Source organism: Rhizobium sp. BR 250 (assembly GCF_047445855.1).
In the GTDB taxonomy this organism is placed as follows: Bacteria; Pseudomonadota; Alphaproteobacteria; order Rhizobiales; family Rhizobiaceae; genus Agrobacterium; species Agrobacterium tumefaciens_I.
In genome coordinates this window covers 115,344-173,014 of sequence record NZ_JARWKW010000011.1, presented here as the reverse complement: position 1 = coordinate 173,014, position 57,671 = coordinate 115,344, and the positions used below count along the sequence as shown (strand labels likewise).

The following is a 57,671-nucleotide window of genomic DNA, read 5'->3' as shown; positions in this document are numbered from 1 at the left end:
AATCAGCTATCTCTGCAGCGCGGCGAGCGAATATTTTTCCGAACCGGTGAAGCCGGCCGATATCGTCTGGACCTATTCCGGCGTGCGGCCGCTTTTTGATGACGGCGCTTCGAAGGCACAGGAGGCGACCCGCGATTATGTGCTGAAAACAGAAGGGGCGGAGGGCGAGGCGCCGCTTCTCAATATTTTCGGCGGCAAGCTCACCACCTATCGGCGGCTTGCCGAACATGCTCTTGAAAAAATCGGCGATGCATTGGGTAAAAAGGGGGAGCCCTGGACGGCGGGTTCACATCTGCCAGGCGGGAATTTTGGTGCCGAGGCCTATGGCGCGGAGGTTACCGCCTTGCGGTCGCGTTATCCCTTTCTCGACGAGCGTCATGCCAGGCGGCTTGTCCGCTGCTATGGCACGGATGCGGCGGCGATGATCGGCAATGCGGCAGATGTGGCTGCGCTGGGCCGGCATTTCGGCGGCACGCTCTATGAGGCTGAGGTTCGCTGGCTGATGGCGCGGGAATGGGCGCTGACGGCGGAGGACATTCTGTGGCGCCGCACCAAGCAGGGGCTTTTCCTGACCTCTGAAGAGGTGCGCGGGCTGGAAAGCTATATCGAAGACATTGCAGGTGAACGCTTGAAGGCAATCTGACGATCCGATCGAAAAGCGGAGGAGGCTTTGGATCACCATGCTTGAATTGCGAAACGTCTCGAAGATGGTGGGTGGTGAATATCATATTCACCCGACCGATCTGACGTTGCAGCGCGGAAGTCTGAACGTCCTGCTTGGACCGACGCTTTCGGGCAAGACGACGCTGATGCGGCTGATGGCCGGGCTGGACAAGCCGAGCGGCGGCTCGATCATCTTTAATGGTGAGGATGTGACAGGCTGGCCGGTGCAGAAGCGCAACGTCGCCATGGTCTACCAGCAGTTCATCAATTACCCGGCGCTGAGCGTTTATGAGAATATCGCTTCGCCGATGCGGGTTGCCGGCAAGGACCAGTCGACCATCGACCGGGAGGTGAGGAAGGCCGCCGAGCTTCTGAGGCTGACGCCCTATCTCGACCGCACACCGCTCAATCTTTCCGGTGGCCAGCAGCAGCGCACGGCGCTTGCCCGCGCCATCGTCAAGAACGCCAATCTGGTGCTGCTCGATGAGCCGCTCGCCAATCTCGATTACAAGCTGCGCGAGGAATTGCGCGAGGAGCTGCCGCGCATCTTCGCAGAGTCCGGCGCGATCTTCGTTTATGCCACGACGGAACCTTCCGAAGCGCTGCTTCTGGGCGGCAATACGGCGACCCTCAACGAGGGAAGGGTGACGCAGTTCAGCCGCACGATCGAGGTCTATCGGCAGCCGGTGGATATAGTGACTGCGGAAATCTTTGCCGATCCGCCGCTCAACACCATCGAGGTCATCAAGACGGGTAACGCCTTCACACGCGCCGACCAGGCGGTGGTTGCCGTGCCGGCGCATCTTGCCGCCGTGCCGGATGGACCTTTGACCATTGCCTTCCAGCCGCATCATCTTTTCCCGCATGCGAAGGACGAGGCACGGCAATCCATCCGCGCGCGGACGCTGATTTCGGAAATCGCGGGATCGGAAAGCTTCGTGCATGTGGAATTTTTCGGCCGGCGCTGGGTGATGCTGGCGCATGGCATCCACGACATTGAACCGGACAGGGATATCGAGCTGTTTCTCGATACAAAACACCTGATGGCCTTTGACGCGAATGGTCGCGCCATCGGCGAAGCGGCCTGAGGGGAGATCGGTCATGGCACGTATCACGCTCGATCATATCCGCCACGCCTATAATGCCAAGGCGCAGGCCGCCGGTGAATATGCCCTGAAAGAAGTGCATCACGAATGGGAGGATGGCGGGGCCTATGCGCTGCTCGGGCCTTCGGGCTGCGGCAAGACCACGCTGCTCAACATCATTTCCGGCCTGCTGCGCCCCTCCGAAGGCCGCATCGCGTTTGATGGAACCGACGTGACCGATTTCGCGACCGAAGATCGCAATATCGCCCAGGTGTTCCAGTTTCCGGTCGTTTACGACACGATGACGGTTTACGACAATCTCGCCTTTCCGCTGCGCAATCGGCATGTGCCGGAAGCGGAGGTCGACCGACGGGTCCGGGAAATCCTTGAGATGACCGATCTCTCCGGCATGGCCAAACGCCATGCTCGCGGGCTGACGGCAGACCAGAAGCAGAAGATTTCGCTTGCGCGCGGTCTGGTGCGCTCGGACGTCAACGCCATTCTTTTCGACGAACCGCTGACGGTCATCGATCCGCATATGAAATGGGTGCTGCGCTCGCAGCTGAAGCGCCTGCACCGCCAATCCGGTTTCACCATGGTCTATGTCACGCACGACCAGACCGAAGCGTTGACCTTCGCCGACAAGGTGGTGGTCATGTATGACGGGCAGATCGTTCAGATCGGCACGCCCGCCGAGCTTTTCGAGCGTCCGGGACATACATTCGTCGGTTATTTCATCGGCTCGCCGGGCATGAATGTATTGCCCGCCAGCATCGAGGGGACGACGGCTGTGGTCGGTGGTCTTGGTGTACCGCTTGCCGGTGCGCCAAAGGTTGACGCGGCGCAACGCATCGAGATCGGCATCCGTCCGGAATTCGTCCGGCTGGAGCGCGGCGGCATGCCGATCAGCATCGACAAGGTCGAGGATATCGGCCGACAGAAGATCGTCCGTGCCCGGTTTGCTGGCCAGAAGCTGGCAATCGTTGTTGCCGAAGACGAGGAAATCCCCGCGGAAGCGGGTGTTCGCTTTGATCCGGCCGCCATCGGCGTCTTCGCTGATTCCTGGCGTGTGAAGATGGGAGCCTGACCATGGAAAAAAGCTGGAACAACAAGGCGTGGTTCATGGTGCTGCCGGTGCTGGTGCTGGTCGCCTTCTCCGCCGTCATTCCGCTGATGACCGTCGTGAATTATTCGGTGCAGGATACCTTCGGCAATAACCAGTTCTTCTGGGCAGGAACGCAATGGTTCGAGGAAATTCTGGCATCGGACCGTTTCTGGGATGCGCTGGGGCGCAATCTCCTGTTCTCCGGTATCATCCTGGCGATTGAAATTCCGCTCGGCATCTTCATTGCGCTCAAGATGCCGAAATCCGGCATCGGCGTGCCGATCTGCCTCGTTACCATGGCGCTGCCGCTTTTGGTGCCGTGGAACGTCGTCGGCACGATCTGGCAGGTATTCGGCCGCAGCGATATCGGGCTGCTCGGCTATTATGCCAATCAGCTCGGGCTGGACTACAACTATGTCAACGATCCGGTCGATGCATGGATCACGGTCGTCATCATGGATGTATGGCACTGGACGAGCCTTGTGGTCCTCCTGTGTTACGCCAGCCTCGTCTCCATACCTGATGCCTATTATCAGGCGGCACGGATCGACGGCGCGTCGCGTTTTGCGGTGTTCCGGTTCATCCAGCTGCCGAAGATGAAGCGTGTTCTGCTGATCGCCTTCCTGCTGCGTTTCATGGACAGTTTCATGATCTATACCGAACCCTTCGTCGTCACCGGCGGCGGCCCGGGTAACTCCACCACTTTCCTGTCCATCGATCTCGTGAAGATGGCGCTCGGCCAGTTCGACCTCGGTCCGGCGGCAGCCATGTCGCTCATCTACTTCCTCATCATCCTGCTGTTGTCATGGGTGTTCTACACCGTAATGACCAGCCACGACGCGGAGACCTGAGACATGAGCGCCTCCAATGTCACCACAGGTGTGGAACGCAACGGCATCGGCAATTCGCCGGTGAGAGCGGCAGCCACAGGGCGTTCCGGCCTCGCCGTCAATGCGCGGCGTCGCCACCATGGGCCGTCGCGTTTTTCCTGGCTGGTGCCGACGATCTATATTCTGCTGCTGCTGGTGCCGATCTACTGGCTCGTTAATATGAGCTTCAAGACGAACACGGAAATCGTGTCTTCCATGACGCTTTATCCACACCAGCCGACGCTGCAGAACTACAGGACGATCTTCACAGATTCGTCCTGGTATTCGGGCTACATCAATTCGATCATCTACGTTGTCATGAACATGGTGATCTCGGTGGCCGTGGCGCTGCCGGCGGCCTATGCCTTCTCGCGTTACCGGTTCCTGGGCGACAAGCACCTGTTCTTCTGGCTTTTGACCAACCGCATGGCGCCGCCCGCCGTTTTCGCGCTGCCGTTCTTCCAGCTTTATTCGGCCTTCGGGCTGATCGACACGCATATCGCCGTGGCACTCGCACATTGCCTCTTCAACGTGCCACTCGCGGTATGGATTCTCGAGGGCTTCATGTCCGGCGTGCCGAAGGAAATCGACGAGACCGCCTATATTGACGGCTATTCCTTCCCGAAATTCTTCGTGAAGATTTTCATGCCGCTCATTGCTTCCGGCATCGGTGTCGCCTGCTTCTTCAGCTTCATGTTCTCGTGGGTCGAGCTTCTGATCGCCCGCACGCTGACGACGACGGACGCCAAGCCGATTGCCGCGACGATGACGCGTACCGTCTCCGCCGCCGGCATGGACTGGGGCCTGCTTGCCGCTGCCGGCGTACTGACGCTCATTCCGGGCGCGCTGGTGATCTGGTTCGTGCGTAATTACATCGCCAAGGGCTTTGCGCTGGGGAGGGTTTGACCATGACGAAGATGCCCGATTTTACCTGGATGGCATGGACCTGGCAGACGGCTGCGTTCTTCGCCGCCATTGCCCTGCTGCTCGTCGGCATGTGGTTCTGGGAATATCTTTCGCCCGGCGGCAATCCCCGCTTCGGCCTTTTGCGCTTCGAGACAACGCGCGGTGACAGGCTGTTCATCTCGCTGCTTGGCAGCGCCTTCATTCATCTCGCATGGCTCGGGCTGGTTGGCCCGAACCTGTGGTGGGCTCTCGCTCTATCCTTGGTCTACGCCATCGGCGTTTTCCGTTTTGTCTAGAGCAGAAAAGAAAGGTGCGGCGGAGGAAAACCGCACCCGGGAGACTTCATGCAATCGCAACCCTTGGGAGGATTGATATGCGACGGCATCTGATGACGACGACGGCAGCCATGCTGCTGGCAATGACGGGTTCCGCTTTCGCCGGAATGGAGGAAGCAAAGCAGTTTCTGGACAAGGAAATCGGCGACATGTCGTCGCTTTCGCGTGGCGATCAGGAAAAGGAGCTGCAATGGTTTGTCGATGCCGCGAAACCTTTTGCGGGCATGGAAATCAAGGTCGTTTCCGAATCGCTCACGACCCACGAATATGAATCCAAGGTTCTGGCTCCGGCCTTCACCGCCATTACCGGCATCAAGGTCACGCACGACCTGATCCAGGAAGGTGACGTCGTCGAAAAAATCCAGACCCAGATGCAGACCGGCCAGAACCTTTACGACGGCTGGGTCAATGACAGCGACCTCATCGGCACGCATTGGCGCTACCAGCAGGTGCGCAACCTGACGGACTTCATGGCCAATGAAGGCAAGGACGTCACCAATCCCGGCCTCGACCTCAAGGACTTCATCGGCAGCGCCTTTACGACGGCCCCGGACAAGAAGCTCTACCAGCTTCCCGACCAGCAATTCGCGAACCTTTACTGGTTCCGTTACGACTGGTTCAACAACGAAAAGAACAAGGCCGATTTCAAGGCCAAATATGGTTATGACCTCGGCGTGCCCGTCAACTGGTCGGCCTATGAGGATATTGCTGAATTCTTCACCGGCCGTGATGTCGACGGCAAGAAGGTCTTCGGCCATATGGACTACGGCAAGAAGGATCCGTCACTTGGCTGGCGCTTCACCGATGCCTGGCTTTCCATGGCCGGCAACGGCGACAAGGGCCTGCCGAACGGCTTGCCTGTCGATGAATGGGGCATCAAGGTCAACGACAAGTCGCAGCCGGTCGGCTCCTGCGTGGCGCGCGGCGGCGATACCAACGGTCCGGCTTCGGTCTATTCCATCGAGAAATATCTTGAATGGCTGAAGAAATATGCGCCGCCGGAAGCGCAGGGCATGACCTTCTCCGAATCCGGTCCGGTGCCGGCGCAGGGCAATATCGCCCAGCAGATCTTCTGGTACACGGCGTTTACCGCCGATATGGCCAAGCCCGGCCTGCCGGTCGTGAACGAGGACGGTTCGCCGAAATGGCGCGTCGCACCTTCGCCGCATGGCGTCTACTGGAAGGACGGCATGAAGCTCGGTTATCAGGATGTGGGTTCGTGGACGCTGATGAAATCCACGCCCGACGACCGCGCCAAGGCCGCCTGGCTCTATGCGCAGTTCGTGACCTCCAAGACCGTGGATGTAAAGAAGAGCCATGTGGGTCTGACCTTCATTCGTGACACCACCATCCACCACAAGAGCTTCACCGACCGTGCATCCAAGCTCGGTGGTCTGATCGAGTTCTATCGCTCGCCGGCCCGTGTGCAGTGGTCTCCGACCGGCACCAACGTTCCGGATTATCCGAAGCTGGCGCAGCTGTGGTGGCAGGCAATCGGCGATGCTTCGTCGGGTGCGAAGACCGCGCAGGCGGCGATGGACTCTCTCTGCGCCGAGCAGGAAAAGGTCATGAGCCGTCTGGAACGCGCTGGCGTGCAGGGCGATATTGGCCCGAAGCTGGCGGAAGAACATGATATCGAATACTGGAACAAGGACGCCGTTTCGAAGGGCAATCTGGCGCCGCAGCTGAAGATCGCCAACGAAAAGGAAAAGCCGGTCACCGTCAATTACGACGAACTGGTCAAAAGCTGGCAGAAGTAATTCTGCATGAAATCTTAAACCGGGGCGGCTTTGCCGCCCCGTCATTGCGTTTGAAAGGGAGTGACATAATGGGCGGTTATATTCTGGCGATCGATCAGGGAACGACATCGACCCGGTCGATGGTCTTTGATCGCGACATGCGGGTCATCGGTGTCGGGCAGCGAGAATTTCCGCAACATTTCCCGGCCTCCGGCTGGGTCGAACACGATGCCGAAGATATCTGGAAAAGCGTGCTTGAAACGATCCGGCTGGCGCTTGCCGATGCCGGTATCGCCGCATCCGATATTGCGGCCATCGGCATCACCAACCAGCGCGAAACGACCGTGCTCTGGGACCGCAACACCGGCGAGGCCGTGCATCGTGCCGTAGTCTGGCAGGATAGGCGCGCCGCACCCATCTGCGAAGATTTGAAACGCCGCGGACTGGAGCCGCTTTTTTCGAAAAAGACCGGGCTGCTGCTCGACCCCTATTTTTCCGGCACCAAGCTGAAATGGCTTCTCGACAGCGTCAGTGGCCTTCGCGAAAAAGCCGTGAAGGGAGAAATCTGCTTCGGCACGGTCGACAGTTTCCTGATCTACCGTCTCACCGGCGGCCGACGCCATGTGACCGACGCCACCAATGCCTCGCGCACGCTGATCTACAATATCGAAGACAACGCCTGGGATGACGAACTGCTGTCGATCCTCGACATTCCGCGCGCGATGCTGCCGGAGGTGCTTGATTGCGCCGCCGATTTTGGCGTGACGGACAAATCGCTGCTGGGTGCGGAAATTCCGATCCTCGGCGTCGCCGGCGATCAGCAGGCGGCTGTCATCGGCAATGCCTGCTTCGAGCCGGGCATGATGAAATCCACCTATGGCACGGGCTGCTTCGCGCTCCTTAATACCGGCACCGACCGGGTAGCATCCACCAACCGGTTGCTGACAACGATTGCCTATCGCCTCGATGGCGTGACGACCTATGCGCTTGAAGGCTCGATCTTCATTGCCGGTGCCGCTGTGCAATGGCTGCGTGACGAGCTTGGTTTCATCTCTGTTGCGTCTGAAGTCAGTGCGCTTACCGAAAAGGCCGATCCCAATCAGCGTGTTTATCTCGTGCCGGCCTTTACCGGTCTTGGTGCGCCCTATTGGGATGCCGAGGCGCGGGGCGCGATTTTCGGCCTGACGCGCGGCACCGGCCCGGCGGAGTTTGCGCGCGCGGCGCTGGAAAGCGTTGCCTACCAGACCTTTGACCTTCTGGATGCCATGCGCAAGGACTGGGCGGGTGACAATGGCAAAACGGTGCTGAGGGTCGATGGCGGCATGGTCGCCTCCGACTGGACCATGCAGCGGCTGGCGGATATTCTTGCGGCACCCGTGGACCGGCCAGTCTTTCTTGAAACGACCATTCTCGGTGCGGCCTGGCTTGCGGCTTCCCGCGCGGGCATCTGGCCGGACCGCAAGGCCTTTGCCGACCATTGGCGGCGTGACCGCCGATTCAGTCCCGATATGGAGGATAGCGAGCGGAAAAACGCCATTGCCGGCTGGCGCGACAGCGTCGGCCGCTGCCTTTCGAAACGGGAAAACTAGAGCATTTCCAGCAAAAGTGCGTCGCGGTTTTATGTTCGGGTAACACGCAGGGAAATCTATACGAAGCTGCCGGGTGCGATGCTCTTGCTCGACACAAGGTCGGAAAGGGCGCGCACCAGCTTCGCATCCGCGCCCTTGCTCGGCTGGAGCACGAATTCCACATCTTCCAGAGCTGGCAGCAAGCCGGGTGCAATTTCCTTGAGGCCGGCCGGCGCCATGCTGCGGGGCTGCACCAGAATGCCCATGCCCGCTCTTGCAGCGGCAGTAAGTCCACTCAGGCTGCCGCAGGTGCAGACGATCCGCCAGGACAGGCCGGCTCGGTCCAATGCTTCCTGCGCTGCCTTTCTGGTAATGCTCGGCGGCGGAAAGGCGATCAGCGGCAGGGCATCCGGCTGGGCGAGCATGCGCTCCGGGTCGCGCGCCAGCCAGACGAGCGGTTCGCGGTAGAGGAAATGCCCGAGCTTGTCGCCGAGACGGCGTTTGGCCAGCACCACATCCAGCTCACCATTGTCCTGCATCTGGTAAAGCACGCCGCTCAGCGAAACCGTCAGCTCCAGATCCACCAGCGGATAAAGCCGGATGAACTCCTCCAGAATGGCCGTCAGGCGGCTGGTCACGAAATCCTCTGAAACACCAAGCCTCAATCGCCCGCGCAGGCGGGTTTCGCTAAACAGCGATGAGACCTTGCTGTCGATATCAAGCATGTTGCGGGCGTAACCGAGCAGCGCCTCCCCTTCGCCAGTCAGCTTCACTTGATGGGTGCTGCGCGCAATCAGACGGCGACCAAGCGCGGCCTCAAGCCTTTGGATATGCTGGCTGACAGTGGATTGGCCAATGCCCAGCCGCTCGGCAGCGAGCGTGAAACTGCCGGTTTGCTGAAGCATGACGAAGCTGGCAAGATGTTGAAGGTTCAGCATTATCTCAAATCATGATAACTGTTAATCTTTGCATCGGAAATCATGATGAGCGATAGTGACGCGCGTTTCAAGCAAAACCGATGCCGGAAAGACCTCCCATGACCCGCTTTTTGCCCGACCGTTTCACCATGATGCTGGTGGCCACCGTGATTTTGGCTTCCATCCTGCCAATCAGCGGCGAGCCGGCGGAATATTTCGGGCTTGCGACAAAACTCGCCATCGCTTTGCTGTTCTTCCTGCACGGCGCGCGGCTTTCGCGGGATGTGGTGATTGCGGGCATTCTGCACTGGCGCCTGCATCTGGCGATCCTGCTTGTCACCTTCGGCCTTTTCCCGCTTCTCGGCGTGGCGTTGGGCTTCATTCCCGAAAGCATCCTGCCGGCCCCGCTTTATATGGGCGTGTTGTTTCTCTGCGTGCTGCCATCCACCGTGCAGTCCTCCATCGCCTTCACCTCCATGGCGGGCGGGAACGTGCCGGCGGCGATCTGTTCGGCCTCGGCTTCGAATATTTTCGGCATGTTCCTGACACCGCTGCTGGTCGGCTTTCTGTTCACCGTAGGCGGCCATGGCGGTGGATTTTCGCTGGATGCGTTCCTGCAAATCTTCCTGCAGTTGCTTTTGCCCTTCATCGTTGGTCAGGTGCTGCAGCCGTGGATCGGTGAGTGGATCCGGGCGCGCAAGAAACTGCTCTCCCCCGTCGATCGCGGTTCGATCCTGATGGTTGTTTACCTGGCGTTTTCCGATGCCGTTATCGAGGGTATCTGGCACACGTTTTCTCTCCGGGATATCGGCGTGGTCATCCTCATCAACATCCTGCTTCTGGCGCTGGTTCTGTGCGTAACGATGTTCGGCAGCCGTCTGCTCGGTTTCGACAAGGCGGATGAAATCACCATCACTTTCTGCGGTTCGAAGAAGAGCCTTGCCAGCGGCGTGCCCATGGCGGGTGCGATCTTCGCCGGCCAGAGCATTGGTGCAATCGTTCTGCCGATCATGCTCTTCCATCAGATTCAGCTGATGGTCTGTGCGGTGCTGGCCCAGCGTTATGCCCGCAAGGCGCATGAAAAGGCCGCGATCGCGCAAACGACGGCTGCTGAAGGTGTGGCTGCATCCGCCCGTTGACGGGATTTCCACAAACAAAAACGGCCCCGTGAAGGGGCCGTTTGTTTTACATGTCAGAAAAGCTTAGTTGACCTGGGCAGGCGAAATCTGGGCTTCGATCGTCTTCGGCGCATCGGCGCTGTCAGACGAGATCGCGATGCGGCGCGGCTTCATGGCTTCCGGAATATTGCGGACGAGGTCGATATGGAGCAGGCCGTTCTTCAGGGAAGCGGTCTGGACTTCGACATGGTCAGCAAGCTGGAAGCGGCGTTCGAAAGCGCGCGTGGCGATGCCGCGATAGAGAAACTCGCCTTCAGTGGCCTTTTCATCTGCGGACTTCTCGGCCTTCACCGTCAGTGCATTGGCGCGGGATTCGATGCTGAGTTCGGTTTCATCGAAACCGGCGACCGCCATGGTGATGCGATAGGTGTTTTCACCGGTCCGCTCGATATTATAGGGCGGATAGGACTGTGCCTGTTCGGGCTGGCCGAGGCCGTCGAGCATCGAAAAAAGACGGTCGAAGCCGACGGTGGAACGATAGAGGGGGGAAAAATCAACGTGACGCATGGTGTCCTCCTTAAGAAGCGACTGTTTGCGGTTAAGTCTGGCGTCCCGTTCTGGCGACGGCCGGACATTGGGCGCGGTCCCGTTCTGGCGACCGCATGAAGGAGATGGGAATGGTCATGCGCGGCGTCAAGGGGGCGTGAAAAGACGAGGGCAACATGAACCATGGCTGAACATCCGGTTCCGGCATCGTTCAGTTTGAGAGCCATAAAACTTCGGTCATCGGAGACATTCTCCGTGGACAGAAGCAATAACGTCCCTTCTTCTTCTGTCTTACTGGCCGGAACCGCGACTGCTTTAACCGACGGTTCCGGCAATTTTTTCTTTGACCTTCCTGCGCCGCCGACCTATCCCGAAAGGGCAGAAAAGCCGGAAAAGACCGATGATCGAAGCCACATTGCGCGCCAGTGAAGACAACCCGGTTCCCGACAACCATACTGTCGGATATTTTACCGGCCATGGCGGCAAGCAGCTTCGATATGCGATCTTTCGTTCCAGCCGCCACATTGCCCGCGGAACGGTGGTGTTGCTGCATGGCAGGAACGAATGCATCGAGAAATATTTCGAGACCGTCACCGATCTGACGGCCATGGGCTTCTGGGTCGCAACCTTCGACACGCGCGGACAGGGCGGCTCCGAAAGGCTCCTGAAAAAACCGGGCGTCGGGCATGTACGGCGCTTTTCAGACTATCAGCGCGATATAAGCCTTTTTCTCGAACAGGTGGTGCTGCCGGATACGCGGCTACCTTTCTTCATGATTGCCCATTCCACCGGCGCGCTCGCGGCACTTGCCGCCGCACCCGGCCTGTCGAACCGGATTGACCGTCTGGCGCTGTGTTCGCCATTCATCGAGCTGGATAACCAGCAATCCGTTCCCGCGCCCGTCATCCGGGTGGTTGCGACGGCCTTGAGCCTTGTCGGTCTGGGAAGGATTCAACTCGGCAAGGATCAGCGTGAGCGGGATTTCGATGGCAATCCGCTGACCTCGGATGCAAGACGTTTTGCCCGAAATCTCTCGCTACACAGGCAGTTTCCGGAACTGTTCATCGGCGCGCCCACGGCGCGGTGGGTCCATGAGGCGCTGAAGACCATGGCGCGGGTGACCCGCCAGGATCACCTGACGAACATAAATATTCCCACCCTCATTCTGGCGCCGATGCTGGATACGATCACGCCTTACAAGGCGCAGGAAGAGCTCTCGCGCAATTTCCGGGCGGCGCAGCTTCTTCCCATCATCGGTGCGCGCCACGAATTGCTGCATGAGCGTGACGTTTTCCGCAAACAGGCGCTGGCGGCCATCGACGCGTTTTTCGCGCCGGAGTGATGGCCGCTTGAGCCAAGCGCCTAGAGTTTTGAGAGAATGGCAAGCGCCTGTTCGTGCACGGCCTTGGAGCCGGCGGCCAGAATGCGGCCGCCATCTTCCGGACGTCCACCATCCCAGGTGGTGATGATGCCGCCGGCCTGCTCGATCACGGGAATAAGCGCGCCGACATCATAGGGCTTCAGGCCGGATTCGATCACCAGATCGACATGGCCGGCCGCAAGAAGGCAATAGGCGTAACAATCCACGCCGTAACGGAAAAGGCGAGCCTGGCCCTGCACCTTTTCGTACAAGGGTCTTTCTTCCGCGGTGAAGATATGCGGGCTTGTGGTGAATAGCACCGCATCCGATAGAGACGCGCAATCACGCGTGTGGATCTTCTTTTCGCCGTCGGGTCCGAAATACCACGCCGCTTCGCCATCGGCGAAATAACGCTCTTTCGTGAAGGGCTGGTCCATGATGCCCATCGTGGCGCGCCCGGCTGACTGGAAGCCGATCAGTGTGCCCCAGACCGGTACGCCGGAAATGAAGGCGCGGGTGCCGTCGATCGGGTCGATGACCCAGATATGATCGCGGTCGAGACCGACATTGCCATGTTCTTCGCCAAGAATGCCGTGCTGCGGAAAACGGTCTTCGATGAGCGCGCGAATCGCGGTTTCCGCCGCCTGATCGCCTTCCGTCACCGGATCGTAGCCACCATCCTGCTTGTTGGTGACGGCAATGCCCGTGCGGAAGCGGGGAAGCGTCTCGGCGCTGGCGGCATCGGCAAGTTTGAAGAAGAAATCCCGATCGGGCAGCAGCATGCGAAACCTCATTGCCTGAATGGTGGCCTAAACTCTGTGGCGCAATGCATAAACCGGAATCACGCCCGCCGTCCACTCATACGGATGCCGGAGCCGGCGTTTCCATATTTTTGGGCATAAGCATAAAAAATAGGCAAAAAATAAAGTGATTGACAATTGTGCAGTGGCTGCGTAAATTCACCCTACAGTCTTTGACTGTAAATACCCTCCTTGGGTGTTTCCTCCCTAGACTTGACCGCGCCAAGGCGCGGTTTTTTTTGCCCGGACACGGCCGGGCGATGCGGGATAACGAGCTGGAATACCGGTAATTCGGGGTGCTATTCGGCGGCGAGCGATGTTTCGATTGCGTATTCCGAAACGAAGGCGCCGAGCTGGCGCATGAAGATTTCCAGCGATGCCTGAATGGCGGGAAAATCGGCTTTTTTCAGAAGCGTCTTTTCATCCACATAAAGCGCCCGGTTGACCTCGATCTGCAGTGCGTGGAGGGATCGGATCGGCCGCCCGTAATGTTCGGTGATGAAGCCGCCGGCATAGGGTTTGTTGCAGACTGCGACGAAACCCAGCTCCTCGAGAAAATGCAGGGCGGCGCGGGAGACTTCCTGGGATGCGCTGGTGCCGTAACGGTCGCCGATGATCACGTCCGGTCTCAGATTCGAGCCGGCGACGCGGATATTGCCCGGCATGGAATGGCAGTCGATCAGCACCGCCATGCCGAAATGGGCATGGGTGCGTGAAAGCAGCCGGCGCAAACAGGCGTGATAGGGTTTGTAGATCGTTTCGATCCGCGAGAGCGCTTCGTCCACCGGCAGGCGATGGGCATAGATATCCATATTTTCGGCGACGATGCGTGGCACGGTTCCGAGGCCGCCGGCGACCCGCATGGAGCCGATATTGGCGTAAGGCGGCAACGTGCCCTCGAACATGCGCGGATCGAGCTCATAAGGCTCGCGATTGACGTCGAGATAGGCTCGCGGAAAATTCGCTTTCAGAAGCGGGGCGCCGATCTCAGGCGCCGCAGCGAATAGTTCATCGACGAAGTGATCTTCGGAGCGGCGGATTTCATGCGAATCGAGCCGCGCCGATTCCAGGAAGGAGATGGGATAACAGCGGCCGCTATGGGGTGAGTTATAGACAAATGGCAGGGTTTGAACGGCAGGTTCCGTTACTTCGAACAGCTCATATTCACCCGTGACCCAGTCCATTCCGTGCCATTTACCATGTCGCAAACTATCAGGATGTTCATGTTGCCAGTTACGGTGCGGCAAGTCCATACTATCGCCCAAGCAGCGCTATACCGATTCACGCGTTCACAGGATATTTACCGTGAAAATCCTATAATCGGGCTAGGGTATTCCAAACATTGAGCAGTTACGGTCACTTATGATGAATCAGAAAATTCTTCTCGCTGAAGACGACAACGATATGCGCCGCTTTCTCGTCAAGGCGCTGGAAAAAGCCGGTTACAAGGTTTCTTCCTTCGACAACGGCGCAAGCGCCTATGACCGGCTTCGCGAAGAGCCTTTTTCGCTGCTGCTGACCGATATCGTCATGCCCGAAATGGATGGCATCGAGCTTGCGCGTCGCGCCACCGAACTCGACCCCGACCTGAAGGTGATGTTCATCACCGGCTTTGCGGCCGTTGCACTGAACGCCGATTCGAAGGCTCCGAAGGACGCCAAGGTGCTTTCCAAGCCGTTCCATCTGCGCGATCTCGTGGATGAGGTCAACAAACTCCTTGTGGCGTAAGGCCTCTCAAAAAACCTTCACAAAACCGAAAAAAAGCAGTTGACGCATGAACCGGTTTTGTGGTCTATCCGCCGCCACGGAGGGCGTGTAGCTCAGCGGGAGAGCACTACGTTGACATCGTAGGGGTCACAGGTTCAATCCCTGTCACGCCCACCATCCGAATTTATGAAAAGGGTTTCTGAGCAATCAGAAACCCTTTTTGCGTTTCTGGCTCAGCCATGGTCCAGCCCTTCTTATCCGTGAGCAAACCTATAGCCGATGCGGCACTCGCTATTCACGCTGGCCACATGGTCGCTGGTGATCGGCTTTTTCGCTTAATGCTCTTTTGCAATAAATTTCACAATACAAAATAAAATTCAAAGCCGTTGACGTGCCCAGTTTTTCCCGTTATCTCAGTGGTCATGCAATAAATTACGCATAGTAAAATTTATTGCGGACTAAGTCATTGTCCTTGGGAGGGGAATATGTTGGCTTTTCTGAAATCGACCGCTGCCGCGGGTGTTTTGACCGTGGCGATGACCGCTGGTGCCACTTCGCCGGCGGCTGCCGCGGGTAAATTCGCGTGCGAGCCGGGTGAGACCTATGTGATGAACGTCATGGTTTCCAGCCACCCTTATTGGGTGCCGGTCTTCGAGGGGTTCAAGCAGGCCGCCAAGGCGCTTGGCTGCGAGGCCGTCTTCACCGGTACGCCGGAATATGACATCACCAAGCAGATCGCGTCCTTCGAGCAGGAGCTGGTGAAGAAGCCGAAAGGCATCCTGCTGCACCCGATGCAGGCGGATCCCTTTATCGAACCCATCAACAAGGCAATTGCGTCCGGTGTTTCCGTGACGACCTTCGCGGCGGATTCCCCGAAGTCGAAGCGCACCGCCTATATCACTTCGGACAATGTTGCCGAGGCGAAATTTGCGGCCGATGAAATCGTCAAGAAGCTCGGTGAAAAGGGTGAATATGCGGTTCTGGAAAATCCGGGCCAGAGCAATCACGATCTGCGCGTCACCGCCCTCATCGACTATATGGGGCGTACCTATCCTCAGATGAAGCTGGTTGGCAGGCAGGCCACAAACCAGGACGCCAATGTCGCCTATCAGGCGGTCGGCGCTCTCCTGCAGGCAAACCCCAATCTGGGCGCGCTCTGGATTCCGGAAGCCGGTTCTGCCGAAGGTGCGACGACTGCGGTTCTGGAAGCGAAAAAGAAAGTGCTCATCCTGCACGCGGATATCACGCCGGCAACGCTGGAACACATCAAGCAGGGCAATATCTACATGTCCATCAATCCCAATCAGGGGGTTCAGGGTTTCATGGGTTTCATGAACACGTTTCTGGGCGCCCATTCGGACCTGATCGATCCATTCAACGACTATAAGGTTTCCGGCTTCAATCCGATGCAGGTACCTTCGATGGATAATGGTTTCGCTGTCATCACCAAGGCGAATGCCGCTTCCTTCGATCTCAATGAGTATATGAAAGGACGCTGACGCGTCGCTCTTGAAAAACCGGCGGGGTTTTTTGGCCTCGCCGGTCACAGGGGAAGCAGGTTCGGGAGGGCGTTATGGGTGAGGTCATCCTCAGCATGACGAATATTCACAAGGCGTTCGGGCCCGTGCGGGCGTTGCGCAGTGCCGCACTTGAATTGCGGCGCGGCGAAATCCACGCACTCGCCGGTGAAAACGGCGCCGGCAAATCGACGTTGATGCATATCATCGACGGCATTCTGCAGCCAGATGGCGGAGAAATCCTGCTGGATGGCAAGCCGGTCCGCATATCTTCACCCAACGCGGCGAACCGACTGGGCATCGGTTTCGTGCATCAGGAGATCGCACTCTGCCCGGAGATTTCGGTCGCCGAAAACATGTACATGTCGGAGACCGGCCAGAGCCGCTCCTGGTTCATGAATTATAGCGATCTGGAAAAACGGGCGGCAACGGTGCTGCGGGAGATCGGCGATATCGATCCCGCTCGTCGGGCGGGCGACCTGTCGATTTCGCAGCAGCAGATCGTCGAGATCGCCAAGGCGCTGACGCTGGATTGCCGTATCCTGATCCTCGACGAGCCGACGGCGGCGCTGACCGAGACCGAGGCACAGACGCTTTTCAAGATCATGCACCGGCTGGCGGCACGCGGCATTGCCATCATCTATATCTCCCACCGCATGGCGGAGATTTTCGAACATTGCGACCGCATCACTGTCATGCGCGACGGCTGCCATATCAGGACGGAGAATATTGCCGATATCTCCCCGGAAGAGGTGGTCAACAGCATGGTCGGGCGCGTACTCGACAAGCTCTATCCGGCGAAACTGGCGGATGATGAAAAATCGGATGAGGTCATTCTTTCGGTTCGGGGCTTGAACGAAGGAAAACGTGTTTTCGACGTCGATTTCGACCTGCGTCGCGGCGAAATCTTAGGATTTGCCGGGCTTATCGGTGCCGGCCGCAGTGAGATTGCGCGGGCTGTCTGCCGGCTGGAAGGAAAACCGAAAGGCGAGGTCGCACTGCGCGGCCGGCCGCTGAAGCTTAGGGATTATCGCGACAGCATCCGGGAGGGGATCGTTTATCTCTCCGAGGACCGCAAGGGTGACGGATTGTTCCTCAACATGTCCATCGCTTCCAATGTCTCGGCGCTCGATATCGGCAGGATATCGAACGGCATGGGCTTTATCGAGCGGCGCAAGGAGATGAAGCGTGCCGATGAGCTGGGACGCCGGCTGAAACTGCGGGCGAACAGCGTCGGTGACGCGGTATCGACCTTGAGCGGCGGTAACCAGCAGAAGGTAGCGCTGGCCAAGATGCTGTCGGTGGAACCCGAGGTCATCTTTCTGGATGAGCCGACCCGCGGGGTGGATGTGGGCGCCAAGGCCGAAATCCACCGCCAGATCCGGGAACTGGCGCGTGAAGGGGTTGGCGTGGTCGTCATCTCCTCGGAATTGCCGGAACTCATCGGTGTCAGCGATCGTGTGCTTGTCGTGCGCGAGGGGCGCATTACCGGCGAGGTCGAGGGGGACGACATGACGGAGGAAAAGATCATGCAGCTCGCATCGATCAATATCATGCAGAATGCGGCGGAAGCCTGAGGGAGCGGGAAAATGGCAACATCGGAAACACCTTCAAGCCTTGCCGAGACGGCGGTTCGCCGCACGGCCTGGTGGGAGCCTGCGATCAAGGCGCGCGAAACCGGGCTGATCGTCATCATTCTCGCCCTTTTTGCAGTGATGTCCTTCATCTCGCCCTACTTCCTGACGGTGGACAATCTGCGGGCCATGGCCATGGTCTTCGCCATCGAAAGCATCGTCGTGGTGGGCATGACGATCCTGTTGATCTCTGGTGGTATCGATCTTTCCGTGGGGTCCGTTACAGCACTTGCGATGGTGGCGGCCGGCTGGCTGTTCCTCAACGGTGTCGATCCCTGGGTCGCGGCGGGTCTTGCAATCTGCCTTACGACATTGGTCGGCATGGTCATGGGATTTTTGACCACCGTCGTCGGTCTGCATCATTTCATCGTGTCGCTCGGCGTCATGGTCATTGCACGCGGGGTATGCCTGCTGGCAACCGGCGGGCGGCCGCTCGGGCTCTATTCCCTGCCGCCGGAATTCAAGTTCATCGGCCAGGGCGCGCTTGGCGGCATTCCGCTGGTGCTCATCATCTTCGCGATTGTGGTCGTTGTCTTCGACCTGCTGCTGCGGCGCACGACCGCCTTCCGCAAGGTGTTTTATACCGGCAGCAATCCCAAGGCGGCGGCCTATTCCGGTATCCGCGTCGGCCGGGTGGTGTTTGCCACCACCACGCTTTGCTCGATGTTGTGCGGCATTGCCGGTGTCATCTACATGGCGCGTTTCGGGTCCGCCCAGCCGAGCTTCGGCGTCGGCATGGAGCTTAATGTCATTGCTGCGGCGGTCATCGGCGGCGCGAGCCTTTCCGGCGGCTCGGGCACCATTCTGGGTGCAATCCTCGGCGCGATCCTTTTGTCCGTCGTTTCCAGCTCGCTTGCCTTGCTCAACGTGTCTGTCTACTGGCAGGACATCATCAGGGGAAGCATATTGCTGGCTGCGGTCCTGTTCGACCACTATCTGGTCAGGCGCCGCCGTTGAGCGCCCTTCGCTCGCCCGAGGGTAACTGGAGAAAGACGATCATGCTGGATATCAAGGACGATTTCGATCAACAGCGACAGATGTATTCCGTCCTGGTGCTGCATTTCATCGAGGGAGTGAAGCAGTCGGAGATCGCCGAGCGTATGAACCTTTCCCATACCAAGGTGAACCGTATGATCGCGGCGGGCCGCAAGGCGGGCATGGTGAAGATCACCATCGCCAGTCCCTATCAGCGGCTGGTTGACCTCGAAAACGAGATTAGCCGCCGGTTCGGACTCGCGCAGTCGGTGGTGACGCCAACGGTCTCCGACAATCCGGAAACCGTGCTGCAGATGGTCGGGCGGGTGGCGGCCAACCATTTGCTGGAGACAATCCGGGATGGCGACGTGATTGCGATTACCGGCGGCAAGGCGGTAAGCGCCGTCGTTGATAATCTGGAGGCGGAGCGGCGTTTCGATGTGCGGGTGGTGCCGCTGACCGGCGGCGTGCAGGGCAAGCATTATACGGACGTCAATCATCTCGCCACGCAGCTTGCGGAAAAGCTCGGCGGCAGCGCCTCGCTCCTGCATGCGCCGCTGTTTGCCGAGGATGAGGAACAGCGCGATCTTTTGATGAATGTCGCATCGATCCGCGAAGTTTTCGATCTGGCGCGGCAGGCGCAGGTGGCACTGGTCGGCATCGGTTCCGTGGAGGCTCCGGGCTCCGGTTATTACGATCTCCTGCCGGATGCGGCACGTGGCGGACAGGCGCTGATGGATGTGGGCATTGCCGGCGAATTCCTTGCCCATCTCACCATGGCGGACGGGCAACTGGCGCAGATCGATCTCAACTCACGCGTGGTGGCGCTGGACCCCCGGCAGCTTGCCCGGTGCCCGAACATCATCGGCGTGGCGGCTGGCGCGATCAAGGCCGGACCGGTGGCGGCCACGCTTGCCGGCCGTTATCTGACCTCGCTCGTCGTGGATGAGGCGATTGCCGGTTATTTATTGAATCAAGGGGAAGGGGAAACGTCGTGACGGAGAACGCAATATTGACCCGGACGATCGGCGGCAGCGGCATCAGCGCATCCGCCGTGGGGTTGGGCACCTGGGCCATCGGCGGCTGGATGTGGGGCGGCACGGATGAGCGGCAATCCATCGCCGCCATAGAGGCCTCTATCGATGCCGGCATTTCCCTGATCGATACCGCCCCGGCCTATGGCATGGGGCTTGCGGAAACCATCGTTGGCAAGGCGATTGCTGGCCGGCGCGACAAGGTGGTGCTGGTCACCAAATGTGGTCTCGTCTGGCATGTCAACGAGGGTGCCTATTTCTTCCATCAGGATGGTAAGCCCGTTCACCGTTATCTCGGCGCTGCTTCGATCCGTTACGAGGTCGAAGAAAGCCTGAAGCGGCTCGGAACCGACTATATCGACCATTACGTCACCCATTGGCAGGACGCCACGACGCCGGTTGCCGAGACGGTCGAGGCTTTGGTTCGGCTGAAGGAGGAGGGGAAGATCCGCTCTATCGGCGCAAGCAACGTCTCGCCGGGTGATCTGGAGGCTTATATTGCCACCGGTGCGCTGGATGCCATTCAGGAAGAATATTCCATGGTGAAGCGTGATATCGAGACGACGCTTCTGCCGCTTTGCCGGAAGAATTCTGTCTCCGTCCTCAGCTATTCGTCGCTGGCACTCGGCCTCCTGTCGGGCAAGGTCGGGCCAGAGCGCGTGTTTGCGGAGGACGATCAGCGCCACGGTAATCCGCGTTTCAGCCAGGCGAACCGTCAGAAGATCGCGCGGTTGATGGCGGTGCTGGAGCCGGTGGCGGCCACGCATGGGGCTTCGGTCGCACAGGTAGTGATTGCCTGGACGATTGCCCAGCCGGGCATAACATTCTCGCTATGCGGCGCGCGCGATCCGGCGCAGGCCGTGGAAAACGCCGCTGCCGCCCGCCTGCGACTTACAGCGAGTGAACTGGCCCTCATCAGCGCTGGCGTCACCGAGCATCTCGTCGGGCTCGATAGCTGAAACATGTAGGTGAGGCGGGGCTTTTGGCGAACAGCACATAATTTTCGCCTCCCGTCTCTCCCATCGCTTTAAACGATCAACACCATTGGGACGCTGGTCATTAGCCAGCGAACGGTATTCCTATGCCCAGTTTTCGCGAGGACGCTCTCCGCCGCATCCGGCAAGACGGTGATTTCGACGCCGTCGTCATCGGTGGCGGTATCAACGGCATCGCAGCCTATCGCGATCTCGCCTTGCAGGGGCTGCGGGTGCTCCTGGTCGAACGCAATGATTTTTCCTCCGGCTGCAGCGCAGCACCCTCGCGCATGATTCATGGCGGTCTGCGTTATCTTGAAAATGGCGAATTCGGCCTCGTGGCGGAATCCTTGCGCGAGCGCGATGCTCTTTTGACGCTCGCGCCGCATATGGTGCAGCCGCTGCCGACGACGATCCCGATTTTTTCGATGTTTAGCGGCCTGTTCAATGCGGCGGCGACGTTTTTCGGCTCCGGCGGCAAACCCGCAAGCCGGGGAGCGCTCGCCATCAAGGCGGGCCTTACCCTCTATGATTTCGTCACCCGCAAGAACCGCATCCTGCCCCGCCATGAATTTCGCGGCGCCGACAAGACGCTGAAGCGTTGGCCGGGTCTGACGCCTGACATCCGATATTCGGCCACCTACTACGATGCATGGATAAGCCAGCCGGAGCGGCTTGCACTGGAACTGCTGATCGATACCTCGGCAGATGCGCCGCAAAGCATCGCGCTCAACTATGCGGAGCTTATCCGCAACGGCAACGAATATCATCTCCGGGCAGAGGAAACGGATGAAATGCTGCCCATCCGGCCGCGCATCATCGTCAACGCCACGGGGGCATGGATCGACGAGACGATCAGCACGCTTTCCGCCGCCCCGGCCGCGGAGAAGCAGAAACCGACCGTTTCCGGCACCAAGGGGTCACATCTCATCATCGCCAATGATGCGCTCCTCAAGGCGCTGAACGGCCACATGATCTTCTTTGAAAATGCCGACAATCGCGTCTGCATCCTCTTTCCTTATCTCGGTCGGGTTCTTGCAGGGTCAACCGATATCAAGGTGGACCGCCCCGAACGGGTGCGATGCGAGCCGGAGGAGCGGGACTATATTCTCGAAGCGGTTGCCCAGGTGTTTCCGGACATTACCGTCGATCCCTCGGACATTGTCTTCAGTTTCAGCGGCATACGCCCGCTGCCGCGCAGCGATGCCGCTTTTACCGGTAGAATTTCCCGTAGCCATTTTATCCACCGTGTCGCCGGCGATCCGCCACAGCTTTGCATGATCGGCGGCAAGTGGACGACCTTCAGGGCTTTCGGCGAACAGGTGAGCGATGAGGTTCTGGCCTTTCTAGGGCGCAAGCGGCTGACCGGCACGATGAACCGCCCTATTGGTGGCGGCAGGAACTTCCCCACGGGTGCAGGGCGCCTGCCCGCTTTGCTGTCGGAGCAGTCTTTTATCGACCGGCGCCGGGCGGAACATCTCGCCCTGGCCTATGGCTCCCGTGCCTTCGAATTGATGGGCTTTTGCCGGGGACGAGCGGATGACGCGCCGCTTTCGGAAAAATCGCCGGTAACGGCCGCGGAAGTCCTCTGGCTGATCCGCTCAGAACATGTGCGGCACCTGACGGACCTCATTCTGCGGCGCACGACACTCGCCATCACCGGCCTCATCGATGCCGGTCTGATCGACGTCATCCTCGATGTTGCCGCGCGCGAACTGGGCTGGTCATCCACCCGTGCCGCAGTGGAGCGGCAGCGGCTCATTGAGGAGCTGGAGACTTTTTACGGGGTCACCCCGGTAATGCTTCAACACAGATGCAAGGAGAATGCATGATGATGCGGATTTCGAAAAAGGCGCGCATGAACCGGCTGTTCCGCAATGGCGGTTGCCTTGATGTGGCCATCGATCACGGGGTTTGCAACGAGCCGAGCTTCCTCGTCGGGCTGGAGGATATGGCGCAGACGGTCGAGAAGCTGGTGGAAGCGCGTCCCGATGCGATCCAGATGACCTATGGGCAGGCGGATCTGCTGCAGCAGAGACCGGAGCGCGACAAGCCGGCCCTCGTCATGCGCATCGATATGGGCAATCCCTATAATTCCACCCGTCACAGAACCATGTGGTCGCAGCTTCAGAATTATCATGACCCGATCATCGGTGCGCTGGAGATGGATGCGGCCTGCGTCGTCGTCAATCTGTTCATGCTGCCGGATGAGCCGGAACTGTTCCGCCAATGCGTCGAGAATATCAGCCGGGTGCGGGCCGATTGCCACCGTTTCGGCATGCCGCTGATGATCGAGCCGCTGGTGATGCTGCCCAATGACGTGCGCGGCGGGTACCAGGTGGATGGCGACGCCGAGAAGATCGTCACGCTGGTGCGTCTTGCCTCGGAAATGGGAGCCGATATCATCAAGGCCGATCCGACCAGCAACCCGCAGGATTTCCACAGGGTGATCGAGGCAGCGCGTTGCCCGGTGCTGGTGCGGGGCGGAGGACGTGAGGACTTGCGCAATGTGCTGGCAAAATCGGCGGCCTTGATGGCGGAGGGCGCGAACGGGATGGTCTATGGCCGCAACATCTATCAGCATGACAATCCCAAGGCCGTGGTCGCGGCCTTGATGGCCATCATCCATCAGGGTGCGAGCGGCGAAGAGGCATGGGACATCTATAATCGTGGCTGAGAAAAATCATATATTGGGTCTCGATGTCGGCAACACGGTCATCAAGGCGGTGCTGTTCGACACGGCGGGCCGGCAGATCGCCCAGCACGCCATCGACGGACATTCGACATTCCCGCAGCCCGGCTACGTCGAGCGCGATCTTGAGGAATTGTGGCGGAACGGCTGTGAGGCGATCCGCCAGCTTCTGGTTAAATCGGCGGTCGATCCCCGCAGCATCGCGGCGGTGGGCTGTGCCGGCCATGGCAATGGCCTCTACCTTCTGGATAAAGAACAGCAACCGCTCCTCGGCATCCAGTCGCTCGACAGCCGCGCCGCCGATGTGGCGGCAGAGCTTGATCGAAAAAGCGGAGCCCTGCTGCAGGCCCGTTGCCTGCAGCGGCCGTGGCCAGCGCAGACGCCCACCCTTCTGGCCTGGGTGAAACGACATGCACCCGATCTCTATGCGCAGACCGGCACGGTGCTGTTCTGCAAGGACTTCGTCAATTTCCGCCTGACGGGCTGCCTTGCCAACGATATTTCCGATCTCAGCGGCGCGGGGCTGCTGGCCCTGCCGGAAGCGCGGCTCGACCGCGAACTCCTGTCACTTTACGGCCTCGAAGATGCCTTGGCGTTCTTCCCCCGCCTCGTGGAATCGGCCGATATTGTCGGCCAGGTGACGCGGGAGGCTGCCGGCCTGACCGGGCTTTCCGAAGGCACGCCGGTCATTGGCGGTTTCTTCGATGTCGTTTCCAGCGCCATGGGTTCGGGCGTCATCAATGCCGGGGAGGCATCCATCATCGCTGGCACCTGGAGCATCAATCAGGTCTTTGCGGACAGGCCGGTCATCAGTCCGGATGTCTTCATGGTCACGACCTTTGGCCGTGACCGTTATGTCAACATCGAATCCAGCGCCACCTCCGCCGCCAACCTCGAATGGTATGTGCATCGTGTTCGTGCGGATCATGGCGAACATGCCTTCGAGCGCTGCAACGGGTTGGTCGGCTCCGTCAAGCCGCGTGCCGACGATCCGTTTTTTCACCCCTTCATCTTCGGCTCGCGGCTGGGAGCAGAATTCCGCGGCGGCTTTTACGGCCTCGCCGGCTGGCATGGCGAAGGTCATATGGTGCGGGCCCTGTTTGAAGGGGTGTGTTTCGAGCATCGCCGCCATATCGGCGTCCTGCGGGATGCGGGGCTGCCGGTCGAAAGTGCGGTCATGTCCGGTGGTGGTTCCCGCAGCCAGCATTGGCCACAGATCATGGCGGATGTTCTGGAAATCCCCCTTCGCGTTGCCGAAGCCCGCGAGACGGGCGCGCTCGGTGCGGCGATCGGTGCAGCCGTGGCGACGGGGCTTTATCCGGGCTATGAGGAGGCCGTCGCGGCGATGACGCGCGTGGCGAATGCCTATCGGCCGGACGCCGCGCAGGTCTCGCACTACAGGCGGCGCTACGGCCTCTACGCGCAATTGACCGAGCAGCTGCGCGGGTTCTGGAGTGCTTTGCGCTTGCCATGAGAATGCAGGGCTTCAGCGGTGTCGATCGCGTGTACCGTATCGCTCCGCAAGAACCCTCACTCACCAATGCTGAAGCGCCGTCCGGATTGAAAGATCATTCGGGTCGTGGCCGGACGAAGCGTTGTTCCAGAACCTCGCTTCCCCATTGGCTACCCGGATGCTCCTCCGTGCATGCAAAACCATGGGCTTCGTAAAGATGCCGTGCGGCCAAAAGGCCGTTGAATGTCCAAAGATGGGTTTCGGCAAAGCCCTTTTCATCGGCAAAGGCCAGTGCGGCCGCCAGCAGCCCGCGTCCGACACCACCGCCGCGCACGCCGTCATCGACGATGAACCAGCGCAGATGGGCGACATCCGCTCCGAGATCCTCGCCATCGATGGCAATGGAGCCGATGATCTCTTCGCCGCGCATTGCGACCCAGATTGCGTTTTGCGGGTTTTCAAGCCGATTGCAAAAGGAGGCGAGGCCTTCGGCGACGACGGATTCGAAACGTTGCCCGAAACCGGATGTCCGGGCGTAATAAAGCGCATGCATCTGCGTGATGCGGGCGATGAGGCCGGGCCTGTACCCTTCAACGATCTCTATGCCGGTAGCAGCGGCCTTGACCCGGTTGCCCAACGCGTCTGCGTAAAGACGAAGCCCTTCGTGGATCGTCTGGGCATCCGCGGACGAAAGCTGCGTCAGGGCGCCCGACACCTGCCGGTTCGCGAAGCCGTGAATGGCGCTGACCCGCTCCCGCCCCTGTTCCGTGAGGCGCAGCCGCTTGATGCGGCTATCCTTTTCATCCGCTTCTTCGAGAATATCACTCGAGATGACGAGTTTGCGGAGCATGCGGCTGACGCTTGATTTTTCAAGCCGTAGCAATTTTCCCAGGTCCCGCGCCGTGATGCCGGGGCATGCCTCGATTTCGATCAGGGCATGCACGGCTGAAGGCGGCAAATCGGTGCCGGCAAAATCTCCCCCCATGAAACCGAGTTCGCGCACAAGCCGGCGTGAGGTGGAGCGTATGTCATTTATGGGAAAGGGTTGCTGGTACACGTTCAATCCATTATGGTTGCATGATGCAACCATAATCATATTTCATCTGACTTGCCAAGATTGCGGCTGCGTAAAATACTGGCGTTCTCCGCGAAAGCGGGCAATCCGCCCTTCGGGACACTTAAATTGCGATTATCGGAAAGATGATGTTCTCTGAGATCGCGCTTCGCGATAGTTGATTATCCGGCTATGGAGAAGGCATGCCTGACACGCCACGATTTTTCCGCTACGCCGTTTTGGCCGCAATGTTTCCTGTCGCATTCATGGGCCTGGTGGGAACGCCGAATGAATATCGTGCTGTCGGCATCGAGGCCGTCGATTGCGACGGGCCCATGTCCGTCCTGATTGCTGCCGTACCGGCACTTGCGGTCTACGCAATCATCGGCTGGATGTTTCTCTCCGGCGTCAGGCGCCATCGTTCACTGATTTCCGCGGGTTTTTGCGGATTGGTGTGCCTCGCGCTCGTCTGGAACATCGGCGCTGCGCTTCAGGAACATTGGCAAAATGCGGCGGACACGGCATGCGGCTCCAGCGCTCGATTGTGACCGCGTCGCGCCCTGAACGCTCCTTCGTATCCGTCCCTCAGCGGAACCTGAGATTTTGCCGCGTGAGCTGATCAACGGTGGTGCAGCCCATCAGCTTCATGCCGCGCTCAATTTCGATACGCATCAATTCGAGCGCCCTTTCAACTCCGGGCTGCCCGGCAGCGGCGAGCGGGAAAAGGTAATAGCGGCCAAGCCCCACGGCTTTTGCACCCAGAGACAGCGCTTTCAGAACATGGGTGCCGCGCTGGACGCCACCATCCATCATCACGTCAATCCGGTCGCCGACCGCATCGACGATTTCAGCCAGCTGGTCGAAGGCGCTGCGGGAACCATCGAGCTGGCGTCCGCCGTGATTGGAGAGCACGATGCCGCTGCAGCCGATCTCGACCGCGCGCCGGGCGTCGTCCACCGACATGATCCCCTTCAGGCAGAAAGGGCCGACCCATTCGCGCACCATCTGCGCCACGTCGTCCCAGTTCATGGAGGGGTCGAGCATATCGGTGAAATAGCGGCTGATCGAGAGAGCGCCACCATCCATTTTGATGTGGTCGTCGAGCTGCGGCAGGCTGAAGCGCTCATGCGTCAGGTAATTGATGCCCCAGGCCGGTTTGATGGCGAATTGCGCAATTCCCGAAAGATTGAGCTTGAAGGGAATGGCAAAGCCGGTGCGCTTGTCGCGCTCGCGGTTTCCGCCCGTGATGCTGTCGACGGTCAGCATCATCGTCTCAACGCCGGCGGTCTTGGCACGCGCCATCATATCGCGGTTGAGGCCACGATCCTTGTGGAAATAGAACTGATAGACCTGTGGGCCGCCGCTGATCCGGCGCGCTTCCTCGAGGCTGGTGGTGCCGAGCGAGGAGACGCCGAACATCGTGCCGTATTTTCCCGCTGCTGCCGCGACCGCGCGCTCGCCCTGATGGTGGAAGAGGCGTTGCAGCGCCGTCGGGGAACAATAGACCGGCATCGACAGCTTCTGCCCCATGACGGTGACCGACATGTCCACATCCGCCACGCCCCGCAGTACATCGGGAACGAGATCGCAATTTTCGAAGGCGGCCGTGTTTCGCCGATACGTCACCTCGTCATCGGCCGCGCCGTCTATGTAGTTGAAGATCGGGCCGGGGAGACGCTGTTTGGCCATGCGGCGAAAATCGTGGAAATTATAGCAGTCTTTAAGTTGCATCTGTTGCTCGACCGGTCCGGTTTGAACGCTTTCAAAAGATTGTCGGAAACCTATACCGGGGATTTGGGCCGGGCAATCATGCTGCCGACGATTTTCGCAGGTTCAAAGCGATGAATGCCCCGGAAAGGAATGGCAGGAACTGTTCTGCACCGAGGCGTTTGGCCGAAAGCCACCGGCTAGGCAGAGCCGGCAAGCTGCTCCCTCGACACGGCGTAAAGGGCTTTGCCCGTATCAAAAAAACTTTCGATATTGCCGATCGTCGTGTCGGCAATGTTTTTGAGGGCTTCCTGCGTGAAGAAACCCTGATGGCCGGTCACCAGAACATTGGGGAAGGTCAGCAGTCGCGCGAAGACATCGTCGCGCAGCACGTCATTGGAAAGGTCCTCGAAAAAGAGATCGGCTTCCTCTTCATAGACATCGATGCCGAGGCTGCCGATCGTGCCGTCTTTCAAACCCGCAATCGCAGCCCGCGTGTCGATGATGGCGCCGCGGCTGGTATTGATAAGCATCACGCCTTTCTTGAGAAGGGGCAGCGTTTCCCTGCGGATCAGGTGCCGGGTCTCCGGTGTGAGCGGGCACATCAGCGCGAGAACATCCGATGTCCGGAACAGCTCCTCGCGCATGACGTAACTCATGCCCAGCGCCTCGCAATCGGGATTTGGCCGAAGATCGTGGCCGATGAGGCGGCAGCCGAAGCCAGCGGCAATACGCGCGAAAATCGCGCCGATCTTGCCCGTGCCGACGATGCCGACCGTCTTGCCATGGAGATCGAAACCCAGCAGGCCGTCAAGGGCGAAGTTTCCTTCGCGGACGCGGTTATAGGCGCGGTGGATCTTGCGGTTGAGCGACAGGATGAGCGCCATGGTATGTTCGGCGACCGCATAGGGCGAATAGGCCGGCACCCTCGCAACGGTGAGGCCAAACGTTTCGGCGGCGGCGAGATCGACCTGATTGAAACCGGCGCAGCGCAGGGCAACGAGCCGCACGCCCATTTCCGTAAGCTTTTCGAGCACCGGCCGCGACAGGTCGTCATTGACGAAGGCGCAGATCGCCGCCGCCCCGTCTGCCAGCGCCACAGTTTCCGATGACAGGCGCGCGTCGCAATATTGCATCGACATGCCGGGGCTTGCCGCCCCGTCAAGGAACTGCCTGTCATAGGGCTTGGCGCTGTAGACCACGATCCGCATCTGTTTCTCCAGTCTCCAAACGAAAGCTGCCGTTACAGGGCGATGTGTCCGGCGGGCGCCTCAGCTGCGAAGGCCAGGCGCTTCCTGCCCGGTGCTTTCGACATATTCGGTATATCCGCCGCCATATTGTTGAATACCATCCGGCGTCAGCTCCAGCACCCGGTTGGAAAGGGCGGCCAGGAAGTGGCGGTCGTGCGAAACGAACAGCATCGTGCCTTCATAGTCCGACAGGGCCTTGATCAGCATTTCCTTGGTGTCGAGGTCGAGATGGTTCGTCGGTTCGTCCAGCACCAGGAAATTCGGCGGATCGAACAGCATGGCCGCCATGACGAGACGGGCTTTCTCTCCGCCGGAAAGAACGCGGCAGCGTTTTTCCACATCGTCGCCGGAAAAGCCGAAACAGCCGGCAAGGGCGCGCAGCGGCGCCTGGCCCGCCTTTGGAAAACGTTCCTCCAGCCATTCCAGAATGGTGCTGTCGCCATCCAGGACATCCATGGCGTGCTGGGCGAAATAGCCGAGCTTGACGCTGGCGCCGAGGGTGACATTGCCGGAATCCGGCTCGGCCGTGCCGGTCACCAGTTTCAGCAGGGTCGATTTGCCGGCGCCGTTGACGCCCATGATGCACCAGCGCTCCTTGCGCCGCACCATGAAGTCGAGCTCGCCATAGATGGTGCGGCTGCCATAGGCCTTGTTCACCTTCTTCAGCGCAACGACATCCTCACCCGACCGGGGAGCGGGGGCGAATTCGAAAGCCACCGTCTGGCGCCGTTTCGGCGGCTCGACGCGGTCGATCTTTTCGAGTTTCTTGACGCGGCTCTGTACCTGCGAGGCGTGCGAGGCACGCGCCTTGAAGCGTTCGATGAACTTGATTTCCTTGGCGAGCATGGCCTGCTGGCGCTCGAACTGCGCCTGCTGCTGCTTTTCGTTCTGTGCCCGCTGCTGTTCGTAAAAGCCGTAATCGCCGGAATAGGTCGTGAGGTTGCCGGCATCGATCTCGATGATCTTGGTGACGATACGGTTCATGAATTCGCGGTCATGCGAGGTCATGAGCAGCGCGCCGTCATAGTTCTTCAGGAAGTCTTCGAGCCAGATCAGGCTTTCGAGATCGAGATGGTTCGACGGTTCGTCGAGCAGCATCACATCCGGACGCATGAGGAGAATGCGGGCAAGCGCCACGCGCATCTTCCAGCCGCCGGAGAGTTTTGAAACATCGCCGTCCATCATCTCCTGGCTGAAGCTCAGCCCGTCCAAAACTTCACGGGCGCGGCCTTCCAGCGCGTAGCCATCCAGCTCTTCGTACCGCGCCTGCACTTCGCCGTAACGCTCGATGATGGTGTCCATCTCGTCCATCCGGTCGGGATCGGACATGGCGGCTTCCAATTCGCGAAGTTCTGCTGCCACTTCGCTGACCGGGCCCGCGCCCTCCATGACTTCCGCCACGGCGGAGCGGCCGGACATTTCACCGACATCCTGATCGAAATAACCGACCGTCATACCCTTTTCGACGACGACCTGCCCTTCATCCGGTTGGTCTTCGCCGGTGATCATGCGGAACAGGGTGGTCTTGCCGGCGCCGTTCGGGCCGACAAGGCCGATCTTCTCACCGCGATTGAGCGCGGCGGAGGCCTCGATATAGAGAATGCGGTGGCTGTTCGACTTGCTGATATTTTCGATGCGGATCATGACAGGGCCTATGAATGGGAGCGGCCCTCCTATGCCACGGGCCGCCGCCGCTGTCACCTGTCGTGCTTGTCCTGTCAGCCATGCAGGGAAAACACGCGCTGATAGCCCGGAAGTTTCGGCGCTCGCCGTCAGTTGGTGAGCGTGGCTATGCTGCCGGCGGCCTTGCGGGCGATTTCGCCAAAGGCTGTCACGATCTGCTCCATATTTTCCGGAGCGTAATAATTATCGGCGCTGGAGGCGCAATATTGCAGCAGCGACTTGCCCTTGTCCGGTGCCATGAAGGCGACGCTGAAAATCTTGATCCCGTCCTTTTTGGCGGTCTCGCAGGTGGTACGCACGGCCTGGTCGATGCTGAAATTCCACGCGGCGCTGTTTCCCGTCATTTCGCCATCGGTCATGAGGACGATATAGCGCTCGAAGGATTCATTGCCCTGATCTTTATGGTATTTCGCTTCGTCGGGGTTCGCTTTTTTAAGGGCGTTGTAAGCGGCATTGAGGCTGCTGCGGGCATCCGTGCCACCGGAGGGAAATTCCGGGATCTGTTTGTCGACATAGCTGACAACGCCACTGGTACCCCAGCCGATGGGCTGAGCGTTATAGCTCTCGTGTGTATAGACCGAGGCGCCCGTGCGAACGAGTTCTGAACCACCGCTGGCGGTATAGGTCGGATCAGCCTTGTTCAACGTCGCGACAAGAAAACCAACGGCGGTCTTCAGCGATGTGGCCTTGTTGACATAGCAGGGGGAAGTCTTGGCCAGATTGGGATATTTAATCCAATTATCAGTCGTATAGTTCTGGCACGACGTTTTTTTGGTATCAACCGTATCCGTCTTGAAGGACATCGATCCCGAGCGGTCGAGCGCGAGATACATGGAGATCGGTGCGCCCTTGTTGACGGTGCTTCTTGCGGTGCCGGTCACCGAGAGGTCGAGTGTTGTCACCCCTATGAAGCCGAGCAGCGGATTGAGCTGTATCTGGCGCTTGATCGTCGTCTCGACGGTATAGGTCTTGCCGCGCGCATTTTCCGTTGCCGAGATGATGGTTGGAGAGTTTTGGTCCAGTTCCTTTTTCTCTTGCTCGGTCAGGGTCTTTTCCATCTGGGCCGCAATGAAGGCCTTGGCGATTTCCTTGAGCTGTTCGTCGCTCAGTTCGCCCTTTTTCAGACGAGCCTCGGTGGCCGCTGCAAGAGCTGCAGAATCCGCCGTATTCTGCATGTCCGCTTTCGCCTGCATGACATTCGCAAGCTCCAGGCCGGCACCGGCGACACCCAGCAACACCGGCAGCAGGATGGCCGTCATCATGCCGAAATTGCCGCTCGTATCGGCAAGAAAACGGCGCTTGAGTTTGTGAGGTGCGGAAGCGGTCATGACGGGCTCACCGATTGGAAATATTAGATTGAGCGCAGGAGACCCGCAAACGATGTAAAATCCGCTAACACGATGGGTTAAATTTTACGCATCGTTCAATTTGGCGCAGTTTTGAAGTATTTTCCAAGAATTGTTTTGTGCGGTGCCCGCAATAATACACATCGTATCGTTATTGGACGGGGATGACGTCGACGGCCTGTTTTATCTGCTGGTTGCCATAGCTTTTCAAAACGCCGATCACCGGGGCGACATCGGAATAGTCCCGGCCATAACCGACGACGATATGGTCGCTTCCGGCCACGATGTTATTGGTAGGGTCGAGTTCCAGATAGCCGGTTGCCTCGCCGCACCAGATGCGGACCCAGGCATGCATGGCGTCAGCACCTTCCAGCCGCTCCTTGCCTGGCGGAGGAATGGTGCGCAGGAAACCGCTGACATAACCGGCGGGAATGCCGAGGCTGCGCAGCGCCATGATCATGATATGCGAAAAATCCTGGCATACGCCGCGCTTCAGCTTGAAGGCTTCCGACGGTGTCGTATCCACTGTCGTCGCCTCGCCATCATAGGTGAAATCCCCATGGATGCGTTTGCACGTCGCCAGTGCGATTTCGCGAATGGTCATTCCCGGCTTTAACGATTCCCGGGCATAGGCCGAAATTGCCGCGTCCGTGCCTATTCTGGGGCTGGTGCCGATGAAATGGTGCGGCGACTGGAAATCGAGCGACCAGACTTCTGCTAGTTCCTGCGGCAGGCGCGAAAGCTCGGGCGAAAAATCGGCCGTCAGCGCCGGTGCCTCCACCATCACGCGGGCCTGCATGCGGATATCGAGCTTCTCATGCGGGGCCCGCAGATGCACCGAGGTAGCCGATTGATGGAAAAAATCCTCGAAACCGACACGTTCTTCCGGCGCGGGTGAAACATCGATGGAACCGGCAACAAGCCGCTGCCGGCCGGGGATGGAGAGCGGCAGAACGCGGATGATGTGGCGCGCGCCGTGGGCCGGCGTGTCGTAGGTGTAACCCATATGCAGGGAAAGATCGTAAAGCATAGGATTATCCGAGATAGGTCCGGGCCAGAACATCGGAGAGATGTTCCATGTCGGTTTCGAGCTGACGATAGATCGCGCCGTTCATGTTTTCCGGCGTCATCACGGCGAGCCCGGAATGCAGACGCATCGCCTCGCGATAGAAGGGAGACATCTGGCCGTTGACGAAGGCATTTGGAAGCTGCTCCACCTCGGTGCGGATTTCGTTCAGCTGAAACAGGATCGAGCGTGGATTGAGCGGATCGAGTGCAAGAAGATCGGTCACGGTCAGACCCGCCGTATTGACGTTGTAGCGGCGGCGATGGGTCATGACGCTGTCGCCGATTTCAAGCAGCATGTCATAGGAACCATCAGGCGCATCCGGTCCGGTCATATGGCCGAGAAGCCGCGTCATATGCAGGCCGCGTTCGAGATAACGGCCGATTGACAGGAAACGCCAGCCGGTGAAGCGGTACATGTTTTCGTGCACCAGACCGGCAAAGCCCGCAAGCTTGCGCAAGAGGATCGTCATGGCATGGGTGGCGTCATCACCCGGGGCCACCTTGGCGTGGAAACGGCGGGCGGTCTTGGCAAGATCGTTCAGCGCCAGCCAGCCATCCGGAGAAAAGCGGTCGCGAATGTTGCTGGCGGAATAAAGTGCGCTGTTGATGTTGTTGAGCAGGCTTTCCGGCACGGCATCGTTCATCTCCACGTCGAGCGCTTCGAGATACCGCGTCACATGGGCAAGCAGCGGCTGGCGCGGATCGGCGGACTCGGCATAACGTCCGTGCCAGGCGCGCAGGATGCGCAACGCGCCTTCCGAACGTTCGATATAACGCCCGAGCCAGAAGAGATTATCCGCCGCGCGGCTCGGCAGGCTGCCCGGCATATTGCGAATAAAGCTCTCTTCTGCCGGCAGAAGCGTGGTGCGTTCCACAGGTTTGTCGCTGACGATCCAGACATCCGCCGCGCTGCCACCCGATTGCATGGCGATTGCGGAGACATCGTCACCGCTGCCGATGCGGGCAAAACCGCCCGGCATGATCTGCCAACCATCCTGGGTACGGGCGGCAAAGACACGAAGGCTCATCGGGCGCGGCACGAGCTTGTTGTCGATATAGGCCGGGGTGGTTGAAAGCTTCACCACTTCCTGGCCCACCAGCCTGTGGCCGTCGGAGGCAAGCCAGTCGCTGATCGATTCCTTTGCCGTCTCGCGCAGCGAGGAGCCGAGCACGGATTGGCCGTTATCGTCAAAGAAAGGCAGCCGCGAATAGGCCGGGCCGATGACCATGCCTTCAATATTTCCGGCAACGTGGCGGCGCTCGGATTCCTGTCCGCACCACCAGGTGGCGATCGACGGCAGCTTCAGTTCTTCACCAAGAAGGTGGTGACAGATGCGTGGCATGAAGGCGAGCAGGGCCCGCGTTTCGAGAATGCCGCTACCGAGCGCGTTGACGATGGTAAGCGCCTCATTGCGCAACGCCTGCACCATGCCTGGTGTGCCGATGTGGGAGTGCTGGTTGAGTTCCAGCGGATCCGAATAGGAGGCGTCGAGACGTCGCCACAGCACACCGATCGGGTTCAGCCCGGCCACGGTCCTGACCATGACGCGACCGTTGACGACGGTCAGGTCCTCGCCTTCCAGCAACATGAAACCGAGATAACGGGCGATATAGGCGTGTTCGAAATAGGTCTCGTTGGCGGGACCGGGCGTCAGCACGGCGATCCGGTCGTCGGGATGTTTCCGGTGCGCCTGCAGCGCGTCGCGGAAAGCGCCGAAGAACGAAGCGAGCCGGTGGACGTGGCTCTCGGCATAGATATCGGAAAGGGCGCGGGTGGTCGCTACCCGGTTTTCGAGCGCGAAACCTGCGCCGGAAGGCGCCTGTGTGCGGTCGGCCAGCACCCACCAGTTGCCGTCCGGGCCACGGCCGATCTCGAAGGAGCAGAAATGCAGATAGTGGCCGCTTGCCGGTTTCACGCCGACCATGGGCCTCAGATATTCCGGATTGGAGGCGATCAGCGCCGGCGGCACGTAACCTTCCTTCACCAGCCGGTTTTCGCCGTAAAAATCGGCGACCATGGCTTCCAGAAGATTGGCGCGCTGTTTCAGCCCTTCCGAAAGAACCGCCCATTCCCTGTCGTCGATCAGCACCGGAATATGTGAGATCGGCCAGTTTCTTTCGCTGCTGCCCTTGCCATAGTCGCGGTAGAAGACGCCGGCATCGCGCAGGTAACGGTCGGTGCGGGCAAAACGCTCATGCAGCTCCCGCTCCGACATGCGTGACAGGGCGTCCAGCAGGGTCTTCCAGACCGGCCTCACCTTGCCGCTGGTATCCAGCATTTCGTCGGCAACGCCCGGCAGGGGGGAATATTCAAGCCCGCGCGGTTGCGCGCTCGTTTCCGTCTTGCGTTCCGTTGCCGGGGCTTTGGACAATTTACACTCCGTAAGGCCGGCGCAGATCAAGCGTCAGCGGAAATTCTGGCGACACGGTTTCCGCCGCAAGCGGATATTGCCCTGCCGTATGTCCCCATGGTTCGAAACGGGCGAGGCGGCGTGCCTCGGCCTCATTGCCGTTGACGGGAAACGTCTCGTAATTGCGTCCGCCCGGATGAGCAACATGGTAGATGCATCCGCCGATCGATCGCCTCGACCATGTATCATAAATGTCAAAGGTCAAGGGTGAATTGACGGGAAGGACGGGATGCAGGCCGGAAGCGGGCTGCCAAGCCTTGAAGCGTACGCCGGCCACCGCGACGCTGCGGTTTTCCGTTGGCGTCAGCGGCACGGCGCGGCCGTTGCAGGCCACGGTGTAACGGGCCGGATTGGAGGTCTCCAGCCGCACCTGTAGGCGCTCGACGGAGCTGTCGACATAACGCACGGTGCCGCCGATGGCGCCCTGTTCACCCATCACATGCCAGGGCTCCAGCGCCTGGCGCAGTTCCAGCTTCGCGCCCTCATATTCCACCTCTCCGAAGAAGGGGAAACGGAATTCCTGCTGGGCGGTGAACCATTCCGGTTTCACGTCGAAGCCGTTTTCCCGGAGATCGGCGAGCACATCCATGAAATCCGCCCAGATATAATGCGGCAGCATGAAACGGTCCGCGAGTGCGGTTCCCCAGCGCACGAATTTGCCGGCGGCCGGATTTTTCCAGAAGCGGGCAATCAGCGCGCGCACCAGCAATTGCTGGGCGAGCGACATGCGGGCATTCGGCGGCATCTCAAAGCCACGGAATTCCACCAGCCCGAGACGTCCGGTCGGTCCATCAGGGGAGAAAAGCTTGTCGATGCAGATTTCGGCGCGGTGAGTATTGCCTGTCACATCCGTCAGCAGGTTGCGGAACAGCCGGTCGACGAGCCATGGCAAAGGCGGAACGCCCCCGCCGGGAGCGGGCACCTGGGCAAGCGCGATTTCCAGCTCGTAGAGACTGTCGTGGCGGGCTTCATCGATGCGTGGTGCCTGGCTGGTCGGGCCGATGAACAGGCCGGAGAACAGATAGGAGAGCGATGGATGCCGCTGCCAGTGTAGAACGAGGCTTTTCAGAAGATCGGGTCGCCGCAGGAAAGGGCTGTCGTTGGGGCTTGCCCCACCCACCACTACATGGTTGCCGCCGCCGGTGCCGGTATGGCGGCCGTCGATCATGAATTTGTCGGCACCGAGACGCGACTGGCGCGCCTCCTCATAGACTGCCGTGGTGATATCGACGCAATCCTTCCAGCTGGAGGCAGGGTGGATGTTGACCTCGATGACACCGGGATCGGGCGCGACACGGATGACATTGATACGCTCGTCATGCGGCGGCGCATAACCCTCGATATGGACCGGAAGTCCAAGCTCGGTGGCGGCCGCTTCCGCCGCGGCGATCAGTTCAAGATAATCCTCGATACGCTCCACCGGCGGCATGAAGACACAAAGCCTTCCATCACGTGGTTCCACCGACAGGGCGGTGCGCACCGCGCCGCCAATTTCGCCGAGCGTCTGCTCGATGCGCTCCTGCCCGGCCCCTTCGCTTGCGTGGAAGGAGGCTTCGGGCATGGCACGGCCCGTAGGCTTCAACACATCGGGAAGAGGTCCCCTCGGGATCGAGGGGTCGGCCTCGTGAATATAGGGATAGGCGGATGGCGGCACATGGGGCAGGGTGCCGAGCGGCAGGCGATAACCCACGGGGCTGTCACCCGGAACGAGAAAAATCTTGCCGCGCCGCGTTTTCCATTTTTCGCTGATCCAGCGTTTGCCGGCGGCGCGCGCATTCCACGCCTGTACCGGCAGTATGTAGCCGGTGGGCGTCGTCAAACCGCGCTCGAAGACGCGGGCGATGCGGTTGCGCTCTTCCGGGTCCTTCAGCTTCGAATTTGACGGATCGACATTGTCAGGCAGGCTGCCTTCCTTGACGATCCACTCGGCCGGATCCTCATAGGCCGGCAGCACCAGCTCCGTATCTATGCCGAGCTGGGTGGCGATGCCGCCCAAGAGCTTCTGCGCATCCTCGGCCTTCACACCGGTGTTGGCACCTTCCTCGGCGATCAGCGCGGGGTTCTGCCAGATCGGCAGGCCGTCCTTTCGCCAGTAGAGTGAGAAGGTCCAGCGCGGCAGGCTTTCGCCCGGATACCATTTGCCCTGCCCGTAATGCAGAAAACCGCCGGGGGCAAAACGTTCGCGCAGGCGGCGGATCAACGTGTCCGCCTTTTCACGTTTCGTTGGCCCCACCGCGCCGGTGTTCCACTCATCGGATTCGAAATCGTCGATGGAAACAAAGGTCGGTTCGCCGCCCATGGTCAGGCGGACGTCATTGGCGTTCAGAACTCCGTCAACCGTTTCGCCGAGCGCGTTGAGATCCTCCCAGCTTTCATCCGAAAAGGGTTTGGTGATGCGCGGTGTCTCGGCAACACGCCGGACCTGCATGTCGAAGGCGAATTCCGTATTGGCATGGCCGAAATAACCGCCGGAAATCGGGGCGGCATTGCGATAATGCGGTGTCGCCGCCAGCGGAATGTGGCTTTCACCCGTCAGAAGCCCGGAGGTCGGGTCGAGGCCGACCCAGCCGGCGCCGGGCATGTAGACCTCGGCCCAGGCGTGCAGATCGGTGAAATCCACCTCGGTGCCCGAGGGACCGTCGAGCGCCTTGAGGTCGGGCGTTAGCTGAATGAGGTATCCCGACACGAAACGGGCGGCGAGGCCGAGATGCCGCAGCACCTGCACCAGCAGCCAGCTGGTGTCGCGGCAGGAGCCTTTGCCGGAAGCGAGCGTCTCCTCCGGCGTCTGGACGCCCGGCTCCATGCGGATAACGTAACCGATCTCCTGTTGCAGGCGAGCATTGAGGCCGACGACCATATCCACCGTCGGCTGCTCCGGGGTCCGGTCGACCGTGGCCATGAAGGCGGCGAGCAACGGGCCGGTCGGCTCCGGCTTCATGTAGATGGAAAGATCGTCGCGCAATTCCTGCGGATAATCGAAGGGCCACTTGGTCGCCTCTTCCTCCACGAAGAAATCGAATGGATTATAAACCGTCATATCGGCGACAAGATCGACCTCGATCTTGAACTCCGTCGCTGGCTCGGGAAAAACGAAGCGGGCGAGGTAATTGCCGTAAGGATCCTGCTGAAGGTTCACGAAGTGATTGGAGGGCGAAACCTTGAGCGAATGGCTGATGACGCGGGTTCTGGAGTGCGAGGCGGGCTTTAATCTGATGATTTGTGGTCCAAGGCGAACCGGATTGTCATATTTATAATGCGTCAGATGATAGATGCTCGCTTTGATCGCCATTAATCTGCCTTGCCCGGTTTTTCCGGTTTATGCGGTTATCCGCCCCTCTGAAATTATCGGGATTTTGTGCAATGCAGGAAAAGAAAGCAAGGATCATTTCCGGGGGTAACTGCATTGTTGGTTGAGGCCGCGATGTCTGCCCGCAGGAAGAATGGCCTGGGGCTTTTTAATCATCGCCGCTCAGATTTCGCCGGGATTGTGGACAAGGTTCAACGGCGTGTTATTGCTTGGCATCGCAAGGCGCAGATTCGCGACCCGCTTTCTTTGCCGATTGACGTTTCGGAATGGAATGAATGGCAACAACGGTGACCGACGACCAGCGCAAGAGCGCGGCGAACCTTTCGGGTTTCGATCTCGATTTTCCGGCGCAGCTGCGGATGATGGGGCGTGCCTTCTGGACGTCGCCGGTGCGCAACCGGCTGATCATGCTGTCGATAGCACTGCTCACGGTCATCTTGCTCACCGCCTATGGGCAGATCAGGCTCAATGAATGGAATGCGCCGTTTTACAACGCGCTGGAGCGGCGCGATCTTGATGCCTTCATTCATCAGCTCGAAGTTTTCGCGATCATCGCCGGGCTGCTGCTTCTCCTCAACGTCATCCAGACATGGCTCAACCAGATGACGGCGCTGAACATGCGCGAGGGTCTTGCCAAGGACATGGTCGATCAATGGTTGAAACCGGGGCGCGCCGCCCGTCTTGCCGGTTTTGGCACGATTGCGATCAATCCGGATCAGCGCCTGCATGACGATGTCCGCAATCTTGCCGAAAGCAGCACGGCGCTTTCGATCGGCCTCGTCAATGCGACGATCCTGCTCGTCAGCTTCATCGGTGTCCTCTGGTCGCTCTCGGCGGGTTTTGCCATCACCATCAGCGGCGATACCTATGCGATCCCCGGCTATATGGTCTGGGCGGCGATTCTTTATGCCGGGTCCGCCTCGCTGCTCAGCAATCTCGTCGGTTACCGGCTGGTGGGGCTGAATGCCGAGCGTTATTCCAAAGAGGCGGAACTGCGCTTTTCCCTGATGCGAGCCAGCGAAAACCTTGCCGCCATTGCCCTTGCACGCGGCGAAAAGAACGAAAGACGGCGGATCGGCATCGATATTGATGCGGTGCTCGGCGTCATCCGCGGGCTCGCCATGGCGCTGACGCATCTGACATGGGTATCGGCCGGTTATGGCTGGCTGGCGGTGGTTGCACCGATCCTGATTGCCGCGCCGGTCTATTTTTCCGGCAACCTCACCTTCGGCGGGCTGATGATGGCCGTCGGTGCCTTCAACCAGGTCAATACGGCGCTGCGCTGGTATATCGACAATTTCGGCCCTATTGCCAGCTGGAAGGCGACCTTGCAGCGCGTCTCGGTGTTCCGCAACGCTCTTATCCAGATGGACAGCGTGGAGCAGCACGGCCTCACGATTGATCTGCAGCGCAGCGCGGAGAATGAAAAAATCCGCCTGCAATCGGTCACCATCTGCCGTGATGCGGGCGGGCAGGACATGGAGCGCGGCTTCCGGTTGCGCGAGAGCGATATCGAGATCGGGCCGGGTGAGCGGCTGATGATCAATGGCGAGCAGGGCGTGAACCGGCGGCTGTTATTTGCTGCCATGGCCGGGCTTTGGCCCTGGGGGCAGGGTAGGATCGAGATGCCCGAACAATCCGACACACTCTTCATTGCCCAGCACGGTTATCTGCCGGCGGGTTCGCTGCGTGAAATCCTGGCCTATCCGCGTGCGCCCCAGCGGTTTACCGATGCGGACTACCTCTCGGCGCTCACCGCATGCGGGCTCGGCGAAATGGTTTCCCGTCTGGATGAAAATATCCGCTGGGACAAGAAGCTGGATTCGGATGAGCAGGCCAGCATCCGTGTTGCCAATGCCCTGCTGCTGAAGCCGAAATTCGTCGTTGTCGACGATTTGCTGGAAGGTCTGGAAAAACAGACACAGGATACGCTGGCGGAGGTTCTGAACGGGATAGACGGTGCGGCGATCGTTTATATCGGCCGGTCGGAGACATTCCTGTCGGTTCTTACCCCGGCTGTGGCCCATCTGGACCACGCTTCACAGAAGTAAATATCGTCAGGCGTGGCCGGCCTGATCGCTTTGGCTTAAAGCCGCAAATGCCATTTGTCCGAGCCGAGCCGTTGCTGCTTGGCAATGCTTATGGTGGTGTCCGGCTCCACCTGCGAACGGAGCGCCAGCGTACCCGTCGCCAGGCTGATGGCGATGATGCTGGCGATCGCCAGTACGATACGGTCGTAGCGCTGCTGTATCGTGTTGTTTCCACTCCAGTCATAGGCCATTCGCACGCCCTCGCGTTTTCTGGAATCGTGCCCCATCATGGTTAACCGAAGCTTACGATTGGCCTGTGATTCCTTGCTGTTTTGGAAGGGCTGCCGCGACAAATCGGCTATTGGCTGATGGGGCGCGGTTGTTTTAAGTCCGGCAGCGGGAGGTTTGTGAAAGGAATTCGAGACATGGACCAGCAACCGCCCGCCGATATGGAACTGACGCTCAGAACGCTTGCCATGCCCGCCGACGCCAATCCGGTCGGCGATATTTTCGGCGGCTGGGTCATGTCGCAGATGGACCTTGCGGCTTTCGTGCGCGCCAATGATGTGGCCGGCGGCCGCACCGTCACCGTGGCGGTCCATGAAATCGTCTTCAAGAAGCCGGTCAAGATCGGCGATACGCTCTGCGTCTACACGCGGATCGAAAAGATCGGCCGCACCTCCGTCACGCTCAAGATCGAGGCCTGGACCCGCAGGCACTATCAGGATTCGCGCGAAAAGGTCACGGAGGCCGTCTTCATCATGGTCGCCGTGGATGAGAATGGCGAGCCACGCCCGGTGCGCAAGGAGGCGTAAGGCCAGCGCCTTTTTCAAAGCAAATTCCAAAGCGCCTGCTGGAAGAGCATAGGCGCTTTGGCCTTCTCGTCATTCGACAACCGTCCGCCCAATACTTTAGAAATATCCAATTTATTTATCTATTTTTGCGATCAAGATGTGGAATAGGACGGGGATCAGGCTTTGACCATTCCAGGTGTTGTTATTATCGGCGGCGCTCACGGCACGCTTGCCCTTGCCCGCAGCCTCGGTGTCCTGAATGTGCCGGTCTATTACCTTACCCATGATTCACCGTTGCCGGGCTGGTCGCGCTTCGTGCGGGAAACAATCCGCTGGGCCGGTCCGCATGATGATGGGGCGATGGCGTTTCTGCGGCAAATGGCTGAAAAACCAGGCCTGAAGGGCTGCCTGCTGGTGCCATCGGGCGATGGTGAGGTTCAGCTTGTTTCGCAGCATAGCGAGGAGCTTTCGGCGCTTTACAAGATCATTCTGCCGGAATGGACGAACCTGCAATGGCTGTGTGAAAAACCGCTGCTCTACAAACGTGCGGCCGAACTCGGCGTCAGCATTCCCCGAACCTATGCGCTGACATCGGCTGCCGATATCGACGGGCTGGATGTGATGTTTCCCGTCATTCTGAAGCCGAATATGGGGGGCGGCAATACATCGATCGCCCGGGCGAAAGTTATTCGTGCCGATGACCGAGAGGGGCTCAAAACCGCTTTTGCCGATGCCAGTGGAGAGATCGGCGCCGACAATGTCGTGGTGCAGGAACTCATTCCGGGCGGTGGAGAAAGCCAGTTTTCCTATGCGGCCCTGTGGCTGGACGGGGAACCCGTTGCCGAATTCACCGCGCGGCGCGCCCGGCAATATCCCGTTGATTTCGGTTATACCAGCACGCGTGTCGAGGTCATCGACAATCGGCAAGCGGTCGAAGCGGCCCGGAAAATATTGAAATCGGCAGGTCACAGCGGGCTGGTCGAAGTGGAATTCAAATTCGACGGCAGGGATGGGTCGCTGAAACTTCTCGATGTCAATCCGCGCCCTTGGTCGTGGTTCGGCCTCTGTTCGGCTGCCGGCATCGATCTTGGCGGGCTTTTATGGCGGGTGGCCAATGGCATGCCCACCGGGCAGGCGGTCACTGCGCGGCAGGGCACTTCCTGGTCCTATCTCATCCGCGATACCGTTGCCGCCTTCACATTGGTACGGAGGGGGCAGGTGAGACTTGGCGATTATCTCACCTCCCTCGGCAAGATCCGCAGCTGGGCCGCTTTTGCACCGAACGATCCCCTACCGGGCCTGATCGATCTGCCGCTGACCGCCTTGCGGGTGCTGAGAAAACGCATTCTTCCCGGTCTGGTGTCAGGAGAATCGGCAAGGACCATGTTGCCGCCGGTCAAACGCCTGGTGAAATATGGGGCCATAAGGGCGGGGCTGGAGGTGACTTCTCTTCCGGCTGTCCGCTCGGCATTTCCATCCCTTGCCGGGCGGGGCGTGATTTTCACGCTTCACCATGTGCGCCCTGGGCAGCCGGTTTCGGCTTTTGCGCCCAATGTGCAATTGTCCGTCACGCCGCAATTTCTGGAAGAGGCCATTGAGGCCGCGCTCGAATCCGGTCTCGTGCCCGTTCATCTGCATGATCTGCCGGCTCTGCTTGCCGACAGCGGCGAAGGCCGGTCGTTCTGTGCCTTCACGCTTGATGACGGTTATCGCAACAATGCTGAACATGCTGCGCCGATCTTCCGTAAATACGCGGTTCCCTACACGATTTTCGTCACGCCAGGTTTTGTTGAGCGTAGCCGCAGCCTGTGGTGGGAAACCGCGGCGGCGCTGACGCAGAAAGCCGCATCGTTCGAATTTGATTTTGGGGCAGGGCCGGAGCAGGTGGAATGTGCCACGCCATCACAGAAGCTGGAGGCATTCGCCCGGCTTGAAAACTTCGTCCAGGAATCCGCGGAAGATGACGCGGTGGAAAGGATCGATCGCGTCGCAAGGCAGCATGGCCTCGACCCCATCGCGATGGTGGACGAATTGGTCATGGATGCGGCCGAACTCAGGACGCTGTCGGACGATCCGCTCGTGCATTTTGGCGCGCATACCATGACACATGTGAACATGCGCAAGATCGATGCGGTGCGCCTCGCCCATGAGATCGAGGAATCGACGTGCCGGGTGGAAGTTTATGTGGGCCAGCGGCCGCAATCCTTCTCTTATCCCTATGGCTGGGTCCGGGCCGTGGGAGAGCGCGAAGCAAAAGCGGTATCGGATGCGGGCTTCTCCGTGGCGGTCACCACGCAGGCCGGTGTTCTCGGCCCTCACAGCCTCGAAAAGCCGGCCCAGCTGCCGCGCGTTTCGTTGAACGGACGCTTTCAGAAAAAGCGCTTCGTCAAGGCGCTCATCTCGGGCCTGCCTTTCCGGTTCATCTAGCGGCTATATCTGCTTTCCTTCTTTCGCCCGCTCCGCGGCAATGCGGAGGCCGTCGGCCTTTTGCATGCACATGACAATTTTTGTTATTCACATCCTTTTATCTATTGATTATAAATAAATTTATCGAGGTAAAACATTACAACTTTTTTGAAGGCTCTGCCCGTGCTGCTGATTTTCGCCGATGATCTGACCGGTGCTCTTGATGCCGCCGCCCCTTTCGCCGGGCGCGGGTTGGCAACCGAGGTTGCGATCGGGCTTGATGGTGTTCGCGAAGCGCTTGTGGATGCGCCCGCGATCCTTAGCGTCAACCTCGGCTGCCGCGATGGAAAAGCGGAGGAGGCCCACCGCCGCACGCGGGACCTGATGGCGCTGGTTCCGGCCGGTACGATGTTTTTCAAGAAGATCGATTCCCGGTTGAAGGGACATATTGCGGCGGAAATGGACGCGATTTCCTATCGGCAGGCACTGGTCGCCCCCGCCATTCCCTATTTCGGACGTATCGTCACCGGCGGCGCCGTCTCCGGCTTCGGTGTCGAAACCGCCATTCCGGTTGCTGCAAAACTCGGCGGGCATGCCGCGCGCTGCACGATACCGGATACGGGCTCGCAAGGTGATATTCGCGAGGCCCTCATCGCCGCGCAGGCAGAGGGGGTCGATCTTCTGGTGGGTGCGCGCGGGCTTGCCGAAGCGCTGGCCGAGACGATGGCAGCCGAGCGCGCTCCGCAGGCGGCGACCGTTCCACCGGGCAAGGGCGTTTTTGTCATCGGCTCGCGCGATCCGATCACGGTCGGGCAGATCGACGTTCTCAGGAGTGACGGGAATGTCTCGATCATCGAGGCGCCCAATGGTGTGGTGCCACATCAAGCCAGCGATGATTCTGATCTGACACTGGTTCAGGCAACGCAGGGTGCGGACGATCTCTCGCCGCTTGCAGTTTCCGATCATCTGGCGGAAGGCGTCGTGCCGCATTTCACCGCCGGGGCGAAAAGACTGCTTCTCTCGGGCGGGGCGACTGCCGAAGCCGTGCTGCGGGCCATGGGCATCTCGCGCCTGCGTCTTGCCGGCGAATGCCTGCCGGGTCTTGGCGTCGGCTGGGCTGGTGACCAATGCATCATTGCGAAGTCCGGCGGTTTTGGGCAAGCTGACACGTTGAAACGGATTGCGAAAATGATGCTTGGCGAAAACGACGCTGGAGAGAGCTGACCAGATGGGGCTGATGAAAGAAACGGCGCGCAAGGCACTTCCGGACATTATTTTCGAGAGAATGCACCGGGCGATCAAATCCGGGGCCTATAAGCCGGATGAGCGGCTGCCGACCGAACATGAACTCGCCATGGAATTCGAAGTCTCGCGCCCGGTCGTGCGCGAGGCGCTGCGGCGCCTGCGCGAGCAGGGGTTCATCTATTCCCGTAGGGGTTCCGGCAGTTATGTCAGGGCGTTTGGCCTGCGCGAGCCGCTCGGTTTCGGCCAACTGGAAAATGTCGCGGACCTTCTGAACTGTTATGAATTCAGGTTGACGCTGGAGCCGGCTGCGGCGGCTGCGGCGGCATTGCGGCACGATGCCGAAAGGCTGGCGGCGATCAGGAAGGCGCTTGAACTGATGCGGGACGCCACCAATCGCCAGTCCCACCGCGAGGATGCCGACTACCAGTTTCACCTCGCAATCGCGCGGGCGGCCAGGAACAGTTATTTCTCCACCGCCATGGAAGCGCTGAAGGACCATATTGCAGTTGGGATGAAGTTCCACGGTATGTCGGTAAAGCGGGAGGCATCCGGCCTGACGCGTGTTTTCGCCGAACATGAGGCCATTGCAAAGGCGATCGCCGATGGTGATGCGGAAGCGGCCCGCCAGTTGATGCTCCAGCACCTGACGGGCTCGCGTGACCGCCTGTTTGAATCGTCCCATGCGGATTAAGGCCGCGGCCCAGGGCCGGTGCGCCTAGCCACGCACGGGCTTTCTCCTCAGAAGGCGTGGCGGTAGATGCCGAGCACGTCCTCAAGGCTCATATCCACCGGGTTATTGTCCATCAGCCGGCGGATGGCATGTGCGTCCTCGGCATAACGGGGCAGATCGCCCTCCGTCGCCCCATGCCGCGCGAGTGACATTTCAATGCCGAGCCCGGCACAGAAATCCGTCGCCGCCTTGCGAAGATCGTCCTGCGAGAGATGATCGCGAAGGCCGAGCGCGCCGGCCACTTCCGCCGTCTTCTCCGAAACGGCAGGCTGGTTGAAGGCCAGAACATGCGGAAAGACGATGGCATTGGCCAGCCCGTGGGGCAGGTTGAGAAGCGTGCCGAGCGGATAGGCGATAGCGTGGCCGGCGGCCGTATTGACCGGGCCGAGGCAGATGCCGCCGTAATAGGAGGCGAGCATCATGCCTTCCCGCGCTTGCGTATCCGCGCCATCGCGAACGGCGCGCGCCAGATATTTGCCGACCAGCGCAAAGCCCATGCGGGCAAAACCGTCGATCATCGGATGGGCCTTGCGATTGGTGAAAGCCTCCACGCAATGGGCCATGGCATCCACGCCCGTTGCCGCGGTCACGGCTGGTGGTACGGAATAGGTGAGTTCCGGATCGAGAACGGCGAAATCCGCGATCAGATAAGGGCTTTCAACCGCGATCTTGTTGCCTTTGACGGGATCGGTGATGAGCGAGCGGATACCCGCCTCTGACCCGGTGCCGGCGGTGGTGGCGATTTGCACGAGACGCGTATCGCGCCCGGCCACCCTGTTCGGTCCGGCCACATCGTCAAGCGTCTGGCCGGAATTCCACAGCGCGGCAACGAGCTTTGCCACATCCATGACAGAACCGCCGCCGAGGCCGACGACGAGATCGGGTTTGGCCGCGCGCGCGGCAGCAAGCGCTGCATCGAGTGTCGCGGTATCCGGCTCGCCGGGAATGGCGTCGAATACGGTGAAGGGACCCTGCAATTGCAACCGGTCGACAAATTTAGCCGTCAAAGGCGTGGCGATCACCAGGGTCGAGGCGTTTTTGCCGGCGAAGGCCCCGACCTGCGCAATCGTGCCCGCACCGACGGCGAGCCTGCGCGGCTGGTGGATGATAATGGGAGCTGTGGGCATGGTACTCATCCCTTCTGGGCCTTGCCCGACACGAGCTTGCGCGCATAGGCGATGGCCGCGTTCATGTTGCCGTGATTGGCGATGCCCTTACCGGCAATGTCGAAGGCGGTGCCGTGATCGACGGAAGTGCGGTCTATCGGCAAATCAACGGAGACGTTGACGGCGGTATCGAAGGCGACAAGCTTGATCGGGATATGGCCCTGATCGTGATATTGCGCGACGACGAGATCGAAAGCGCCCGAGTAGGCCCGGTGAAACACGGTATCGGCGGAAATCGGCCCCTGCACCTCGATGCCTTCGGCGCGGGCGGCTGCGACCGCCGGTGCGATCTGATCGTCATCTTCCGTGCCGAACAGGCCGTTTTCGCCGCAATGCGGATTGATGCCGGCAACGGCGATCCGCGGCCGCTCGTAACCGATGCGCTTCAGATGGGCATTGCCGGCGCGGATGGTCGCCAGCACCCGCTCCGTCGTCGCCCGGCGAATGGCGTCCTGCAGGGAAACATGGGTCGATACGTGGATCACCTTCAGTCGCTCGGAAGCGAGCAGCATATAGGCGGCGGATGAGCCGGTTAGGCTGCGCAGCATGCCGGTGTGACCATCATAATGGTGGCCTGCCAGATTAAGCGCCTCCTTGTTGATCGGCGCGGTGACGATGCAGCCGATTGTTCCGGCTTCGGCATCGCGCACGGCTTTTTCGATGAAACGGAAGGCGGCGTCGCCAGCCACCGGCGACAGCGTGCCCCATGGGAGCGGCGCACCCTCCACCGGCAGGTCGACCACATGGGAGGTGAGATCGATATCAACACCGAGCGCCTCCTGTGCTGCTTCCAGCGTGGGGAGGTTTCCGTAAATCCGGGTTGCGGCGCGATCGGCAGCGGACATGTCCGCCAGCGCCCGAACGGTGATCTCGGGGCCAACACCGCACGGGTCGCCCATGGTGATGCCAATGATGTTGCTCATCTTTTTCTCCCGTCCGTGGCGTCGGCCCAGCCGGGCGCCAGCCGGACATATTTGATTGCGCGGCGATGATAGGTGTAGCTTGCGTGCAGCGTACCGTCCGGCGCTTCCAGAAGCCATGGATAGGACATTTCCAGATTGCGGCCATCCGTCGAATCGTTTGACAGGCAGGTGCCCGGCCCATCCTCGATCAGTATCCGGGTGGGGAAGCTCAACCCATCATCATTGGAAAGGCAGACGGAGACCGGAGCGCGCGGCACGCCCCAGATCGGCACGCATCCGCCGCTCGGATCGGCATCCGGCCTGTCGTCCTCTTCGCCCAGCTCGTCATAGAGCGAAGCGCGCCGGTCGCTGGATTCCTGTGCATTGACGGGATTGCAGATCATTGCCAGTCGGCCGTCAGCGAGCCTGATGACGGCAATGGACGAATTGTTGTTGGGCACGTCGGTCGGCTGCGGTTTCGACCAGGAGCGGCCGCCATCAGCACTTTCCGTGCGATAGACGAAATCGGCCTGGCGACGGCGAAAGAAGGCGGCGTAGCGCTCCTCCTCTGCCGCGACCGGGCTCATATGCACGCAGCCGGTCGAGTCAGGTAGATCCTGCAATGTCCATGTCGCGCCGTTGTCGGTGGATATGCCGAGCGCGGCGGTGTCGTGGCTGCCGTTCCATTTCTGGCCGGGACGCTGGATGCAGCGGAAGATCGGCAGGAGCCAGGCACCGTCATCGCGGATGCGAAGCGGCGCGCGGATGAAGCAGCCCTTGGGAAGATCAAGGAAGCGCCCTTCCTCGGATGTGAGTTTTTCCGCTTCCGCCGCGTCGCGGTGAATGCGCGCCATGCGGATGCGGCATTCATCCTGATTGCCTGAAGGCTGGGAGGTATGAAACAGCCATAACCCGCCATCCGGCGCAGTGAAGAGCACCGGGTTCTGTTCTGAATGGGCGGAGTCGTGGCTGAGGCGCTGTGGGGCTCCCCAGCGGGTAGCGTCTGGCGTCAGCACGGATGCGAAAATCGAAATATCTGACTTGCCTTCCAGCGTGCCGCCGAACCAGGCGCAGAGCAGCGTGCCATCATTGAGAAGGTGCAGGAAGCTCGCATGGTTCTGGATCATCGGTGACGGAAGGAAGGCTTCCTGCCGGTTTTCCGACACGGCGTGCATGGCTCCGGTCATGGCGTGAGCGATGTCATCAGGGGTCATCGTGGTCTCCTCTTGCCCTGATGAAAATGACATATTTGAAAAGTTGTCAAGTTTATTTGATATAAAAAGAGCGTCGTTTGTTTTTGATTTATGAACTTAAATATTTGTTTTTAAATGATAAAAGTATGTGATTTGCTGCGAATAAAAATTGCTTTCGAAAAATAAATTGACAAAAAATGTGATAACGCCGATGCTCTGTTCACGGGTGGAGGAGACAGTCATCCGCACGCCATGCTCCTCGATGCAGGAGATGGGGCTTTTCAGAATACCCCTTGCGGTGCGCCGCCATGTTGCTGAATTTCTGATCTGGGAGGAGAACGGAATGAAGAAGTCATTGATTGCGGGCGCCCTTGTTCTGGGTTCGCTCAGCGCCACGGTTTCGCCGGTGCTTGCGGCATCGGGGCCGATCAAGATCGTGCTGGCGGAAGAGGCGGACCTGCTGGAACCCTGCATGGCCACGCGTTCCAATATTGGCCGCATCATCATGGAAAATGTCAGCGAGACGCTGACCGAGCTTGATGTACGCGGCAAGAACGGCGTGCAGCCGCGCCTTGCCGAAAAATGGGAACAGAACTCGGATGGCAGCTGGCGTTTTCATCTGCGCCAGGGCGTGAAGTTTTCCGACGGTACGGGTTTTGACGCCAAGGATGTGAAGCACAGCTTCGAGCGCATCATGAGCGACAAGAATGCCTGCGAATCCCGCCGCTATTTCGGCGGCATGACGGTGACGCCGACGGTTGTCGACGACCACACGATCGATTTCAAGACGGATCCGGCCCAGCCCATCCTGCCGCTCCTGATGTCGCTGGTCACGATCGTTCCGGAAGAAACCAAGATGGAATTTATCCGCGAGCCTGTCGGCACCGGGCCTTACAAGCTGACCAACTGGACGCCCGGCCAGCAAATCGTTCTGACCGCGCGCGACGATTATTGGGGCAAGGAGCCTGAGGTAACGGAAGCGACCTACCTCTTCCGCGCCGATCCCTCGGTACGTGCTGCCATGGTGCAGACCGGTGAAGCCGATCTTTCGCCCTCCATTTCCCAGCTCGACGCAACAAATTCGAAGACCGATTTTTCCTATCTCGACAGTGAAACGGTCTATATGCGCCTCGATCACAATATCGCGCCGCTGAACGATGTGCGGGTGCGCCGCGCGCTCAATCTTGCCATCGACCGGCAGGCCTTCCTGGGCACTCTGGTACCTGAAGGTGCGGTGCTGGCGACGGCGCTGGTTCCACCGACTACGCTTGGCTGGAACCCCGACGTCAAGGTCTTCCCTTACGACCCCGATGGTGCAAAAAAACTGCTCGAGGAAGCCAAGACTGCCGGTGTGAAGGTGGACACACCGATCACCATCATCGCGCGCACGGCGAATTTCCCGAACGTCACTGAGATCATGGAAGCGATCCAGCAGCAGCTGCAGGAAGTCGGCTTCAAGATCGACCTGAAATTCGTGGAAGTGGCCGAACACGAGAGCTATTATTCCAAGCCTTTCAAGGAAGGGCGCGGACCGCAGATCGTCGCCGCCATGCACGACAATTCCAAGGGCGATCCGTCCTTCACCATGTTCTTCAAATACGCCACCAAGGGCACACAGTCTGGCTTCTCTGACCCGAAGGTGGATGACCTGATCGAACGTGCCTCGGCTGCCGTCGGCGACGAGCGCGCCAAGCTGTGGTCCGAACTCATCGCCTACCTGCACGATGACGTGGTGGCGGATGTGCTGCTGTTCCACATGGTCGGTTTCTCCCGCGTCTCAGAACGTCTGGATTTCAAGCCCACCATCGCCACCAACTCGATGCTGCAGCTTTCGGAAATCGGCATCAAGTAAGCCGGTATCTTATGAGCCAAAGAGCGGCGGCGGAGCTCAAGCTTCGCCGCCCTCGTTGAAAAACCGGAGGCAACCATGCTGAGCTTCATCCGAAAACGTTCCGTTGCGAGCCTGATCTCCCTGATCGGCCTCATCGTGATGGTTTTCTTCCTCTCCCGCCTGACGGGGGACCCGGCCGCGCTGTTTCTGCCGGTTGAGGCTTCGGAGGAGTTGAAGCAGCAGTTTCGTGCGCTGCACGGCCTGAATGATCCGCTGATGGTGCAGTTCCTGCGTTATGCGGGCGATGTGATGACGGGGGATCTTGGAGAATCGCTCAGAAAGGCCCGTCCGGCGCTGGATGTTGTGCTGGAAGCTTTTGTCTGGACGCTCTGGCTCGCGGTCATCACCATGTCGCTGGTCACCACGGCGGCCATCGTTGTCGGCTCGCTTGCAGCTTTCCGGTCCGGCGGCTTCTTCGACCGCATGGCGTCGACAATTTCCCTCATCGGTGCCTCGGTTCCGGATTTCTGGCTTGCCATCGTGGCGATCGTGGTCTTTTCCGTCAATCTCGCCTGGCTGCCCACATCAGGCACTGGCTCGGTGCTGCACTGGATCCTGCCGATTTCAGTACTCTTCGTGCGTCCCTTCGGTATCATCGTGCAGGTGGTGCGCGGTTCGATGATCGGCGCCTTGTCTTCCGCTTACGTCAAGACGGCACGCGCCAAGGGCGTAAAATCCGGGCCGATCATCTTCATCCATGCTTTGCGCAACGCCATGCTGCCGGTCATCACCGTCATCGGAGATCAGGCGGCAAGCCTTCTCAACGGTGCAGTCATCGTCGAAACCATCTTCGGTTTTCCCGGTGTCGGCAAGCTGATGATCGATTCCATCCTCCAGCGGGATTTCAACGTCGTGCTGGCCGCCATTCTCGTCACCGCGCTGGCCATCTTCCTGATGAACCTTCTGATCGATATCGCCTATGCGCTGCTCGATCCGCGTATCCGGCACTGAGGAGGTCATACAGCCATGAGCCTTTTGAACGCCGACACCCAGATCATCGACGAGCCCTCCTTCGCAACACGCATGCTGCGTATGTTATGGGCGGACAAATTCGCGCTCTGTGCCGCGATCTTCCTCGTTATCGTCGTCGTCCTCGCCTTTGTCGGCCCGGCCTGGCTGGGTGATCTCGCGACGAAACAGAACCTGCGCGGGCGTAACCTCGCGCCCTTCGATTGGCAGCGCGAATGGTATTTCTGGTTGGGAGCGGATGCGCTGGGCCGTTCGCTTCTGGCGCGCATCGTCGCCGCCACGCAAAATACGCTAATGATCGCCGCCGGCGCCGTGCTTCTCTCCGCCGTCACCGGCACGGTGCTCGGCCTGATCGCCGGTTTTTCCTCCAATCGCGTCGGCCAGATCATCATGCGGCTGGCGGATGTGATCATGTCCTTTCCGTCGCTGCTGATCGCGGTCATCGTGCTTTATCTGCTCGGTTCCTCCATTCTCAACCTGATGCTGGTCCTGGCGATTACCCGCATTCCCGTTTATATCCGCACCACAAGGGCGGAGGTGCTGGAGGTGCGCGAACGTATGTTCGTGCAGGCGGCAAGGGTTATGGGCGCATCCGGCAAACGCATCCTGTTCCGCCACATCCTGCCCGTGGTACTGCCGACACTGACGACATTGGCGACGCTCGATTTCGCATATGTGATGCTGGCGGAAAGCGCTCTCTCATTTCTCGGCATCGGCATTCAGCCGCCGGAAATCACCTGGGGCCTGATGATTTCGCAGGGGCGGCAATATCTCACCAATGCCTGGTGGCTGTCCTTCTGGCCGGGGCTTGCCATCATTCTCACCACTCTGTCGCTGAACCTGCTGTCCAACTGGCTGCGCATCGCGCTTGACCCCGTGCAGCGCTGGCGGCTGGAAATGAAGGGCCGAAAGCATGGCTGACCATCTTCTCGACGTGCGAAATCTTTCCGTGGAGTTCCACACCGCAAGCGGCGTCGTCCATGCGGTAAAGGATGTTTCCTATCATATCGACCGTGGCGAAACGCTAGCGATCCTAGGCGAAAGCGGCTCGGGCAAATCGGTATCCTCGTCGGCCATCATGAATCTCATCGACATGCCGCCCGGCCGCATCAGCGGCGGCGAAATATTGCTCGACGGCAAAGACCTTCTAACCATGCCGGATGAGGTGCGCCGCGAGATCAACGGTCGGCGCATCGCCATGATCTTTCAGGATCCGCTCAGCCATCTCAACCCGGTCTATACCGTCGGCTGGCAGATCCGCGAAGCGATGACCACCCACGGCATGGGCAAGGCGGAAGCTGAAGCGGAGGCGAGGCGGCTTGTCGCCCGTGTCGGCATTCCCGATCCCGACCGGGCGCTTTCGAAATATCCGCATGAATTTTCGGGTGGCCAGCGCCAGCGTGTGATGATCGCCATGGCGCTTGCGTTGCGGCCCGATCTTCTGATCGCTGACGAGCCGACCACCGCGCTTGATGTGACGGTGCAGGCCGAAGTGCTTGCGCTTCTCAAGGAATTGCAGCGGGAAACCGGCATGGCCGTGCTCATCATCACCCACGATCTCGGTGTTGTCGCCGAAATCGCCGACCGGGTGGTGGTGATGGAAAAGGGCGTATTGGTGGAAGCCGGCACGGTTCGCGAGGTTTACCGCAATCCGCAGCATCCCTATACCCGCAAGCTCATCAATGCCGCCCCCGGCAAGGGCGACATGCATCAGCCAGAAGCGAAAGGTGAGCCGCTTCTCAGCGTGCGCGACGTGCGCAAGCGTTACGGTGCATTCGAAGCGCTGAAGGGCGTTTCCTTCGACCTGATGGCAGGCGAGACCATTGCCGTCGTCGGCGAAAGCGGTTCCGGCAAATCGACGCTGGCGCGCATTCTGCTACGGCTCGATGAACCGGATGCGGGCAGCGCCGTCTGGAAGGGACGCGACCTGTTCAAGCTATCGCCGGCGGAACTGTTTGCGTTGAGGCGTGATTTGCAGATGGTGTTCCAGGACCCCACCCAGTCGCTCAACCCCCGCATGACGGTGTTCCAGTTGATCTCCGAAGCCTGGGTCATCCATCCCGATATATTGCCGAAAGCGAAATGGCGCGAACGGGTCGGCGAATTGCTGCAGCAGGTCGGCCTTTCGCCGGAACATATGCGCCGTTATCCGCACCAGTTCTCCGGCGGCCAGCGCCAGAGGATCGCGATTGCCCGCGCGCTTGCGTTGGAGCCGAAGCTCATCATCTGCGACGAGGCGGTCTCGGCGCTCGATGTTTCGGTTCAGGCGCAGGTCATCGCGCTTCTGGACAGGCTGCGTCGCGACATGGGTCTCTCCTTTATCTTCATCGCCCATGACCTTCCTGTTGTGCGGGATTTTGCCGATCACGTCATGGTCATGCAGCGGGGAGAGGTGGTGGAGTTCGGCACGGTGCGGCAGGTGTTCGAAGCCCCGCGCGAGGCCTATACCCGCGCGCTGCTTGCCGCCAGCCTCGATCCGGATCCCGATATGCAATCCCGGCATCATCATGCGGCCGGCCACACCATTGAAAATTCAAGCGGAGTTCTCCCATGAGCAAACAAGCTTTCGTCGCGCTCGTCACCTGTTTCAACGAGGACGAAACCATCAATTACGAGGCGACCCGCGCGCAGGTGCGCCGCCAGGTGGCGGCTGGCAACAACATCATGTGCGCCGGCACAAACGGCGATTTCACCGCGCTGACGCGTGAGGAGAAAATCCGGCTGACCGAAGAGGTGGTGGACGAGGTGGCCGGCCGCGCCAAGGTGATCGTCAATGCCGGCATGCCGGCCACGTTCGAAACCCTGCAACTCGCCAAAGCCTTTGACCGTATCGGCGTCGACGGCATCGCCGTCATCACGCCTTTCTTCATCGCCTGCACGCAGGATGGCTTGATCCGCCATTTCTCGGCGGTGGCCGATGCCGTTGAAACGCCGGTCTATCTCTATGATATTCCCGCCCGCACCCAGAACCACATCGAACCGGAAACGGCGCGCAAGCTCGCATCCCATGGCAATATCGCCGGTATCAAGGATTCCGGCGGCGCGCAGCAGACGCTCGAAGCCTATCTTCAGGTGGCGAAGGACATGCCCGGTTTCGAGGTCTATTCCGGCCCGGACCACCTCGTGCTCTGGTCACTGCAGAATGGTGCCGCCGGCTGCATCTCCGGCCTCGGCAACGCTATGCCAGATGTGCTCGCCGGCATTCTCAACGCATTCAACGCCGGCGACATAGCCGAAGCTGAACGCCAGCAGGCGATCTATGCCAATTTTCGCACCGATCTCTACGCTCTCGGTTTTGCACCCGCCATGGTCAAGCGCTCGCTTTACCTCCAGGACCCCTCCGTCGGAGCCAGCCGCCAGCCGGCCCTTCTGCCGGATCAGGAACAGGATGCAAAAATTCTGGAAATCCTGCGGCGCTATCGACGGCTGTGATCCCGGTGCAGAATGTGACGTGCACGGGAAAGACCGATGCTCGCCACGTCAAAATAACCGGTTGAAACAGCAAAACTCGGAAGCGCTTCCATGGTCCCGCATATGACGAATAATTTGTGACACAAACACGAAATTTCCCTTGTCAGCTTGACCATTGATGTTTAAGAGGAGCGCGCAACGCAAGCGTTCGCGCATGCGGAGAGGTGGCAGAGTGGTCGAATGCACCGCACTCGAAATGCGGCATACCTGCAAGGGTATCGTGGGTTCGAATCCCACCCTCTCCGCCAAGTTCTAATCACTCTCCGTCAGTTACCTGTAAAACCTTGGATTTCCTCGTAAAACCTCTGCTCGCCAGCGGCCCTTGAAGAGTGAAAATCATGCGGGTATCGCGCCCGGTACACCTTTCGGTACATGTTCAGGCACCTCCAATGTGTTCGTTGAGGCTGGGGCGCGAATTTCTCGTCAACAATCAACAATAGTAATACTTAATTCAGAAATTTCGTAAAGGTTGCAAAGGCAGGCCTCACTGTATCGTTGGGGCGAAAATGTCACTCAGATTTGCGGCTGCTTTTGGTGGAGCAACTGTCTGGCGACTGGCGTCCGATGACCGAGCGCAACCATCTGCAATGTTTCCCTGTCTCCAGCCAAGTGCCTTTCCGGCAGCTTGACGAAGTTTGCCATGAGGTCTGAAATGTCGCTCCTGAAAAACACCAAAATCCAAACGAAAGTCGTGGCCGTTATCGCGCTAACAAGCCTGGCTTCGCTGCTCGGCCTGACCTATGTCAGCCTGCAATACAAGAATACGGACAGCAACTACAGTAACTTCATCGCAAATGACGCGCTCGCGGCAGTGTTGAATGCCAGGACAAGTGGCAATCTCAACGCGCTGGGAATGCAGATGCTCCGCGCCAGCCTGACAGATCCAAAGGGCAGTGATTTCGAAGCGGCCGTCAAGACGTTTAGGGCCGACAGGAAACAGCTTGAAGAGCGGCAGAACACGATCGTTCAATTGGTTCCCGCGCGCGCGGATGCTGCGCGTGATATATTGAAGGGTGTCGCCGAAGTAGAAGAAATCGGCAATAAGGTCATCAGTCTGGTCCAGGCTGGTCAACAAGCTCAGGCTCAGCAAATGGCTCTGGATCTCCTGAAAAAACTGGGAGAAGTGTCACCGAAGATCAGCGCCGGTAACGAGCAACTGATAGCGTCGATGAACCAAGGTCGTGAGCGCCTGACGCAGCTCACCAACTCCACGATTGTTATCGGTATAGCTGGATTAATCCTTGTATCTTTAGTCTTGATTGGATTTGGCCTGTTCATCTCCTCGCGTGGTATCACGACGCCCGTTGCGCGCCTTCGGGAACGAATGACGTCGCTGGCAGGCGGCGAGACGGGTGCTGAGGTCGACGGAGCGGATCGTAAGGACGAAATCGGCCAGATGGCTAAAGCCGTCGCGGTATTCCGCGACAATGCCCTGGAGCGCATCCGACTGGAGCGGGAGGTTGAAGCCAATCGCAGCCTGTCGGAGCGAGAGCGGGTTGAGCGCGAACAACAGCGCGCCAAAGATGCTGGCGATATCGAATTCGCATCCAACCATGTTGCCGCAGGCCTCGCAGCCCTTGCCGATGGCAATGTTTCCCATCGCATCACTGACGTGTTTGTCGGCCAGATGGATCACGTTCGACAGGACTTCAACAGGTCGGCGGAGAAGCTCGAGACCGCCCTGACACAGGTGGCCGAGAATGCCCGTGCTATCGAAAGTGGCTCGAACGAAATCCGATCTGCGGCCGACGATCTTGCCAGACGTACCGAGCAACAGGCCGCCGCCGTCGAGGAGACTGCCGCCGCACTCGAAGAAATCACCACCACTGTTAGAGATTCAACCAGGCGCGCGCAGGAAGCCGGTCAATTTGTCAGCCGAGCCAAAGTCGGTGCGGAACAATCTGGTGAGGTCGTACGGCGCGCTGTCATCGCCATGGGGCAGATTGAAAAGTCCTCCAGCGAGATCAGCAACATCATCGGTGTGATTGATGAGATCGCCTTCCAGACCAATCTGTTGGCCCTGAATGCGGGTGTCGAAGCCGCCCGCGCGG

The 57,671-nt window shown here is 59.7% G+C and carries 49 protein-coding genes and 2 tRNA genes (2 of these 51 cut by a window edge); 35 read left to right on the top strand and 16 right to left on the bottom strand.

Going from position 1 to position 57,671, the window contains the following annotated elements:
• The 8 genes from QD336_RS18310 to glpK form a co-directional block, all read left to right on the top strand.
• Window positions 1-643, top strand: partial view of a glycerol-3-phosphate dehydrogenase gene (locus tag QD336_RS18310; protein WP_499171633.1) — the 3' end only. 881 nt of this gene lie to the left of the window's left edge; 643 of the gene's 1,524 nt are visible here — the last part of the coding sequence; the start codon falls outside the window, past its left edge; the stop codon is at window positions 641-643.
• Between the two features lie 37 nt (window positions 644-680).
• Entirely contained in the window at window positions 681-1,751 is a 1,071-nt protein-coding gene (locus QD336_RS18305; protein ID WP_499171631.1) for an ABC transporter ATP-binding protein, read from the top strand.
• 13 nt (window positions 1,752-1,764) lie between these two features.
• A complete protein-coding gene (locus QD336_RS18300) occupies window positions 1,765-2,835 on the top strand; it encodes an ABC transporter ATP-binding protein (RefSeq protein ID WP_499171630.1) in 1,071 nt (356 codons plus the stop codon).
• A gap of 2 nt (window positions 2,836-2,837) precedes the next feature.
• Window positions 2,838-3,704, top strand: a complete 867-nt coding sequence (locus tag QD336_RS18295) for a carbohydrate ABC transporter permease (protein WP_004437268.1) — start codon at window positions 2,838-2,840, stop codon at window positions 3,702-3,704.
• Between the two features lie 3 nt (window positions 3,705-3,707).
• Complete coding sequence (locus QD336_RS18290; protein WP_499171629.1) at window positions 3,708-4,628, top strand: carbohydrate ABC transporter permease; 921 nt, start codon at window positions 3,708-3,710, stop codon at window positions 4,626-4,628.
• A 2-nt stretch (window positions 4,629-4,630) separates the two neighbouring features.
• A complete protein-coding gene (locus QD336_RS18285; protein WP_269346392.1) occupies window positions 4,631-4,924 on the top strand; it encodes a DUF2160 domain-containing protein in 294 nt (97 codons plus the stop codon).
• 77 nt (window positions 4,925-5,001) lie between these two features.
• Complete coding sequence (locus tag QD336_RS18280) at window positions 5,002-6,723, top strand: ABC transporter substrate-binding protein (RefSeq protein ID WP_269346393.1); 1,722 nt, start codon at window positions 5,002-5,004, stop codon at window positions 6,721-6,723.
• 68 nt (window positions 6,724-6,791) lie between these two features.
• Window positions 6,792-8,291 (top strand): glycerol kinase GlpK, encoded by a 1,500-nt coding sequence (gene glpK, locus QD336_RS18275; protein ID WP_499171628.1) that lies wholly within the window; start codon window positions 6,792-6,794, stop codon window positions 8,289-8,291.
• A 56-nt stretch (window positions 8,292-8,347) separates the two neighbouring features.
• Here the strand turns inward: glpK and QD336_RS18270 are convergent, their stop codons facing one another.
• Window positions 8,348-9,208: a LysR family transcriptional regulator gene (locus QD336_RS18270; RefSeq protein WP_499171627.1), complete on the bottom strand. Its 861-nt coding sequence runs from the start codon at window positions 9,206-9,208 to the stop codon at window positions 8,348-8,350.
• Window positions 9,209-9,306: 98 nt separating this feature from the next.
• Between QD336_RS18270 and QD336_RS18265 the strand changes: the two genes are divergently transcribed.
• Window positions 9,307-10,326 (top strand): bile acid:sodium symporter family protein, encoded by a 1,020-nt coding sequence (locus tag QD336_RS18265; RefSeq protein ID WP_499171625.1) that lies wholly within the window; start codon window positions 9,307-9,309, stop codon window positions 10,324-10,326.
• A 63-nt stretch (window positions 10,327-10,389) separates the two neighbouring features.
• Here QD336_RS18265 and hspL read toward each other — a convergent pair whose 3' ends face one another.
• Complete coding sequence (gene hspL, locus QD336_RS18260) at window positions 10,390-10,872, bottom strand: heat shock protein HspL (protein ID WP_269346401.1); 483 nt, start codon at window positions 10,870-10,872, stop codon at window positions 10,390-10,392.
• Between the two features lie 162 nt (window positions 10,873-11,034).
• On the opposite strand from hspL, the gene QD336_RS18255 reads away from it, so the two are divergent.
• Window positions 11,035-11,280: a hypothetical protein gene (locus QD336_RS18255; RefSeq protein ID WP_499171624.1), complete on the top strand. Its 246-nt coding sequence runs from the start codon at window positions 11,035-11,037 to the stop codon at window positions 11,278-11,280.
• Window positions 11,252-12,193, top strand: coding sequence for an alpha/beta fold hydrolase (locus QD336_RS18250; RefSeq protein ID WP_499171623.1), 942 nt, complete (start codon window positions 11,252-11,254; stop codon window positions 12,191-12,193). The genes QD336_RS18255 and QD336_RS18250 overlap by 29 nt, the downstream gene beginning before the upstream one ends.
• Window positions 12,194-12,213: 20 nt before the next feature.
• On the opposite strand, the gene hisN is transcribed toward QD336_RS18250, so the two are convergent.
• Both hisN and QD336_RS18240 read right to left on the bottom strand, forming a co-directional pair.
• A complete protein-coding gene (gene hisN, locus QD336_RS18245; protein ID WP_269346771.1) occupies window positions 12,214-12,990 on the bottom strand; it encodes a histidinol-phosphatase in 777 nt (258 codons plus the stop codon).
• Window positions 12,991-13,310: 320 nt separating this feature from the next.
• Window positions 13,311-14,195, bottom strand: coding sequence for an N-formylglutamate amidohydrolase (locus QD336_RS18240; protein ID WP_499171622.1), 885 nt, complete (start codon window positions 14,193-14,195; stop codon window positions 13,311-13,313).
• A 181-nt stretch (window positions 14,196-14,376) separates the two neighbouring features.
• Between QD336_RS18240 and cpdR the strand changes: the two genes are divergently transcribed.
• The 10 genes from cpdR to QD336_RS18190 all read left to right on the top strand — a co-directional run bounded on the left by cpdR (window position 14,377) and on the right by QD336_RS18190 (window position 25,018).
• Entirely contained in the window at window positions 14,377-14,739 is a 363-nt protein-coding gene (gene cpdR / locus QD336_RS18235; protein ID WP_003497910.1) for a cell cycle two-component system response regulator CpdR, read from the top strand.
• An 81-nt stretch (window positions 14,740-14,820) separates the two neighbouring features.
• A tRNA-Val gene (locus QD336_RS18230) sits at window positions 14,821-14,895 on the top strand.
• Window positions 14,896-15,203: 308 nt separating this feature from the next.
• Window positions 15,204-16,217 (top strand): substrate-binding domain-containing protein, encoded by a 1,014-nt coding sequence (locus QD336_RS18225; protein WP_499171621.1) that lies wholly within the window; start codon window positions 15,204-15,206, stop codon window positions 16,215-16,217.
• A gap of 74 nt (window positions 16,218-16,291) precedes the next feature.
• On the top strand, window positions 16,292-17,812 hold the full coding sequence (locus QD336_RS18220; protein WP_499171620.1) for a sugar ABC transporter ATP-binding protein: 1,521 nt from the start codon (window positions 16,292-16,294) through the stop codon (window positions 17,810-17,812).
• A gap of 12 nt (window positions 17,813-17,824) precedes the next feature.
• Window positions 17,825-18,826 (top strand): ABC transporter permease, encoded by a 1,002-nt coding sequence (locus tag QD336_RS18215; RefSeq protein ID WP_499171618.1) that lies wholly within the window; start codon window positions 17,825-17,827, stop codon window positions 18,824-18,826.
• 41 nt (window positions 18,827-18,867) lie between these two features.
• Window positions 18,868-19,842 (top strand): sugar-binding transcriptional regulator, encoded by a 975-nt coding sequence (locus tag QD336_RS18210; RefSeq protein WP_499171617.1) that lies wholly within the window; start codon window positions 18,868-18,870, stop codon window positions 19,840-19,842.
• On the top strand, window positions 19,839-20,837 hold the full coding sequence (locus QD336_RS18205) for an aldo/keto reductase (protein ID WP_499171615.1): 999 nt from the start codon (window positions 19,839-19,841) through the stop codon (window positions 20,835-20,837). The genes QD336_RS18210 and QD336_RS18205 overlap by 4 nt, the downstream gene beginning before the upstream one ends.
• A gap of 122 nt (window positions 20,838-20,959) precedes the next feature.
• Window positions 20,960-22,684, top strand: coding sequence for a glycerol-3-phosphate dehydrogenase/oxidase (locus QD336_RS18200; protein WP_499171614.1), 1,725 nt, complete (start codon window positions 20,960-20,962; stop codon window positions 22,682-22,684).
• A 2-nt stretch (window positions 22,685-22,686) separates the two neighbouring features.
• Window positions 22,687-23,529, top strand: a complete 843-nt coding sequence (locus QD336_RS18195) for a class I fructose-bisphosphate aldolase (protein ID WP_269346773.1) — start codon at window positions 22,687-22,689, stop codon at window positions 23,527-23,529.
• Window positions 23,522-25,018, top strand: coding sequence for an FGGY-family carbohydrate kinase (locus tag QD336_RS18190; RefSeq protein ID WP_499171613.1), 1,497 nt, complete (start codon window positions 23,522-23,524; stop codon window positions 25,016-25,018). The genes QD336_RS18195 and QD336_RS18190 overlap by 8 nt, the downstream gene beginning before the upstream one ends.
• 94 nt (window positions 25,019-25,112) lie before the next feature.
• On the opposite strand, the gene QD336_RS18185 is transcribed toward QD336_RS18190, so the two are convergent.
• On the bottom strand, window positions 25,113-26,054 hold the full coding sequence (locus tag QD336_RS18185; RefSeq protein WP_499171612.1) for a MarR family winged helix-turn-helix transcriptional regulator: 942 nt from the start codon (window positions 26,052-26,054) through the stop codon (window positions 25,113-25,115).
• A 200-nt stretch (window positions 26,055-26,254) separates the two neighbouring features.
• On the opposite strand from QD336_RS18185, the gene QD336_RS18180 reads away from it, so the two are divergent.
• Window positions 26,255-26,599 carry a hypothetical protein gene (locus QD336_RS18180; RefSeq protein WP_499171610.1) on the top strand — a complete coding sequence of 115 codons (345 nt, stop codon included), beginning with the start codon at window positions 26,255-26,257 and terminating at the stop codon, window positions 26,597-26,599.
• Window positions 26,600-26,636: 37 nt separating this feature from the next.
• Here the strand turns inward: QD336_RS18180 and QD336_RS18175 are convergent, their stop codons facing one another.
• The 7 genes from QD336_RS18175 to QD336_RS18145 form a co-directional block, all read right to left on the bottom strand.
• The gene (locus tag QD336_RS18175) at window positions 26,637-27,782 is read right to left on the bottom strand and encodes an alpha-hydroxy acid oxidase (protein ID WP_499171608.1); all 1,146 of its coding nucleotides are present in this window, start codon (window positions 27,780-27,782) and stop codon (window positions 26,637-26,639) included.
• A gap of 176 nt (window positions 27,783-27,958) precedes the next feature.
• Window positions 27,959-28,969 (bottom strand): 2-hydroxyacid dehydrogenase, encoded by a 1,011-nt coding sequence (locus tag QD336_RS18170; RefSeq protein ID WP_499171606.1) that lies wholly within the window; start codon window positions 28,967-28,969, stop codon window positions 27,959-27,961.
• A gap of 60 nt (window positions 28,970-29,029) precedes the next feature.
• Complete coding sequence (locus QD336_RS18165) at window positions 29,030-30,652, bottom strand: ABC-F family ATP-binding cassette domain-containing protein (RefSeq protein ID WP_269346434.1); 1,623 nt, start codon at window positions 30,650-30,652, stop codon at window positions 29,030-29,032.
• A gap of 128 nt (window positions 30,653-30,780) precedes the next feature.
• A complete protein-coding gene (locus QD336_RS18160) occupies window positions 30,781-32,019 on the bottom strand; it encodes a vWA domain-containing protein (RefSeq protein WP_499171605.1) in 1,239 nt (412 codons plus the stop codon).
• Between the two features lie 169 nt (window positions 32,020-32,188).
• On the bottom strand, window positions 32,189-33,067 hold the full coding sequence (locus tag QD336_RS18155; RefSeq protein WP_499171603.1) for a transglutaminase family protein: 879 nt from the start codon (window positions 33,065-33,067) through the stop codon (window positions 32,189-32,191).
• 4 nt (window positions 33,068-33,071) lie between these two features.
• Window positions 33,072-35,477, bottom strand: a complete 2,406-nt coding sequence (locus QD336_RS18150; protein WP_499171602.1) for a circularly permuted type 2 ATP-grasp protein — start codon at window positions 35,475-35,477, stop codon at window positions 33,072-33,074.
• 1 nt (window position 35,478) lies between these two features.
• Window positions 35,479-38,805 carry a transglutaminase family protein gene (locus tag QD336_RS18145; protein ID WP_499171601.1) on the bottom strand — a complete coding sequence of 1,109 codons (3,327 nt, stop codon included), beginning with the start codon at window positions 38,803-38,805 and terminating at the stop codon, window positions 35,479-35,481.
• Between the two features lie 132 nt (window positions 38,806-38,937).
• Between QD336_RS18145 and QD336_RS18140 the strand changes: the two genes are divergently transcribed.
• Together QD336_RS18140 and QD336_RS18135 are read left to right on the top strand one after the other, a co-directional pair.
• Window positions 38,938-39,114 carry a hypothetical protein gene (locus QD336_RS18140; RefSeq protein ID WP_499171600.1) on the top strand — a complete coding sequence of 59 codons (177 nt, stop codon included), beginning with the start codon at window positions 38,938-38,940 and terminating at the stop codon, window positions 39,112-39,114.
• The gene (locus QD336_RS18135) at window positions 39,099-40,874 is read left to right on the top strand and encodes an ABC transporter ATP-binding protein/permease (RefSeq protein ID WP_499171599.1); all 1,776 of its coding nucleotides are present in this window, start codon (window positions 39,099-39,101) and stop codon (window positions 40,872-40,874) included. The genes QD336_RS18140 and QD336_RS18135 overlap by 16 nt, the downstream gene beginning before the upstream one ends.
• A gap of 35 nt (window positions 40,875-40,909) precedes the next feature.
• On the opposite strand, the gene QD336_RS18130 is transcribed toward QD336_RS18135, so the two are convergent.
• Entirely contained in the window at window positions 40,910-41,104 is a 195-nt protein-coding gene (locus tag QD336_RS18130) for a hypothetical protein (protein ID WP_499171598.1), read from the bottom strand.
• Window positions 41,105-41,278: 174 nt separating this feature from the next.
• On the opposite strand from QD336_RS18130, the gene QD336_RS18125 reads away from it, so the two are divergent.
• The 4 genes from QD336_RS18125 (at window position 41,279) to QD336_RS18110 (ending at window position 45,989) form a co-directional block, all read left to right on the top strand.
• Window positions 41,279-41,668: an acyl-CoA thioesterase gene (locus QD336_RS18125; RefSeq protein WP_499171597.1), complete on the top strand. Its 390-nt coding sequence runs from the start codon at window positions 41,279-41,281 to the stop codon at window positions 41,666-41,668.
• Window positions 41,669-41,830: 162 nt separating this feature from the next.
• Entirely contained in the window at window positions 41,831-44,074 is a 2,244-nt protein-coding gene (locus QD336_RS18120) for a polysaccharide deacetylase family protein (protein ID WP_499171596.1), read from the top strand.
• Window positions 44,075-44,236: 162 nt separating this feature from the next.
• Entirely contained in the window at window positions 44,237-45,277 is a 1,041-nt protein-coding gene (locus QD336_RS18115) for a four-carbon acid sugar kinase family protein (protein WP_499171595.1), read from the top strand.
• 4 nt (window positions 45,278-45,281) lie between these two features.
• Complete coding sequence (locus QD336_RS18110) at window positions 45,282-45,989, top strand: FadR/GntR family transcriptional regulator (protein WP_174010760.1); 708 nt, start codon at window positions 45,282-45,284, stop codon at window positions 45,987-45,989.
• A 47-nt stretch (window positions 45,990-46,036) separates the two neighbouring features.
• Here the strand turns inward: QD336_RS18110 and QD336_RS18105 are convergent, their stop codons facing one another.
• Genes QD336_RS18105 through QD336_RS18095 form a run of 3 tightly spaced genes read right to left on the bottom strand, consistent with a single transcriptional unit; the run spans window position 46,037 to window position 49,310 of the window.
• Window positions 46,037-47,164: an iron-containing alcohol dehydrogenase gene (locus QD336_RS18105; RefSeq protein ID WP_499171594.1), complete on the bottom strand. Its 1,128-nt coding sequence runs from the start codon at window positions 47,162-47,164 to the stop codon at window positions 46,037-46,039.
• Complete coding sequence (pdxA, locus tag QD336_RS18100) at window positions 47,161-48,117, bottom strand: 4-hydroxythreonine-4-phosphate dehydrogenase PdxA (protein WP_499171592.1); 957 nt, start codon at window positions 48,115-48,117, stop codon at window positions 47,161-47,163. The genes QD336_RS18105 and pdxA overlap by 4 nt, the downstream gene beginning before the upstream one ends.
• Window positions 48,114-49,310 carry a sialidase family protein gene (locus QD336_RS18095; RefSeq protein ID WP_499171591.1) on the bottom strand — a complete coding sequence of 399 codons (1,197 nt, stop codon included), beginning with the start codon at window positions 49,308-49,310 and terminating at the stop codon, window positions 48,114-48,116. The genes pdxA and QD336_RS18095 overlap by 4 nt, the downstream gene beginning before the upstream one ends.
• A 322-nt stretch (window positions 49,311-49,632) precedes the next feature.
• Between QD336_RS18095 and QD336_RS18090 the strand changes: the two genes are divergently transcribed.
• The 7 genes from QD336_RS18090 to QD336_RS18060 form a co-directional block, all read left to right on the top strand.
• Window positions 49,633-51,141: an ABC transporter substrate-binding protein gene (locus QD336_RS18090; RefSeq protein ID WP_499171590.1), complete on the top strand. Its 1,509-nt coding sequence runs from the start codon at window positions 49,633-49,635 to the stop codon at window positions 51,139-51,141.
• Between the two features lie 75 nt (window positions 51,142-51,216).
• Entirely contained in the window at window positions 51,217-52,131 is a 915-nt protein-coding gene (locus QD336_RS18085; RefSeq protein ID WP_003511517.1) for an ABC transporter permease, read from the top strand.
• Window positions 52,132-52,146: 15 nt separating this feature from the next.
• Window positions 52,147-53,070: an ABC transporter permease gene (locus QD336_RS18080; RefSeq protein ID WP_499171589.1), complete on the top strand. Its 924-nt coding sequence runs from the start codon at window positions 52,147-52,149 to the stop codon at window positions 53,068-53,070.
• Complete coding sequence (locus QD336_RS18075) at window positions 53,063-54,703, top strand: ABC transporter ATP-binding protein (RefSeq protein ID WP_499171588.1); 1,641 nt, start codon at window positions 53,063-53,065, stop codon at window positions 54,701-54,703. The genes QD336_RS18080 and QD336_RS18075 overlap by 8 nt, the downstream gene beginning before the upstream one ends.
• Entirely contained in the window at window positions 54,700-55,581 is an 882-nt protein-coding gene (locus QD336_RS18070) for a dihydrodipicolinate synthase family protein (protein ID WP_499171587.1), read from the top strand. The genes QD336_RS18075 and QD336_RS18070 overlap by 4 nt, the downstream gene beginning before the upstream one ends.
• 197 nt (window positions 55,582-55,778) lie before the next feature.
• A tRNA-Ser gene (locus QD336_RS18065) sits at window positions 55,779-55,868 on the top strand.
• A gap of 404 nt (window positions 55,869-56,272) precedes the next feature.
• Window positions 56,273-57,671, top strand: partial view of a methyl-accepting chemotaxis protein gene (locus tag QD336_RS18060; protein WP_499171586.1) — the 5' portion only. The gene runs 533 nt beyond the window's last position; only the first 1,399 of its 1,932 coding nucleotides appear in the window; its start codon is at window positions 56,273-56,275; its stop codon lies off the right edge, out of view.

What these genes read in the sequence shown, in the direction of transcription:
- QD336_RS18305 (WP_499171631.1), top strand. Translation starts at nt 681, where the DNA reads ATGCTTGAATTGCGAAACGTCTCGAAGATGGTGGGTGGTGAATATCAT.
- QD336_RS18300 (WP_499171630.1), top strand. Translation starts at nt 1,765, where the DNA reads ATGGCACGTATCACGCTCGATCATATCCGCCACGCCTATAATGCCAAG.
- QD336_RS18295 (WP_004437268.1), top strand. Translation starts at nt 2,838, where the DNA reads ATGGAAAAAAGCTGGAACAACAAGGCGTGGTTCATGGTGCTGCCGGTG.
- QD336_RS18290 (WP_499171629.1), top strand. Translation starts at nt 3,708, where the DNA reads ATGAGCGCCTCCAATGTCACCACAGGTGTGGAACGCAACGGCATCGGC.
- QD336_RS18285 (WP_269346392.1), top strand. Translation starts at nt 4,631, where the DNA reads ATGACGAAGATGCCCGATTTTACCTGGATGGCATGGACCTGGCAGACG.
- QD336_RS18280 (WP_269346393.1), top strand. Translation starts at nt 5,002, where the DNA reads ATGCGACGGCATCTGATGACGACGACGGCAGCCATGCTGCTGGCAATG.
- glpK (WP_499171628.1), top strand. Translation starts at nt 6,792, where the DNA reads ATGGGCGGTTATATTCTGGCGATCGATCAGGGAACGACATCGACCCGG.
- QD336_RS18270 (WP_499171627.1), bottom strand. Translation starts at nt 9,208, where the DNA reads ATGCTGAACCTTCAACATCTTGCCAGCTTCGTCATGCTTCAGCAAACC.
- QD336_RS18265 (WP_499171625.1), top strand. Translation starts at nt 9,307, where the DNA reads ATGACCCGCTTTTTGCCCGACCGTTTCACCATGATGCTGGTGGCCACC.
- hspL (WP_269346401.1), bottom strand. Translation starts at nt 10,872, where the DNA reads ATGCGTCACGTTGATTTTTCCCCCCTCTATCGTTCCACCGTCGGCTTC.
- QD336_RS18255 (WP_499171624.1), top strand. Translation starts at nt 11,035, where the DNA reads ATGGCTGAACATCCGGTTCCGGCATCGTTCAGTTTGAGAGCCATAAAA.
- QD336_RS18250 (WP_499171623.1), top strand. Translation starts at nt 11,252, where the DNA reads ATGATCGAAGCCACATTGCGCGCCAGTGAAGACAACCCGGTTCCCGAC.
- QD336_RS18240 (WP_499171622.1), bottom strand. Translation starts at nt 14,195, where the DNA reads ATGGACTGGGTCACGGGTGAATATGAGCTGTTCGAAGTAACGGAACCT.
- cpdR (WP_003497910.1), top strand. Translation starts at nt 14,377, where the DNA reads ATGAATCAGAAAATTCTTCTCGCTGAAGACGACAACGATATGCGCCGC.
- QD336_RS18225 (WP_499171621.1), top strand. Translation starts at nt 15,204, where the DNA reads ATGTTGGCTTTTCTGAAATCGACCGCTGCCGCGGGTGTTTTGACCGTG.
- QD336_RS18220 (WP_499171620.1), top strand. Translation starts at nt 16,292, where the DNA reads ATGGGTGAGGTCATCCTCAGCATGACGAATATTCACAAGGCGTTCGGG.
- QD336_RS18215 (WP_499171618.1), top strand. Translation starts at nt 17,825, where the DNA reads ATGGCAACATCGGAAACACCTTCAAGCCTTGCCGAGACGGCGGTTCGC.
- QD336_RS18210 (WP_499171617.1), top strand. Translation starts at nt 18,868, where the DNA reads ATGCTGGATATCAAGGACGATTTCGATCAACAGCGACAGATGTATTCC.
- QD336_RS18200 (WP_499171614.1), top strand. Translation starts at nt 20,960, where the DNA reads ATGCCCAGTTTTCGCGAGGACGCTCTCCGCCGCATCCGGCAAGACGGT.
- QD336_RS18195 (WP_269346773.1), top strand. Translation starts at nt 22,687, where the DNA reads ATGCGGATTTCGAAAAAGGCGCGCATGAACCGGCTGTTCCGCAATGGC.
- QD336_RS18180 (WP_499171610.1), top strand. Translation starts at nt 26,255, where the DNA reads ATGCCTGACACGCCACGATTTTTCCGCTACGCCGTTTTGGCCGCAATG.
- QD336_RS18175 (WP_499171608.1), bottom strand. Translation starts at nt 27,782, where the DNA reads ATGCAACTTAAAGACTGCTATAATTTCCACGATTTTCGCCGCATGGCC.
- QD336_RS18170 (WP_499171606.1), bottom strand. Translation starts at nt 28,969, where the DNA reads ATGCGGATCGTGGTCTACAGCGCCAAGCCCTATGACAGGCAGTTCCTT.
- QD336_RS18165 (WP_269346434.1), bottom strand. Translation starts at nt 30,652, where the DNA reads ATGATCCGCATCGAAAATATCAGCAAGTCGAACAGCCACCGCATTCTC.
- QD336_RS18160 (WP_499171605.1), bottom strand. Translation starts at nt 32,019, where the DNA reads ATGACCGCTTCCGCACCTCACAAACTCAAGCGCCGTTTTCTTGCCGAT.
- QD336_RS18155 (WP_499171603.1), bottom strand. Translation starts at nt 33,067, where the DNA reads ATGCTTTACGATCTTTCCCTGCATATGGGTTACACCTACGACACGCCG.
- QD336_RS18145 (WP_499171601.1), bottom strand. Translation starts at nt 38,805, where the DNA reads ATGGCGATCAAAGCGAGCATCTATCATCTGACGCATTATAAATATGAC.
- QD336_RS18140 (WP_499171600.1), top strand. Translation starts at nt 38,938, where the DNA reads ATGTCTGCCCGCAGGAAGAATGGCCTGGGGCTTTTTAATCATCGCCGC.
- QD336_RS18135 (WP_499171599.1), top strand. Translation starts at nt 39,099, where the DNA reads ATGGCAACAACGGTGACCGACGACCAGCGCAAGAGCGCGGCGAACCTT.
- QD336_RS18130 (WP_499171598.1), bottom strand. Translation starts at nt 41,104, where the DNA reads ATGGCCTATGACTGGAGTGGAAACAACACGATACAGCAGCGCTACGAC.
- QD336_RS18125 (WP_499171597.1), top strand. Translation starts at nt 41,279, where the DNA reads ATGGACCAGCAACCGCCCGCCGATATGGAACTGACGCTCAGAACGCTT.
- QD336_RS18110 (WP_174010760.1), top strand. Translation starts at nt 45,282, where the DNA reads ATGGGGCTGATGAAAGAAACGGCGCGCAAGGCACTTCCGGACATTATT.
- QD336_RS18105 (WP_499171594.1), bottom strand. Translation starts at nt 47,164, where the DNA reads ATGAGTACCATGCCCACAGCTCCCATTATCATCCACCAGCCGCGCAGG.
- pdxA (WP_499171592.1), bottom strand. Translation starts at nt 48,117, where the DNA reads ATGAGCAACATCATTGGCATCACCATGGGCGACCCGTGCGGTGTTGGC.
- QD336_RS18095 (WP_499171591.1), bottom strand. Translation starts at nt 49,310, where the DNA reads ATGACCCCTGATGACATCGCTCACGCCATGACCGGAGCCATGCACGCC.
- QD336_RS18090 (WP_499171590.1), top strand. Translation starts at nt 49,633, where the DNA reads ATGAAGAAGTCATTGATTGCGGGCGCCCTTGTTCTGGGTTCGCTCAGC.
- QD336_RS18085 (WP_003511517.1), top strand. Translation starts at nt 51,217, where the DNA reads ATGCTGAGCTTCATCCGAAAACGTTCCGTTGCGAGCCTGATCTCCCTG.
- QD336_RS18080 (WP_499171589.1), top strand. Translation starts at nt 52,147, where the DNA reads ATGAGCCTTTTGAACGCCGACACCCAGATCATCGACGAGCCCTCCTTC.
- QD336_RS18075 (WP_499171588.1), top strand. Translation starts at nt 53,063, where the DNA reads ATGGCTGACCATCTTCTCGACGTGCGAAATCTTTCCGTGGAGTTCCAC.
- QD336_RS18070 (WP_499171587.1), top strand. Translation starts at nt 54,700, where the DNA reads ATGAGCAAACAAGCTTTCGTCGCGCTCGTCACCTGTTTCAACGAGGAC.